The 49,789-nt window shown below is 40.3% G+C and carries 33 protein-coding genes (1 of these 33 only partly in view); 25 read left to right on the forward strand and 8 right to left on the reverse strand.

Translation table 11 applies throughout. The annotated features are described in order from the left end of the window. Together AC6CH7_RS23150 and AC6CH7_RS23155 are read left to right on the forward strand one after the other, a co-directional pair. On the forward strand, positions 1-1,532 hold the 3' portion of the coding sequence (locus tag AC6CH7_RS23150; protein ID WP_498264964.1) for an FdhF/YdeP family oxidoreductase. It extends 808 nt beyond the left edge of the window; only the last 1,532 of its 2,340 coding nucleotides appear in the window; its start codon lies off the left edge, out of view; the stop codon is at positions 1,530-1,532. Positions 1,533-1,550: 18 nt separating this feature from the next. After that, positions 1,551-2,180, forward strand: a complete 630-nt coding sequence (locus AC6CH7_RS23155; RefSeq protein WP_498264965.1) for a hypothetical protein — start codon at positions 1,551-1,553, stop codon at positions 2,178-2,180. Here the strand turns inward: AC6CH7_RS23155 and soxC are convergent. Then, positions 2,167-3,411 (reverse strand): sulfite dehydrogenase, encoded by a 1,245-nt coding sequence (soxC, locus tag AC6CH7_RS23160; RefSeq protein WP_498264966.1) that lies wholly within the window; start codon positions 3,409-3,411, stop codon positions 2,167-2,169. The two genes, AC6CH7_RS23155 and soxC, sit on opposite strands and share 14 nt — an antisense overlap. 6 nt (positions 3,412-3,417) lie before the next feature. Further along, positions 3,418-4,008 (reverse strand): c-type cytochrome, encoded by a 591-nt coding sequence (locus tag AC6CH7_RS23165; RefSeq protein ID WP_498264967.1) that lies wholly within the window; start codon positions 4,006-4,008, stop codon positions 3,418-3,420. Positions 4,009-4,459: 451 nt separating this feature from the next. Between AC6CH7_RS23165 and AC6CH7_RS23170 the strand changes: the two genes are divergently transcribed. From AC6CH7_RS23170 to AC6CH7_RS23205, 8 genes are all read left to right on the forward strand, one after another. After that, positions 4,460-7,447, forward strand: a complete 2,988-nt coding sequence (locus AC6CH7_RS23170) for a SusC/RagA family TonB-linked outer membrane protein (RefSeq protein WP_498264968.1) — start codon at positions 4,460-4,462, stop codon at positions 7,445-7,447. Positions 7,448-7,470: 23 nt separating this feature from the next. Further along, complete coding sequence (locus tag AC6CH7_RS23175) at positions 7,471-8,841, forward strand: RagB/SusD family nutrient uptake outer membrane protein (protein ID WP_498264969.1); 1,371 nt, start codon at positions 7,471-7,473, stop codon at positions 8,839-8,841. A 12-nt stretch (positions 8,842-8,853) separates the two neighbouring features. Continuing rightward, the gene (locus AC6CH7_RS23180; protein WP_498264970.1) at positions 8,854-10,188 is read left to right on the forward strand and encodes a DoxX family protein; all 1,335 of its coding nucleotides are present in this window, start codon (positions 8,854-8,856) and stop codon (positions 10,186-10,188) included. Positions 10,189-10,199: 11 nt separating this feature from the next. Further along, on the forward strand, positions 10,200-11,891 hold the full coding sequence (locus tag AC6CH7_RS23185) for a hypothetical protein (RefSeq protein WP_498264971.1): 1,692 nt from the start codon (positions 10,200-10,202) through the stop codon (positions 11,889-11,891). A gap of 165 nt (positions 11,892-12,056) precedes the next feature. After that, entirely contained in the window at positions 12,057-16,142 is a 4,086-nt protein-coding gene (locus AC6CH7_RS23190; protein WP_498264972.1) for a hybrid sensor histidine kinase/response regulator transcription factor, read from the forward strand. 195 nt (positions 16,143-16,337) lie between these two features. Continuing rightward, positions 16,338-19,523, forward strand: a complete 3,186-nt coding sequence (locus tag AC6CH7_RS23195) for a SusC/RagA family TonB-linked outer membrane protein (protein ID WP_498264973.1) — start codon at positions 16,338-16,340, stop codon at positions 19,521-19,523. A gap of 11 nt (positions 19,524-19,534) precedes the next feature. Beyond that, positions 19,535-21,238: a RagB/SusD family nutrient uptake outer membrane protein gene (locus AC6CH7_RS23200; RefSeq protein ID WP_498264974.1), complete on the forward strand. Its 1,704-nt coding sequence runs from the start codon at positions 19,535-19,537 to the stop codon at positions 21,236-21,238. 74 nt (positions 21,239-21,312) lie between these two features. Continuing rightward, entirely contained in the window at positions 21,313-23,145 is a 1,833-nt protein-coding gene (locus AC6CH7_RS23205; RefSeq protein WP_498264975.1) for a glycoside hydrolase family 35 protein, read from the forward strand. A 285-nt stretch (positions 23,146-23,430) separates the two neighbouring features. On the opposite strand, the gene AC6CH7_RS23210 is transcribed toward AC6CH7_RS23205, so the two are convergent. Continuing rightward, positions 23,431-24,309, reverse strand: a complete 879-nt coding sequence (locus AC6CH7_RS23210) for a hypothetical protein (protein ID WP_498264976.1) — start codon at positions 24,307-24,309, stop codon at positions 23,431-23,433. A 3-nt stretch (positions 24,310-24,312) separates the two neighbouring features. Beyond that, positions 24,313-25,578, reverse strand: coding sequence for a YdcF family protein (locus AC6CH7_RS23215; RefSeq protein WP_498264977.1), 1,266 nt, complete (start codon positions 25,576-25,578; stop codon positions 24,313-24,315). 306 nt (positions 25,579-25,884) lie between these two features. On the opposite strand from AC6CH7_RS23215, the gene AC6CH7_RS23220 reads away from it, so the two are divergent. The 4 genes from AC6CH7_RS23220 to AC6CH7_RS23235 all read left to right on the forward strand — a co-directional run bounded on the left by AC6CH7_RS23220 (position 25,885) and on the right by AC6CH7_RS23235 (position 33,372). After that, positions 25,885-29,157, forward strand: a complete 3,273-nt coding sequence (locus AC6CH7_RS23220) for a SusC/RagA family TonB-linked outer membrane protein (protein WP_498264978.1) — start codon at positions 25,885-25,887, stop codon at positions 29,155-29,157. An 11-nt stretch (positions 29,158-29,168) separates the two neighbouring features. Next, entirely contained in the window at positions 29,169-30,698 is a 1,530-nt protein-coding gene (locus AC6CH7_RS23225; protein WP_498264979.1) for a RagB/SusD family nutrient uptake outer membrane protein, read from the forward strand. Positions 30,699-30,789: 91 nt separating this feature from the next. Continuing rightward, positions 30,790-31,131, forward strand: a complete 342-nt coding sequence (locus tag AC6CH7_RS23230; protein WP_498264980.1) for a hypothetical protein — start codon at positions 30,790-30,792, stop codon at positions 31,129-31,131. A 60-nt stretch (positions 31,132-31,191) separates the two neighbouring features. Next, positions 31,192-33,372 (forward strand): TonB-dependent receptor, encoded by a 2,181-nt coding sequence (locus tag AC6CH7_RS23235; RefSeq protein ID WP_498264981.1) that lies wholly within the window; start codon positions 31,192-31,194, stop codon positions 33,370-33,372. Here AC6CH7_RS23235 and AC6CH7_RS23240 read toward each other — a convergent pair. Then, positions 33,369-34,001: a dioxygenase family protein gene (locus tag AC6CH7_RS23240; RefSeq protein ID WP_498264982.1), complete on the reverse strand. Its 633-nt coding sequence runs from the start codon at positions 33,999-34,001 to the stop codon at positions 33,369-33,371. The two genes, AC6CH7_RS23235 and AC6CH7_RS23240, sit on opposite strands and share 4 nt — an antisense overlap. A gap of 456 nt (positions 34,002-34,457) precedes the next feature. Between AC6CH7_RS23240 and AC6CH7_RS23245 the strand changes: the two genes are divergently transcribed. Beyond that, complete coding sequence (locus AC6CH7_RS23245) at positions 34,458-37,037, forward strand: TonB-dependent receptor (RefSeq protein WP_498264983.1); 2,580 nt, start codon at positions 34,458-34,460, stop codon at positions 37,035-37,037. A gap of 187 nt (positions 37,038-37,224) precedes the next feature. Then, positions 37,225-37,599 (forward strand): hypothetical protein, encoded by a 375-nt coding sequence (locus AC6CH7_RS23250; protein ID WP_498264984.1) that lies wholly within the window; start codon positions 37,225-37,227, stop codon positions 37,597-37,599. Positions 37,600-37,773: 174 nt separating this feature from the next. On the opposite strand, the gene AC6CH7_RS23255 is transcribed toward AC6CH7_RS23250, so the two are convergent. After that, positions 37,774-38,364 carry a DUF4142 domain-containing protein gene (locus tag AC6CH7_RS23255; RefSeq protein ID WP_498264985.1) on the reverse strand — a complete coding sequence of 197 codons (591 nt, stop codon included), beginning with the start codon at positions 38,362-38,364 and terminating at the stop codon, positions 37,774-37,776. Positions 38,365-38,784: 420 nt separating this feature from the next. Here AC6CH7_RS23255 and AC6CH7_RS23260 point away from each other — a divergent pair, with 420 nt between their 5' ends. From AC6CH7_RS23260 to AC6CH7_RS23290, 7 genes are all read left to right on the forward strand, one after another. Next, positions 38,785-38,964 (forward strand): BF3379 family histone-like protein, encoded by a 180-nt coding sequence (locus AC6CH7_RS23260; protein ID WP_068893411.1) that lies wholly within the window; start codon positions 38,785-38,787, stop codon positions 38,962-38,964. Between the two features lie 167 nt (positions 38,965-39,131). Next, on the forward strand, positions 39,132-40,160 hold the full coding sequence (locus AC6CH7_RS23265) for an SDR family NAD(P)-dependent oxidoreductase (RefSeq protein ID WP_498264986.1): 1,029 nt from the start codon (positions 39,132-39,134) through the stop codon (positions 40,158-40,160). A 42-nt stretch (positions 40,161-40,202) separates the two neighbouring features. Continuing rightward, the gene (locus AC6CH7_RS23270; protein WP_498264987.1) at positions 40,203-41,030 is read left to right on the forward strand and encodes a helix-turn-helix domain-containing protein; all 828 of its coding nucleotides are present in this window, start codon (positions 40,203-40,205) and stop codon (positions 41,028-41,030) included. 143 nt (positions 41,031-41,173) lie between these two features. Then, complete coding sequence (locus AC6CH7_RS23275) at positions 41,174-42,028, forward strand: GLPGLI family protein (RefSeq protein WP_498264988.1); 855 nt, start codon at positions 41,174-41,176, stop codon at positions 42,026-42,028. Beyond that, entirely contained in the window at positions 42,025-44,676 is a 2,652-nt protein-coding gene (locus AC6CH7_RS23280; protein ID WP_498264989.1) for a hypothetical protein, read from the forward strand. The genes AC6CH7_RS23275 and AC6CH7_RS23280 overlap by 4 nt, the downstream gene beginning before the upstream one ends. Positions 44,677-44,718: 42 nt before the next feature. Further along, positions 44,719-45,105 carry a BlaI/MecI/CopY family transcriptional regulator gene (locus AC6CH7_RS23285; protein WP_498264990.1) on the forward strand — a complete coding sequence of 129 codons (387 nt, stop codon included), beginning with the start codon at positions 44,719-44,721 and terminating at the stop codon, positions 45,103-45,105. A gap of 6 nt (positions 45,106-45,111) precedes the next feature. Then, positions 45,112-46,395, forward strand: a complete 1,284-nt coding sequence (locus tag AC6CH7_RS23290; RefSeq protein ID WP_498264991.1) for a M56 family metallopeptidase — start codon at positions 45,112-45,114, stop codon at positions 46,393-46,395. Here AC6CH7_RS23290 and AC6CH7_RS23295 read toward each other — a convergent pair. Further along, positions 46,392-47,489, reverse strand: a complete 1,098-nt coding sequence (locus AC6CH7_RS23295; protein WP_498264992.1) for a PAS domain-containing sensor histidine kinase — start codon at positions 47,487-47,489, stop codon at positions 46,392-46,394. The two genes, AC6CH7_RS23290 and AC6CH7_RS23295, sit on opposite strands and share 4 nt — an antisense overlap. A gap of 281 nt (positions 47,490-47,770) precedes the next feature. Here AC6CH7_RS23295 and AC6CH7_RS23300 point away from each other — a divergent pair, with 281 nt between their 5' ends. After that, on the forward strand, positions 47,771-48,382 hold the full coding sequence (locus AC6CH7_RS23300; RefSeq protein ID WP_498264993.1) for a YdeI/OmpD-associated family protein: 612 nt from the start codon (positions 47,771-47,773) through the stop codon (positions 48,380-48,382). A 127-nt stretch (positions 48,383-48,509) separates the two neighbouring features. On the opposite strand, the gene AC6CH7_RS23305 is transcribed toward AC6CH7_RS23300, so the two are convergent. Beyond that, complete coding sequence (locus AC6CH7_RS23305; protein WP_498264994.1) at positions 48,510-48,986, reverse strand: DinB family protein; 477 nt, start codon at positions 48,984-48,986, stop codon at positions 48,510-48,512. A gap of 140 nt (positions 48,987-49,126) precedes the next feature. On the opposite strand from AC6CH7_RS23305, the gene AC6CH7_RS23310 reads away from it, so the two are divergent. After that, positions 49,127-49,537, forward strand: a complete 411-nt coding sequence (locus tag AC6CH7_RS23310) for an ABC transporter transmembrane domain-containing protein (protein WP_498264995.1) — start codon at positions 49,127-49,129, stop codon at positions 49,535-49,537. Positions 49,538-49,789 lie beyond the last annotated feature (252 nt).

Genomic DNA, 49,789 nt, shown 5'->3' on the forward strand with positions numbered 1-49,789 from the left:
TGGGGTTTCATAACCCACAGCAAATAAACGGCATTATTGGAAGTGGCGCTAAGCTTGCAGATCTTTATCTGCCTGTAAAAATAAACGGTGACATGGAGCTTTTAAAAGCTATCGGGCTCCTGCTGATTGATTTTGAAAAAAAATCTCCGGGCGAGGTATTTGATCAAAAATTTATTGCGGATAAAACTATTGGATACGATGCCTTTATCGAACAGTTTGACCATTACAAACTGGAAGACCTTGCAGCTGCCTCTGGGGTATCACAAGCTGCAATTTATGAGGCTGCTCAAATGCTGGCATTCAAAAAGCGAATTATTTTTTGTTGGGGGATGGGGCTTACACAGCAACCTAACGGAGTAGAGATGATTCAGGAGATCGTAAACTTACTGTTGCTTAAAGGAAGCATAGGTAAGCCTGGTGCTGGTGTTTGTCCAGTTCGAGGACACAGCAATGTTCAGGGTAATCGTACCATGATGATTAACGAAAAACCCAGCAACGAACAGCTGGATCGCATTCAAAAAGTTTTTGGCTTTGATCCTCCCCGTGAACATGGATACGATGTGGTTGGGGTAATCAAAGCTATGCACGAAAGCAAAGTGAAAGTATTTTTTAGTATGGGTGGGAATTTTCTATCGGCTACACCCGACACTACTTTTACTGCTAAAGCATTAAGGAAACTTAACTTAAGCGTCTCTGTTTCTACCAAACTTAACCGAAGCCACCTGGTGCATGGGCAGGAAGCATTAATTCTTCCAACCTTTTCACGGAGTGATATCGACATGGTTAATGGTGAACCACAGTTTGTGAGTACGGAAAATTCAATGGGCGTAGTACAATCATCTAAGGGCATGCTAAAGCCAATATCGGATAAGCTCGTTAACGAAACACAGATTGTATGCCGCATGGCGATTGCAACCTTAGGGAGCAGGTCAGTTGTTGACTGGCAACGCTATGCCAATAGCTATGATGCGGTAAGAGAGGATATTGAAAAGTGCATCCCGGGTTTCGAGAATTATAATGTAAGGGTACGGCATAAAGAAGGGTTTTATCTGCCCAATGCCGCCAGGGAGGGAAACTTTATTACCAAGAAATATGGCGATCGGGCCCCATTTACCTTAACTTCCATACCAGAAAATGTACTTGCCCCTGATGAATATATGATGGCGACAACGCGTACGCATGACCAATTTAACACGACAATATATGGACTTGACGACCGGTACCGGGGGATTAAGAATGAGCGTAGGGTAATATTTATGAATCAAAAAGATATTGAGAAAAGGGGATTTGCAGATGGCGAAAAGGTAGATTTGTTTAATTATGAGAATGGCACCGAACGGATCGCTCCATTATTCATTATCGTTTCATACCAGATACCAGAGAGGAACACCATGACTTATTTTCCTGAAACCAACGTGTTGGTTTCCATTAATAATGTTGTTCGGGGAAGTAATATGCCAGCATCAAAATTTGTTAAAATTAAGATCAAAAAGCATAATCCTAACATATACGAATTGATAGACCAATTATGAGTAACTGATGTAGATATCATGGGAACAAATCATAACAATGATCCGGGAGCAAGTCATGTTCCTGAACAGCAGAGCGGAACGGAAATGAATGCCGTAGAAAAGGTCGAACTAGCCTCGATAGCCGAGGCCGTAGATTTTTTTAAGATTGTGAAGGAAAGGTTGCTGGATGTAAACCAATGGACAAAGATCGCAGGTACTGAAATGTCAAATTTTTACCTTACCGATTCCAGTGGTCATCAGGTAAGCAGATTTGCAATAGATGGCGATCATATCAAAATTGATATTCCTGGTCCGGGAACTGTTACAGGCAAAGGCTATGATTGGGTTCGGATTGAACAGATTGTAACCGAGGAATTGGATAATGCTGAAGTATTGAGCATCACGGTACGGCCGTCAGCTAACCCTTTAAACGACAAAGAGGATACAGCGCATTTTCTCACAGAGGAGGCGACCTCTACCTTTCAGGTCAAGCGTATCGGCAGTATTGTTAGTGCAGAGGAACACGGCAGGAATGAGATGCCTAATACCGGTACAGATAATACCCTTGATAACATCCGCAATGTATTTGTCGGCTGGGGTGCTAAAATTGGGTTGTCTTATCCTCAATGGAAAGCCCTTGTAAAAGGGCTGCTAACTATTCGGGCTTAAACAATGTGCTTCCGTCTATTTTGATCTGCCATGATGTAATAGGATTCATGTGGTAACCACCCATAGCGGTGCCACGTGCCTCAGCCAATTGCTGAAGGGTTGGCTGTACATATCCAGTTTCATCAACGGCGCGGCTTAATATTTCCGTTGGATTGCCATCCCATCGCCAGAGGTGCCTGAAATAAGTATGCGCCTTGCTCAGCACCGGATCTTGTAATCTGGCATCCTGCCAGGTTTTCCCCGCATCAGTACTCACTTCAACCTTTTCAATTTTCCCTCTTCCACTCCATGCAATTCCCCTGATCTCGACCCAGCCAGGCATTATCTTTTGAGGATAAGAAGGAAAAGTAATGATCGACCTGGCATCCATTTCAAAGCTGAACATTCGTATACGGTCTTTTACCGGGTAGGTATATTTTGAAGTTTCTTCCCTGGTCATATAGGGCTCATCTGATAATTCTATTCTTCTTAGCCATTTGATGTTCATGTTGCCTTCCCATCCTGGGAGCAGCAGACGTACCGGATATCCTTGTTCTGGTCTGATGGCCTCTCCATTTTGTGCATAAACGATCATCGCATCGTCCCATGCCTTTTTTACCGGAACGCTGCGGGTCATGACAGCCGCATCTGAGCCTTCTGCCAGGAACCATAAAGCCTTTGGATCAGCACCTACTTCATGGAAAAGGGTTGACAACATAACTCCGGTCCATTCGCTCTGACTGGTAAGCCCTAGTATCTCCTGTGGAGTTAATTCTTCCTTTCCTCCGCGAAAATTACCGGCACATTCCAGGAAACAGATTCGGCTCACAGCGGGAAAGCGCTTCAGCTCTGCAAGTGTAAATTTCATTTGACGCTCAACCATTCCATGGATCAGCAACTCATATTTTTGTGGGTCAATGACCGGTACGCCGGCATGGTGTCTTTCGTAATGAAGATCGGAAGGAGTGACGGTGCTGTGAAAATCCTGCAAGGGGCTACGTGAAGAGGTCTCCGAAAACTTGCGTACAGGATGCTCAAAAGTTGAGCGCTTGCCTTGTGCACTTGGGCCGGGGCCTATTGTTTTTGTCGGATCTTCAGGTGGTTCAGGGGCAATATGCGGCCCTGTTTGTACGTGTTTTGCAAATACCGAACTCACTGGTAAAACAGCTGCAGCAACCATACCGCCAAGCAAGGTCCGGCGGCTTATCTTGTTGGATTTTATAACTTGTTTGTCTTTTTTTTGCGCTTTCATTATTCCTTACCTGACTTCAGGCCCTCCTTTACGGTCATCCATAATGAACAGTTTCTTTGCAGGCATAACGATACCCGGTAATGTTTTTGCATTCAACTGCTGACGTTGTTTAATGATTTTATTGGCATAAAGAAGATAGGCAGTAATGCTGTATACCTCATTGTCGGTCAATGATCCGGGTTGGTTATAAGGCATTGTTCTACGGATATAGTCAAACAGGGTAGTAGCATACGGCCAGTAATTTCCGATGGTCTTAGGCCTGCTCTTCGCTAAAGTATCGCTAACCAGAAGGGGCGCAGGGAGTTTGATTTTTGAAAGATCTGTATCGTTATTGCCATGGCAAGCCATGCATTTTGATGTATATATTACTTTACCTTTTAATACATCACCTTGCCCCGCAGGAAGTCCTTTTCCATCTGGACGTACATCTATATCCCATAAGGCAATTTCTGTTGTTGTCGCCAACCTGCCAAAGCCGAATCTTGAAGGATAACTGGTCTCAGTTTTATGCGTTGAAGGGAGGGGCTGCTGGGCAGATACCTGATGAAATAAAATCAGACCTAGAAGGGCCGTTCCAACAACAATTTTTATTTTCATTTCTAATTTACAATTGACCTTATGACGGCCAAATATAATAAAATCTAGTAAATCGATAGGATTAATTTGTTTTTGTGAAAAATGCCGCTACATTTGTGGAAAAAGAATCAATTACTATGATTAAATAGACACATGGAAAAACAACTACTCCACAAAAAAGAAGACACCACATCTATTCGCCTGAAGTTGAAATTCTCAGCTTACTGTTGTTGCTGTTTCGAGCAATAGCGTTTTTGTTACTCCCTTAAAAAAATAAAGACAGGATAAGATCCTGCCTTTACGCTGGCCATCAGTATGCAACGCCAATCACCTACTGAAATGCCACTAGTTTCAACCAACGATTAATTAATTAAAACTTTTTAAAGTTATGCAAAATTTTAAAAGGGAGAGGCCTTTATTTAGCGCTGGCTCCTTTGTTAAAAAGACATTATTGCTATTTAGCAGTCTAGTAATGTTTTTATTTATCCCATTGATCTCCAGATCACAGACCAACACAATCGTCAATTCTACATTAAAAGGGCAGGTCATAGATCAGGTTACCAGAAAGGGAATTGCCGGTGCCAGTGTAAGTATTACCGGTACCACGCATTCAGTGCAGACCGACAAAGATGGCAGATTCAACTTTGTAACTGGTCAAAAGCTACCCTACATCTTGATTATTAGCTTTATCGGGTATGAGAAAAGAGAGATCATCGTTAAAACTGAAACAATAGAAATAGAATTAAAGGAGGTTACCAATCAATTAAATGATGTGGTAGTAGTGGCGTACGGTTCGCAGGAACGCAGAAACGTAATCGGATCTGTTGTAAAAACCAATCTTGATGATGTAAAGAACATTCCCGGTGGTAGCTTTGAATCGCAGCTTCAGGGAAAAGTAGCTGGTGTACAGATCACCAATAATACAGGTGTGCCGGGTGAGACTGTAAACATTCGGCTGCGTGGTGCTAACAGTATTAATGGCAACAACAATCCTTTGTATGTGATCGATGGCGTATTTATAAGTAATAGCAGCTTGCAGACTTATGATACAGGTGGTAAATCCACATCGCCTATTGCCGACATTAACCCGAACGATATTGCGAGTATTTCTGTGTTGAAAGATGCTGAAGCAACTGTGCTTTATGGGGTTAGGGGAGCCAATGGGGTTGTTATCATTACCACCAAGCGTGGTAACTTTAACCAGAAGCCGAAGCTTGATCTGAATGTAAATAATGGTTTTGCAAAAGCCATCAAACTATGGGATCTGGCTACCGGACCGCAACATGCCGAATTGATTAATGAGAATTACATCAATACTGGTGGAACTTTTGCTACCCGTCCGTTCCGCCCTGTTTCCGAAGGTGGCAGAGGCTTACCTGAAGAGCAGCAAACTTACGACCGCTTGGGTCAGGTTTTTCGTACTGGTGCACTGCAGAATTACGACCTTTCTTTGACAGGTGGAAACAATGGAACCAAATATTACATTTCTGCGGGGTACAACAAACAGGAGTCTATCCTGGCGCCTATATCTTTCGATCGTGCCAGCTTCAAGGCAAATTTTGATCAGAAGATCACCAATAAAATAACAGTGGGCATAAGCAATACCCTGGGCAGGACACACCGCAATGAGGGCCGGGCAGGAGATGGGCCAGCTGGTGGTTTACTTCAGGCGGCACTACACACGCCTACATATCTGTCACCTTATAATGCACAGGGAGTTTTGGTAGGTCGAGCTGGCTTTGATAACGTACAGCTTTTGCTTGAAAATTACGACATCAACTCTACCAGTTTACGTTACATTGGTAACCTATATGGCGAGGCAGAAATCTTGCCGGGGCTGAAGTTTCGTTCCAGTTTTGGTTTGGACTATACCAATTATCCTGAATCTGAATATTGGAATACTTTCCTGATCTTGGGAAGTCCGAATGGTTTGGCTACTTCATCTGTCGGTCAGCGCACCTCGCTGCTTAATGAACAAACACTTTCCTATAGTTTTAAGGTTAATGATAAACATACATTCGGCATTTTAGTGGGCAATACACTGCAAAGCGATGTCAGCAGTACCACTTCGGCTACCGGCAGGGGCTTTGCCAACAATTCGTACAAGGTTATTTCCTCGGCTGCGGTAACTACTGGTTCAGAAAGGTGGTCAAGAAGGAATCTGGCTGCCTTCTTTACTAAGCTGGATTATAATTTCGATGGCAAATACCTGCTTGATTTCAGTCTGCGTGCGGATGGATCATCTGCATTCGGAAAGGATAAACAATGGGGATATTTCCCTGGCGTAGGTGCAGCATGGCAGGTTAAAGAAGAAAACTTTTTGAAAAATGTGGACTTCATCACTGATCTGAAAATCAGGACCAGTTATGGTATTACAGGAAGCCAGAATGGTGCCGATGATTTTTCTTCGTTAGGCCTTTGGTCTGGAGGGTCATCATACCTTGGAAACCCAGGTACAGCTCCTCAGCAAATTGCCAACCCTGATCTTGGCTGGGAGCAAACCACCCAGTTCAATACAGGATTTGATCTCTCTTTATTTGAGGGCAGACTGGCATTTTCATTTGATTACTACAGGAAATACACCAGTGATGGCATAATTTCCAGCCCGCTAGCGGCTACAACAGGCTTTAGCAGTTATACTAAAAATCAGATAGAGATCAGTAACAGGGGCTATGAGCTGGGAATTAGCTCTACCAATATTAAAGGAAAGGACTTTAACTGGACCACCAGTTTCAATATATCCGGAAATAAGAATAAAATAGAGAAATTGTCTGCGCCGGTGAAGTTTGGAAGCAGGGACCTGATCTGGAATATAGAAGGAAGTCCTTTGTACTCCTTCTACCTATACAAGGAGCTTTATGTAGACCCACAAACGGGTAACGTGGTATATGATGATTACAATAAGGATGGAAAGATCACTGCTGCAGATCGGCAGATCTATGGCAGCGTATGGCCTAAGTTCTTTGGTGGTATGGGCAATAACTTTGCCTATAAAGGATTAGACCTGGGTGTGTTCTTTTCCTTCTCTTATGGAAACAAGGTGTATAACCACAACCGGTTTTTTGGCGAAGCCGGTGGAGCACGTGATGCGAACCGCATCATTTTTGCCAGTAACGTAGACAGGTGGCAGAAACCTGGTGATGTAACAAACACGCCAAGACCCGACGGAATTAACAACAACAATTATAAAGATGATGGCAGCCGTTGGCTGGAAGATGCCTCTTTCCTGCGCTTGCGCTCTTTGGTACTTGGCTATACACTCCCTAAATCCATTACAGAACGGGTCAAGCTGGATAGGGTAAGATTGTCAGTAACGGCGAATAACCTGTTCCTGATCACCAATTATACAGGCCTTGATCCTGAGTCTTCTGCCAGCAGTTCACAAAATGCGCAGGGGATTGATCTGGGTACACCACCACAGCCACGGAGTTTTCAATTTGGTATAAATGTATCCCTATAATCAGAGATAAGAAATTAGAAATCATGAAAAAAACAATATATATCTTGTCCTTCTTTAGCATCCTGTCCTTCTCCTCTTGCGAGAAATACCTGGATGTAGAACCTCGCGCATCAGTGTCAGACAAACAGACGATCTACGACAATGCATCGTCGCAAACTGCATTAACAGGGGTTTATGCTGCGCTAGCATCCGGATCTTATTATGGTACCACATTTCAGTCAATAGGTTACCTCAATGGGGATAACATACAATGGACAGGTTCACAATCACAGGTTCAGGAATTCGTAAATCATAACGTTAGTGCCGACAATTCTACCATCAGCGGTGCTTGGTCTGCTATTTACCTAACCATAAGCCGGGCCAACCAGGTTATTCAAAAGGTTCCTGGGGTAACAGATCCGCTCCTTAACCAAAGTACAAAAGACCAGATTGTTGGTCAGGCTTATTTCATTCGTGCATTAGCCTATTTTGATCTGGCCCGCACCTGGGGTAGCGTACCGTTGATCACCAAGCCTACTGAAACGGCAACTGATAACAGCGGAATTCCGCGCAGTCCGCAAAATGAAGTATACGCACAAGTGCTGAACGATCTGGATAAGGCAGAACCTTTGTTAACTGAAACTACAGACAGGCATAGGGCTACCCGAAAAACAGTATGGGCACTAAAGTCGCGGTATTATTTGTATAGAGGCGACTGGGCAAATGCCGAATTGTATGCAACAAAGCTGATTGTTGATAACGCGAATTACAAATTACTGAAACCTTTTGGAAGTTTCTTTCAAAACGATGCCAGGGCTACCCAGGAGTCTGTTTTCGAACTCTTTTACAGTGCTGCTGAAACCAATGGGCATCGTGGACAATGGCAGCCTCAGCAAAATGGAGGAACTCGCCAATGGGCACCCAATGATGCATTTGTAGCATTGGTAAATGATCCACTGATTGGAGGTACAAGAAGCGTTCTTGTGGCAAAAGACAACCAGAGCCGTTGGTATGGCAATTTATATTACAGGAGCCCTGCAACAGATCCTTCTTATCTGATTCGCATAGCTGAACTTTATTTGATCCGTGCCGAAGCACGAAGCAACCAGGCTCCTGACGGTGCAACTGTTGCCAATGATAAGTTAGCCGGTGCCGTTGCTGACCTGAATGCCGTGCGAGAGCGTGCTGGACTGGCGGGAACACCTGCAGTTACCAAAGCAAATGTGCTGCTGGCTATTGAAAATGAAAGAAGAGTTGAATTTGCTTTTGAGCCGCACCGCTGGTTTGACCTGGTAAGAACAGCAAGGGCGTCTGCTGTGCTGAACATTACTGACCTCAGGAAATACCTGATGCCTATTCCCAATGATCAGCTGCTGATAGATCCGGCACTAAGGCCAAATAATCCAGGATATTAAAATTTATAGATTATGACATCCATTAAATTAGACCAATCTTCTCCTGAATGGAAAGGTTATGAAAAAACTGCCCTGCGCTTCTTTTTCATTTATTTCATTCTTCAAACCATTCCGCTGGACTGGAAATACTATAAGGGGATCTTTGCCATTAACTGGTTTAACCTTAAGTACGGAGATATTTTTTTCATTACCAGGTATTTTCCCAGCTTTGGTTCAGCTACGGGAAGTTTTATTGACTGGATCATTATTGCCATCATAGCAGCACTGGGAGCTGTAATATGGGCTAAAAAAGAGAAACCAGATACAGATTATAGCATTTTGTATTATTGGTTAAGAACCATATTGAGGTACAGGCTCGCTATAGGGATTATCGGTTACGGGCTTATCAAGTTTTTTCCGTTACAGGCGCCCTTTCCATCCATCAGCAATCTGAATACCAGTTATGGCGATTTTACCGACTGGAAGATATTCTCCCTGAGCCTTGGTGTAGTACCTGGTTACGAGTCTTTTCTTGGTGGAGTGGAACTGCTTGCAGGCATACTCTTGTTCTTCAGAAGAACAGCCTCAATAGGCGCGTTTATTATACTGGTATTTACAGGTAATGTGTTCATTTCAAACCTTGCCTATGAAGGCGGAGAATATGTTTACAGCTTTTACCTGATCTCGCTGGCTATATTTGTATTCGCCTACGATGCAAGACGAATCTATAACCTGATCTCACTTGGTAAACCAACTGTGCCGAATTTATTTAAACCCATATTTACTGGATGGTTAAAAAATGGCAGGATTGTTTTGAAAACTGCAGTGATCTTCTTTTTTGTGTTTGTTTACGGGTTTAAAACCTACAAGGGTTATAAGAACGATCCTTATCAGTTTCCAAAAACAAAAGGATTAAAGGAGGCTAGTGGGATTTATAATGTTAGTGAGTTTAAACTCAATGGCAAGGCATTCCCTTATTCTGCTACAGATTCAATAAGATGGAAGGATGTGGTGTTTGAAAAATGGGCCACAATCAGTATCCGTTCAAACAGACCGGTTATACTTGATTCTACCAACTATGAACAGATTAGCTATAAAGATAAAGACAGAAATTATGAGTTGGCTGGTTCTGGCGGAAGACATTATTATAGCTATAAAGCAGATACCGTAAACCACCTGTTGTTGCTGCAAAACAAAAACAGTAATTACAAGAATGATAAACTGGTATTGAAGTATAGTAGGCCAGATAGCGCAACAATAATCCTTTCGGGCGTTAACAATTCAAAAGATTCCGTTTACGTTTTGCTGAACAAAATCGACAAGAAGTATCCAATCAAACTTGGCCGTCGTAACCGTTTGAAACTTTAATACTCCAGAAAATGAATAATTCAGAAAATACACCAACTCAATGGTCAATAGGTAAGAAAATAGCATTTCGCATTACATTTGTGTTCTTCTTGCTGGTATCCATTCCGCTAAGTAGTGGCTGGTATAAAAATTTAATTGCCATCGACTGGCTAAATCCGCATTATCGCGATATATATGATATTGCACGCTTTGGTACCAATGCGCCCCCTGTGCTATTCGGTAGTTCAGGGCGCCCAAACATTGCTGATGGGGAAGGACAAGATGCCGCCAGTCCTCAAAAACAGCGTCGCAGCGACTCCTTAAAGCGGGTAAAAGGAGCTGAATCATCAAAGGCTGATTCAGATAAAGAGAGAGCACAGCGCAATGAAAGCAATGTTCAGAGAAAAAGGAGCTGGCTTAGCGACTATAGTTCATGGGGAAACGCATTGGCTATAGCAGTAGTAGTAGGCTTGGTCTGGAGTTTGTTCGACCGAAAAAGGCCATCTTACAATGTATTATATTATTGGCTAACTGTAGTTGTACGTTTCAGGGCAGCTATAGGGATTATTGGTTTTGGTTTTACAAAATTGTTCCCAACTCAAATGCCTTTTCCTTCACTGGGCCTCCTTAATACAGACTTTGGCGACTTTACCGCACAAAAAATCTACTGGCTTTCCGTTGGCATAGTACCCTGGTATCAGGTATTTGGTGGTATAGTAGAGCTTGCTGCTGGCGCCTTATTGCTCTTCAGAAAGACAGCTACCTATGGTGCCATATTGCTCATTGGTGCATTAGGCGATATTACTTTTGTGAACTATGCTTATGATGGTGGTGTGCATGTATATGCCTTCTATTTTGTTTTGCTTGGCACCTTAGTCATCGCTGCAGACGTGCCAAGATTATACAACCTGCTGATTCTTGAGCGCTATACCGTACCGCAATTTTACTATCCTGATTACAGTAAGCCGATATACAAATATACCAGAATTGCGTTAAAGGGGATTACCATCCTTATTTTCTTTGTAATTCTGACTTATACCGAAGTGATCAATTTTAAGTATGATCCTTATAAACAGCCATCAACAGCAGGGGTGAAAGCATTAAGGGGCAATTATAATGTTACGGTGTTTAAAATAAATGGACAGGAGATTCCATATTCTCCATTAGATAGTGTACGATGGAAGGAAGCTACCTTTGAAAAATGGACCACGCTGACATTCAGGATTAATAAACCAGTAATAGTAGATCCATCCAATGGTGGTGGCAGTCCGATGCGCGATATACAGCGTACATTCGAAATTGCCGGTACCGCGGGCGGGCAGCGCGCTTTTCATTACTATGCTGACACTGTAGAACATGTACTTTATCTGCAGGATAAAAATGCCCTTGCTTCAAGAGCTGGGCGAGGCAGAGCGGTTGGCTCAGATGAGAAGGAAAGCGGCAAAACGGATAACTGGATCAGTAAAGCTGCATGGGAGAATATAGGTGATGAAAACAGGATGATCGATAAACGTGCCTGGTCTACCAGAAGAGACCGTGAATTTGCTCGTCCTGAGCGGAGTTCAAATCGGGCCAGGTTAATCCTCAAATATCATACTATTGATGGAAACAAAGTTACCCTGGAAGGGATAAATGAAAATAATGATTCTCTTTATGTCGTACTGGATAAAGTTCACAGGAAATATGTTTTGCCTGAAAGTAAGTTGAACGCAGGAAAATACTAAATAAAATTTTTCACTCATATGGGCCTCATATGAGTGAAAAATTCATGATGGTTGTTAAAATTGATGGCTAAATGCTATCTTCGGGGATAATTTCCCTCTCAACTATACCCTACTATCCATAGGTTCATCATGCGTTTATGTTATTTTTTTATTGTTTTAATATGGATGGAAGTTCAGTTTCTGCCTGTTCATGCACAGCTAAGTTCAGGAGGAAACAATGAACGATCTTTGTATGGAAGTTATGCACTTAAGACATACACTATTGCAGACGGGTTGCCCTCTAAAAATACGACAGCTACGCTTAAGGACCGAAGAGGTTTTATTTGGATAGGCACTGAAAATGGCTTGTGTCGTTTTGATGGTTATACATTTAAAGTATTTTATCATGCAGAAGGAGATCACACTTCTATCAGCAATAATTATGTTAACACAATAGTAGAGGATCATCAAGGTCGCTTATGGGTCGGGACAATGGATGGCTTAAATTTACTGGACCCGCTTACTGAAAAGTTTCAGGGTTTTTATCATGATGAAAAGGTGGCTTCATCCATCAGTAATGATAAAATATGGTCGCTACTTTGTGACCGTGAGGGAACCGTATGGATTGGGACAGATGATGGGTTTAATAGATTTCATGAACAAACCAAATCCTTTACCACCTTTCAGCCCAATCCGGGTATAACAGGTGCTATGGTTGGGAAATCGGTTAACGCTATTGTTGAAGACAAACGTGGAAGCTTATGGCTTGGAAACTGGAGTGGTGGCCTGAATAGGTTTGATAAACGTACAAAGCGTTTCACCAACTTTCAGCAGACGCAGTTACCCGGACTCAAGAATCCAAACGACATCTGGTCACTTGCATATGATGAGAACGGAATAATCTGGATTGGTACTTACTGGAATGGTCTGTTTAGTTTTGATCCGGAAAAAAAGGATTTCAGCTCAGTTCAGTTGCCAGACAAGACCAGTACCGGTGTCTACAGTATCTTGGCAGTACAAAAAAATACGCTCATTGTTGGAGGGAATACTGGTTTCTATTGGTTGAATACTCAGAATTATAAATGGGAGCCTATTAAAAATGTGGCAAATTATGCTTTCGGAGATTCCTATATGGATCGCAACGGCATCATTTGGATTAATGGCAGAAATGGTGTTTTGAAGATTGATCGTCAGCAATATAAGTTTGATTTGACAGATCTTAAGCTGGAGAATTGTGAAGTGAATAGCCTGGCAAGCAGGGGTACTACACTCTGGATTGGTACCAGCAAGGGGCTGTTTACGCTAGATTATAAATCTGGAAAGATGTCTGGCTTTAAAAAAAATGTACAAACAAATAGCTTAAAGAGCAACGATATTAGTAAGCTTTATTTTGACAGCAAGGGGGTTTTATGGATTTTGACCGAAAATGGATTTGATAGTTACGATCAGGAACGCAACCTATTTGTTCACCATAATCATCACTCCGCTTTAGGTAGCCTTTTTAACGAAGATGTTTTTCGGGATATACTTGAGGTTGATCCGGGCATCTATTACCTGGCAACCGATGCGGGGCTTAAAGTTTACAATAGCAATAACAATACTTTCAAACATTATTACAACAAAAAGGATGACAAGTATTCCTTAAGCAATAACCACGTTTATTCCTTGTTAAAGGATAACAGAGGTGATATTTGGATTGGGACATATGGGGGCGGACTAAACCGTTTTGACAGAAACTCAGAACGCTTTCAGGTGATCAGGTCTTCAGAACGCTCAGGAACTGGAATCAGCAGTAACATTATCAGAAACCTTTATCAGGATTCAAATGATAACATCTGGATTTCTACACCCGATGGATTGAATAAATATCTAGCTAAAGAGAAACGTTTTTTGACATATTCGAAAAAGGATGGTTTTTCCAATAATGTATTCAAAGGCATTACTGAAGATGCTGAAGGAAACATGTGGGTAACTACCGAAAGTGGAATAGCAACGTTTGATCCTAAGCATATATCGGTTAGGAATTTTGATGAAGCCGATGGGGTTTACGTGAATTCTGTTATGCTCCACGATGGGCAAAATATATATCTTGCCGGAAGTAGGGGGATTATCAAGTTCGATCCCTTAGCAATCCGTTCAAATAAAATCATTCCACCAGTATATTTTACAGATTTTCAATTGTTCAATAAGTCTGTCCTCCCAACTTCCAACGGGCCTTTAAAAGAAAACCTGAATATTGTAAAGGAGCTGACTCTTGACTATGAGCAAAGTGTTTTCTCCTTTGAATTTGTAGGCTTAAATTACAGGTATCCAGAAAAAAATAAATATGCGTATATATTAATAGGCTTTGATAAGAAATGGAATTATGTAGGCGCACAACGTAAGGCAACTTATACAAACTTAAATCCGGGAACGTATAAACTTTGGATAAGGGCGTCTAATAATGATGGGGTATGGAACAATAGGGGGAGAATCCTGGTTATCCACATCAGTCCACCCTGGTACTGGACCTGGTGGGCCTATCTTCTGTATGCCATAGGGGTTTGTTTAGCCATTTACGCATATATCCTGTACAGGAATAAACAGGAAGACCTGAAGTATAAAATAAAGGTAGCTAATATTGAAAGTGAGAAAGAGAAAGAGCTCAACGAGAAAAAACTTTCTTTTTTTACCAATATTTCTCATGAATTCAGAACTCCTCTTACTTTAATCATCAATCCAATTAAGGAATTGCTTTATCATGATGATAAAAATGTAGATACCAGTAACCTTAATATCGTTTATCGGAATGCAAAAAGACTACTCAGCCTAGTTGATCAGTTGCTGCTTTTCAGGAAAGCTGATACACAGGCAGATAAGTTGAAAGCTGCAGATCTGGATATCGTTAATTTGTGTAAAGAAGTATACCTGTGTTTTTTACATCAGGCACGATCAAGAAAGATAAGCTATGAATTTATCTCTTCACAAGATCATATACAGATTTATGCAGACCGTGAAAAATTAGAGATTGCCATATTTAATCTGCTTTCAAATGCAATAAAATTTACGCCAGATGAAGGACGCGTTTCCCTTGAGGTATCTGAAACGTCGGATACCGTAAAGATCCAGGTCAATGATAGTGGATCTGGCATTCCTGAAAATGCGGGACAGAAAATTTACAGCAGGTTTTATCAGGAACCCGACCACAATAATTCTTTAAGAACCGGCTTTGGCATCGGATTATATCTGGTCAAAAATTTCATTGAGAGCCATGGCGGTACGATCAGTTATAAAAGTAGCCAGAATCAGGGGACTACCTTTTTTATCACCTTATTGAAAGGAAGAGAGCACCTTAACATTGATCAGATTCTCCCTGTTTCTGAAACGAGTTCTTTACTGTTAATGGAATTGGCTGAGGATGAGGTAAGTCCACTTAACCAGGAAGAAAGTACTACTGTTGAGCAATATGATGGAGCCTTTGCTTCTGAAAGAAAATCCCTCATTATCATAGATGACAATAAATCGATCCGGGATTATCTGGTTGAGGTTTTCAAAGCCCGGTACAACTTGTATGTTGCTGCAAGTGGAGAGGAGGGGATGAAGATGATCAGGGAATTTCTTCCTGATTTCATCATCAGTGATGTCATGATGCAAGGCATTAGCGGAATAGAGATCTGTAGCCTGGTCAAGGAAGATACCTCTTTATGCCATATTCCAATAGTGTTGCTGACCGCCAGTTCATCGCCTGAAATTAAACTGAAAGGTATTGAGATTGGTGCTGATGATTACATCAGTAAACCTTTTGATAAGGATTTGTTAGTTGCCAGAGTTGCGGGTATTTTGAAAAGCAAGAGCAGCCTTCAGCAATATTTCTATAATGAGGTTACTCTGAACCCAAATAATTTTAGAATCTCGGCAGAGTACAGAGATTTCCTTCAAGACTGCATCAGGATTGTAGAAAAACACATCACTGATCCAAGCTTTAATATTCAGATCCTGGCCGATGAGATTGGCATGTCGCGCTCTAACCTGTTTAACAAAATCAAATCTATTTCCGGACGATCATCTAACAGTTTTATTCGCTTTATACGTTTACGGAAAGCTGCTGAAATATTCATCAATACAGACAACACCATTTCAGAGACCATGTTTATGGTGGGCATGAATGACATTAAATATTTCAGAGAGCAATTTAATAAATTGTTTGAGATGAATCCTTCAGACTACATCAAGAAATACCGCAAGAACTTTTCAAAAAATATTACCCTAAACAAGGACGTGGTAAGAAAATAGCCGTTTTTGTGGCGGAATCTAAATTTTACCCCTCTAATATTGGTTGTTTACCCCCTTTGATTCTCTGTAAATCCATCGAATTTAGCCCTGTCGACTCAATCGAAGATCGGGGATTTATGTTGTGCGCACAACGTAAATCCTCCGCTTGAACGGGAGCAGTTGACAGGATAATTTCAAAACCAAATATAAATCGATATGAGAAAAACTATACGAAACGTATATTCTCCGCTTTGGCCGATGACAAAGAAGGTGTTTGTTGCAACGGTAATAAACGCGGTACTGCTTTCGGCGCAGTCGACACAAGCGTCAGAGCTGATAGTAAAACCCTCAACATTTAATGCTCGGCAAGCTGTGATCACAGGTACAGTGCGCGATGAAGCGGGCAACCCTTTACCAGGAGTAAGCGTAATTGTGAAAGGTACAACGACCGGATCGATCACTGATGCACAAGGTAAATACAGTATAAATGCTCCTGATAATGCCATCCTGGTCTTCACTTATATTGGTTATACCAAAATAGAATTGCCTGTTGGCGGAAAGACTTTGTTAAATATCCAGTTGACTCCCGATCAGACTTCATTAAATGAATTGATTGTTGTTGGATATGGTACCCAAAAGAAAGAAACGGTAACCGGATCTATTTCGCAGGTAAAGGGAACTGAACTTGTTAAAAGTCCACAACCCAACCTATCCAATGCATTGGCAGGAAGATTTTCGGGCGTGGTAATCAACAATAGAGGAGGAGAACCAGGATATGATGGTTCGAGCATCACGATCCGCGGGCAAGCCACAACCGGTAGCAATGCCGTGCTTGTAGTGGTAGATGGTGTACCCGGGCAAATCGGAGGTTTGGAACGCCTAGATCCGAACGACATTGAAAGCGTGTCGGTACTTAAGGATGCTTCGGCAGCGATCTATGGTAATCGCGCGGCCAATGGAGTAATCCTTGTAACCACTAAAAAAGGTAAAACAGGTAAGCCTAACATTAGCTACAGCTTTAATCAGGGTTTTAGCTCACCTACCCGTTTGCCAAAACTTGCAGATGCAGCGACGTATGCACAGATCATGAATGAGATCAACTATTACGCAAGTGAATCAGGAGGTTTGAACCAATCTTATTCTGAAGAACAAATTCAAAAATTCAGGGATGGTTCTGATCCGATCTTGTTCCCCAATACAGACTGGGCTGAGACAGTGCTCAAGAAATCGGCGCTGCAGAATCAGCACAGCTTGTCTGTAAACGGAGGAACTGACGATGTGAAGTATTACATGTCCCTTGGTATGATCGATCAGGACGGAATCTATAAAAATGGGGTTACCAGCTATAAACAATACAATTTCCGTTCAAATATTGATGCAAATGTCAGCAAGCGTCTGAAAGTGGGATTATCACTTGCCGGCCGCGAAGAGAATCGCAAATTTCCAATAACTGGCGCCAATGATCTTTTTAGATCACTTTACCGCTCTAAACCTATTGTAGCTGCATTTTATCCAAATGGATTGCCAACAAGAGGGATAGAAGGCTCAAACCCTGCAGTACTTGTAACAGATTTGGGTGGTACCAGCAATAACCCTACACAGGTGCTTAACGCCATCTTGAGAGGCAGTTATCAGATACCGGGTATTGAAGGGCTGTCGGCAGATGGATTTTTCTCTGTAGACAAGTCCAATGTATTTACCAAAACCTTTAATAAGCCCTATTTATTGTATGAGTATCAAGCGTCAACCGATACGTACACTTCAGGCGTTTATGGAGGTAATAACAATAAAGCCACTCTTAAAGAATCTCAAAGACGAGAATCATTGCTTACTTCAAACATCAAACTGAATTTTGAGCGTAGTTTTGGTCTACATGATATCAACGCCTTTGTGGGGTATGAGCAAAGCAAAAACAACCTTGAGTTCTTTGATGCTGACCGTTTCAACTACCTGTCAAACCAATTGCCTGAGCTTTCTCAGGGTGGAACCGCAGCAACAGATTTTCTTAATTCTGGTTACAGTTCAAACTATACCCGCAAGAGTATAATCAGCAGACTGGCGTATGCTTATGACGATAAATATCTGTTTGAAGGTCAGCTCCGCCGTGATGGTTCATCCATCTTTGCCCCTGGCAAACAATGGGGTACTTTTCCTTCAGTTTCTGCGGGATGGCGCATCAATAAAGAAAAATGGTTCGGTGATAATGTGAAGTTCTTCGACGAACTGAAACTAAGAGCTTCTTATGGTTCATTGGGTAATGACAATGTAAATGCATTTCAGTACTATGATAATTACATTTTGGTAGGTAATGGCTTTGTGGCGCAAGCACCAGGTGGTGCAGCAACCATTCAACCAGGAGTGGGCTTGTCAAAACTTGCTAACCCGAATATTACCTGGGAAGTATCAAAAAAACTGGACATAGGGATTAACGCTACATTCCTGAAAAACTTCACAGTTGAGGCGATCTATTTCAAACAAAAAAGGTCCGATATCCTTGCAACACGTAATGCCTCTCTCCCTGGATCTTCTGGTATTGTGAACCCTTATAATGATGGCAGTTCAAATTACAATCCACTGGTTCCTTCAGAAAATATTGGTAAGGTCAACAGTGAAGGTTTTGAGGGTACACTGGGCTATACGCACCGTGGGAATGAGTTCAACTGGGGCGTGTCTGGTAACATGACTTATGCTAAAAGTGAAGTCATCTTCATCGATGAAGCCTCTGGTACGCTAGACTACCAAAAAAAGACTGGCAGGCCATTGAACAGCTACTTGTTGTACAATGCCATAGGCATCTTCCGTACCCAGGCTGATCTGGATAATAATCCTCATGTTTCAGGAGCAAAAATCGGCGACCTGATCTATGAAGATTATAATCGTGACGGTGTGCTCAATGCAGATGATATGAGCATGGCGAAATATGGTAACATTCCTCAAATTACCTATGGCTTTAACTTCAATGCCTCTTATAAAAACTTCGATCTGTCGGTATTGTTCGCAGGACAAGCAAAGGTAAGTCAATATGTATTGCCAGAATCAGGTAGTATAGGTAATTTTTATAGCAGTTGGGCCGACAACAGGTTCAGCCCTTCTAATCCTAACGGATCTTTTCCAAGAGTAACCGAACGTGCAGGTAACGCCGTTAGTGGAGGTGCTTATAAAAACAATTTCTGGCTGAATAATTCTTCATTCCTGCGTCTTAAGAACGTAGAACTTGCCTACAACCTGAAAGGAGATTTTCTATCAAAGATCAAAGTTTCCGGAGTAAGGATATTTGCAAGTGCTTTTAACTTATTCACGATCACTAAAGTAAAAGATTATGATCCTGAAGGCAGCAGTGAAAGCGGACAGTTTTATCCGCAGCAAAGGATCATCAACTTAGGGGCAAACGTTAAATTTTAAATCTTGTAAAAATGAAGTACAAACATAGCATACCAGTTTTTATTTTATTAAGCGGTGTACTGGCACTGAGTTCATGTAAAAAGGATTTTCTGGATGTTACTGCAACAGACCGGATCCCAACAAATACGTTGGAAACAGATACTGCTGTATTTGAGGCTTTTGTAACCAATAGTTACATTGGATCAAGACTACAGGATAAAGAAGCTGATGGAACCAATCCAGGATTTGGACGTGGTTTCGAATATAGCATGTGGAGTTCACTAACTGATGAATCCATCTATAATAATGATGACAATACCTGGTTGGTTCAAAGAGGGCAACTGGCTCCTGAAAACCTGGGAGCACTTGGGGTATTGTGGAGCAGAAGTTACCGCGGCATTCGTGAGTGTAACTATGCCCTCAAGGTTCTAACTACCATACAAATGAGCGCAGCGCGTAAAACCAGGCTCGAAGGTGAGCTAAAGTTCATCAGGGCATTCCGTTATCAGGATCTGATCCGTAACTACGGAAAGGTAGTGCTTATGGGAGATCAGGTGCTTGGTTTAACAGATAACCTTCAGGACCCAGCGCTATTCAAACGTTCAACTATTAAAGAGGGTATTGATTATGTGGCAGCACAGCTTGATGATGCGGCGGCTAAATTGCCATTGAACAATGACAATACATGGTTATTGGGCAGGGCCACCAAAGGTGCCGCCCTGGCACTAAAATCCAGATTATTACTATATGCTGCCAGTCCTTTATACGAAGCAGCGGGTACCTGGCAAGCTGCCGCAACTGCAGCACAGCAGGTGATCAGCCTGAACAAGTATGGAATCTATCAAGGAGGTTATGGTAATATGTTCCTGATTAACGAAAGTAATGAAGCCATATTTGAACGTGTGTATACCAAGAACGCTAATCACACTCACCTGGAAATTGCAAACGGACCAAATGGCTATGGCGGTTGGGCCGGAAATACGCCTACGCAGAACCTGGTAGATGTTTATGACCTCACCAATGGCCTTCCGGCAAATACCAGTAACCCGCTGTATAATCCGGCTAAACCTTATGAAAATCGTGATCCGCGTTTTAAAGCAACCATTTTGTATAATGGTGCAGCTTATCGCGAACGTAATATAGAGACGTTTATTCCCGGTGGAAAAGATAGCAGAGACGGAAATGACAACTGGAATACCACAAAAACCGGCTATTATCTTAAAAAATTCATGAATGATGCTTATCCTTTGCAAAATCCATGGGGTAATGCCGGCTTCCAGCCCTGGATTTATATTAGGTATGCTGAAGTTTTGCTCAATTTTGCAGAAGCAGCAAATGAAGCCTACGGTCCTGATGCGGTACCTGCTGGATCAAGCTTCTCGGCCCGCCAGGCCATCAATATGATCAGGTCAAGGGCTAGCGTAAACATGCCGGATCTTGCAGCTGGTATGGCACAAACTGATATGCGTACTGCTATCAGACACGAACGCCAGATAGAGCTTGCGTTTGAAGAACATCGTTTCTATGATGTTAGAAGATGGAAAATAGCAGATGTAACAGAAAACCTTCCTTCACGGGGTGTGGTCATCACCAAAAACAACGATGGAACTTTTACTTTTACCTCCAAGATAGCACTTGATGGACGTAAGTTCGAGACCAAACATTATTGGTTACCAATTCCAAGAACCGAAATTCTTGCCTCCGGAAATCAATTACAGCAAAATCCGAACTACTAACAGAATTTACAGAATGCCGGGAAACAAATCGTATTTCCGGCATTCTGTAAATTTTCCAATTTATAAAACACCTAATGAAAATATTCAATTTAATTTGCTTGTCAGCAGTATTGCTACTACTGTGCGGTTGCAGTAAAAATAATGCAACACATACTTTTGAACTTGGAGATAATGACTTTCTGCTCGACGGTAAACCTTTTCAGATTGTATCCGGTGAAATACATTATCCACGTGTACCACGAGAAGCATGGAGAGACCGGATGAAAATGGCAAAGGCCATGGGACTCAATACTATTGGAACTTATGTGTTCTGGAATGCCCATGAACCCGAAAAAGATGTGTTTGATTTTTCTGGTAACAATGATATTGCTGAATTTGTAAAGATAGCACAACAGGAAGGGCTATGGGTAATATTGCGACCTAGTCCTTATGTCTGTGCAGAATGGGAATTTGGAGGTTATCCTTATTGGCTCCAAAATGAACAAGGTTTGAAAGTAAGAAGCCGGGAAAAACAATACCTGGAAGAGTACCGGAAATACATTCACCAGGTGGGTAAACAACTTGCCCCACTACAGGTTAACCATGGAGGTAATGTGCTCATGGTGCAGATTGAAAATGAATATGGTTCTTATGGCTCCGATAAGGAATACTTGCGTATTAACCGCGAGATGTTTATTGATGCGGGGTTCGATGGATTACTATATACATGTGATCCTCAAAAAGATATCAAAAAAGGATTCCTTCCCGGAACACTTCCAGCAATTAATGGGCAAGACAATCCGGAAATCGTAAAAAAGGAAATCCGAGAATTAAATGGTGGTAAAGGCCCTTTTTTTATAGCAGAATGGTATCCCGCGTGGTTTGATTGGTGGGGTACACCACATCATAAAGTTCCGGCTGAACAGTATAGCGGAAAGCTTGATTCTGTACTTTCGGCAGGTATTTCCATCAATATGTATATGTTCCACGGCGGTAGTACCCGCGCTTTTATGAACGGAGCTAATTACCGTGATACCATACCCTACGAACCTCAGATCAGTAGTTATGATTACGACGCTCCCCTTGACGAAGCAGGTAACGCAACCGAAAAGTTTATGAAATTTAGGGCGGTTATCGAAAAGCATTTACCCGCTGGCGCCAAGTTGCCGGCTGTTCCTGCTCCAAAGCCAGCAACAGCTCTTGAGGCTATTCCTTTTTCCTCCGAAGTTAGTATTTACGATTACCTTGGAAAATCAAAGCACAATATTCAGCCACTAACTTTCGAAGAGCTGAATCAGGCTTACGGATATGTACTTTATCGCACAATTATCAATGGGGGAAAGCAGGGTATGCTGAAAATAGATGGATTGAAGGATTTCGGTCTGGTCTATGTTAACGGTAAAAGACAGGGTATTTTGGATAGGAGACTAAATCAGGATAGTCTTATGATAGATTTGCCATCGGGTAAGGTCACCCTTGATATTTTAGTAGAAAATATGGGAAGGATTAATTTCGGACCATTTTTACTTCAAAACAAAAAAGGGATTACTGGCAAGGTTACCTTAGCTGGTGCAGTCTTAGAATCCTGGGATATGTTTTCATTGCCATTTGATAAACAACCACTTAAAAAGGAGGCTAGTAACGCAATTAAGCAGGATGGGCCTATGTTGAAGTATGCAGAATTTGAACTTAAAAACGTACAGGATACTTATCTGGATATGCGAAAATGGGGTAAAGGTGTGATTTGGGTAAATGGTCATAATCTTGGAAAATACTGGAGTATTGGCCCTCAGCAAACAATTTACCTGCCTGCTGAATGGCTGAAAAAAGGTAAAAATCAGGTAGTGGTGCTTGATTTGCTTAAGACTGATCAGCAATTCCTTACCAGTCTTAATAAGCCTATTTTGGATCAGGTTATTACCAAGTAATAGCCATAGATATAAATCAAATTTTAACTAGTATAAACCGGGTCTAAAAATGACCCGGTTTTATTACATATCGTATCTGTTTACGCTTATTACTTAAATACCATTATTTGTTGATATTGGGGTTGTTGTTCAATTCAGTTTTCGGTACAGAGAACAGGTCGTAACTGCTTTGGCCTGTGGATCTACCTGGTAATTGAGTTGGTAGTAAGTAACTGGTTCAAATGGCTGGTTGTCTTTTTGTTTGTTGGTCAGAAAAATGTAAAATCAGACAAGTGAGGGCACTTTTTAGCTTTTGCTCCAGTTAATATCCATTAAGCTTACGTTATTCTTCCTGGAAGAGCTAACTGCAATTCCCTTGTTTTGATCGTCGGTTAATGTGAATCCCTCAAGTTCATCAGTTTTATCTGTATCGATGACTTTAATAACTTCTTCATGGCCGCTGGCGATGGATTTGTTTAAGTCTACAAAAGTTAACCTCCATTTACGACCCTCAATTTGATTTTGAATAAGCACCAGTATGCCTTTATTTTCTATAAAATGAAGATTTTGTACCCATGGAGAACATGTGAATTTCCGATACAATAATCCTTTTTCACTTGTTTTGTCAGCTTTGGAAAGCTTAATGGCATTATAAAGACGTACTTCGTTTGCTTTATTCCCGTAATCAGCTGTTGCCATAAACCATTTTCCTTTATGCGCCACGTATTCTGGTCTGGTCCCTTGTATACAGGCATCATCCTCTATCGTTTTTAATAAATTACCATCTAAGGTTTTGCTTTTTAGAAATCCCGACCAATTGATTGAATATATCATCGCTTTCCATACAGTTCCTTCAGCATTTTGACGTACAGAATTCCCGATAAAAGTTGGCATACCTTTTCTAAAGGCAATACCCGTAGGGTGTTTAATTACATTTTCACCTTTAATCGTAAAATGATACTCGTCAGGCTGGTAAATCAGGGTGTCGTTTTTTAAATGATATTCCCGCATTACCCCAATCTCACGGTCGCCGTATAGAAAATACTTTCCGTTCTGATTGGATATCCCCTGACAGGCTCCTAAGGAATCCAGTGTAAAAGATTTTGTAATGTTGCCTGAAATTGGTTTGTAGCTAAATGCAGAGATAACCAATCCAGTAATCAATGCCGCACTAAAAAGTTTCATGTGCTAAGGGTCTAAAGGTTCGTCAAAATCAATCTGTAAAGACATGCTGTTCGGATAAAATTCGACTTCGGTATCGCTCAGCGTTTGTCCTATTTTATATGGATAATAACCCAATTCTTTTTTACAGCGTTCTGAAAGTATTCCCGAGATGTAAGGGATCGTTGATTTGATTGTGCTAATCAATGCCAATTTTTCCATCGGCATTCCATAACGAAACATCAAACGTACACAATTACGAAGATTGGTTGTGGTATGTCGGGCATGAGGTTCCATAATGATTGAATTTTCAGGAATATGCAAGGCGTTAACCATAAATTTCTTCATCTCATAGGCCTCACTATATTTGGTTTTATAAGGATGAACCCTTCCACCTGATACCACTATAAACGGTGCCAGGCCTTTATGGTATTGAATTGCTGCAATTCTACAGCGTATCATACCCCCAGCACTTAACTCAGTTTCTCTATCTTCTGGTCCGGCTCCGGGAACTAAGATCACACTGTATTTATAATTTTTGAAATTGGTTTTTTTAATTTTTACGATTGCTGACTGGTTCACACCAGTGTTCATCGGCTCATAATCCGCTGCTTCTGAGCGGTTGTTCAATTCAAGTGCACCTAATGCGAAATTCATTGAAGGTTCAAAAAAAAGCTTTTTATCAGACCCTGTATTGAGTGCAACAGTTGAAGAGATGAAAGTTGGAAATTCCTTGTCCTTTGAACTGAAAGCAATGGAATCTATTTTAGGATAATTAGGTTTTTTACCTTCAACATACACCTCAATAGCATAATTAATGGCTTTTGCATCCTGTTCCCATGCTTTCATCAGTAATTGTTGTGGGGGTAAATCCTGAAACAAACCATAGCAGCCTGATGGCAACAGATGGTTTTTAACCACCTCACCAAAAGCATTCTCTTTTTTATACAAGGTTTTAAGTCTTTCATTAACCAATAAAATTTCTGCTTCGCTAAACTTCATTGCATTGGCATAACAGCTAACATTTTGTCCGCAGGTTTTTAATGCGGTGGCTGCATTGTCACTTTTGTCCTTTAGTAATTTTTGAAGTGCCTGATCTTCAGCTATTGCTTTTCTCAAATCAGGAAGCTCCTGCATCAGGGTAAGCAAGTAATAGTTTTTATACTGTATGTAAGGGTTATATGATTGGCTTTTTCCTACCACCGGCTGATAGGATTGATCTGCAGAATTTTGCTGTGCTTTCGTCTGAAATATAAATAACCAAAGCAGCAAAAAGGTAAAGAGTATTCTCATGAAATAAATTTTTGCAAGCTAAATAAATGTCGTTAATATAACATTACGGCTGTATTAATTCTGTTGGGCTGATTTCAGTGTAATCTATTTCTAATGATAATTTTTAAGGTTTTTTTCAAGAAACCTTCTCATAGACTTAATACTGGGGATACATAGTGTTAAAAATACACACATACTTTTGGCCGAATTAAAGCACTCAAATAAGTTTGTTTTTTAACTAAAGTTATTTGCCTATGTGAATCCGATTCTACATGCTCTTTAAACATTTAAACCAGGAATTATTCAACATTATTACTAAAACTAAAGATGACTTCATTTCTTTTCAATGCAGGTATTAAAAACACTTGCAGGAAATTGCTTTTTCCGGTAGGACTACTCGCAATTTTCAATTCGCCAATAATGGCTTCAAGCAGATATAGTATTAATACATCTGTTTTCAAAAATAAAGCAGCTTTCACCATAAGCGGTATGGTAACCGATAATAACCAGCTGCCACTTCCGGGTGTAAGCGTTTATGATAAAAAGACCAAAAAATCTACTTCCACAGATGTTAATGGTAAGTATTCGATTTCGCTTGAGGAAGGATCAACATTAGTTTTTTCATTCATCGGTTACGAATCACAGGAAGTGCCAGTAACTGCGACAAGAACTTTAAATGTTTCATTAAAGGAAAGCACTAACACGCTGGATGAGGTAGTTGCAATTGGTTACCAAAAGATCAGAAAATCTGATGTAACAGGTGCTATTAGTAGTGTTAAGGCAAGCGAGCTTAACTTAACCTCACCAACCATTGGCCAGGCACTGGTAGGTAAGGTTGCCGGGGTACAAGTTTCCCAAACCAGTGGTGCACCTTATTCAGGTACAAAAATAAGAGTAAGAGGTATTGGTTCAATTAATGCCAGTTCAGATCCTTTATATGTAATTGATGGTTACCCATCTGGAAACAACGTATCCATAAACCCGGAGGATATCGAGACCATCGATATTTTAAAAGATGCGGCTTCAGCTGCTATTTATGGGTCAAGAGCATCAGGCGGAGTGGTTTTGATAACTACAAAAAGAGGTAAAGATGGAAAAGGCCGTTTCGAATATGATGTGCAGACTGGTATTTCTCAATTGGCTAAAAAAGTAAAATTATTAGATGCCAATCAGTTTATTCAGTTACTAATTGATGGGCGTAATAATGCATATAAGGACCTGATGGTAAATGCCGGAAAACCATGGACAGATGCTATGTTCTCTGACAATAATGCTGCGCGTATTGCTAATATAGGTAACGGAGGTAGTGTAAGCATCCCTTCAGATATTTACGATTTTAGCACCCAACAAGCTATTCCTGCTGCTCATAATACCGACTGGCAAGATGAGCTGTATAAAAATGCAGCTTTTCAGCGTCATAACTTATCCTTTTCCGGAGGCAATAAAGACATCAAATATTTCCTAAGTGGCGGTTATCAGGACAACGATGGTATTGTCACCAACACCAATCAAAAGGTGATTAACTTCAGGTCAAATATAGACGGAAACGTAAGTGAACGCCTGCATGTGGGTGCTAATGTTGCTTACACGCAAAACAGCAACCGTGAAGTGCAGGAAGGACGTTATAACCTGAGTCCAATGATGTCTGCCTTACTGTATTTACCTTATCTTCCTGCCAGAGATGCAAATGGCACACCTATTCAGTTTGGAATGGCTTCACTGGCCTCGGCATATGGTATCCAAAACCCTGAAAATCCATTGGCTACAGTTCAGCAAATGAAAATAACAAGAAAAGGTGACAAAAGTACCTATAATGCTAATGCTGCCTATAAGATCATCGAGGGACTGGAGTTCAAGGCAAATGTAGGCATGCAAACCTTCAGTGAAAAGTATGATTACTATTTGCCCACCAGCCTCAGCAGTGGCAATAATCCGCCGTATTCTAACGAGGCAATAACTGCAGCAACAGCAATTGCACAAACATTAAAAGAAGTTGACCAGTTGGCAGAGTTTACGCTAAATTACAGCAAAACCTTTGGCAAACATAAGCTGGATGTTTTAGGTGGTTATTCTGCTCAGCAAAGCACTAGTGATCTGATTCGGGTTTCCGCAAAAGGTTTCCAGAATAATAACATTGGAGAAATTACTGATAAAGGAGCCGATGCCGGGTTTTTTACACTTGGCACCGAAACCGGAAAATCAACCACTACTCTTTTATCTTACTTTGGCCGTTTCAGTTATAATTATGCAGGAAAATATTTCCTGACAGGTTCCTTCCGTCGTGATGGTTCCTCAAGATTTGGGCCACTGAATAAATATGGAAACTTCCCTTCAATTGCAGCAGGCTGGAGCATTTCAGAGGAAGATTTCTATCATAACTTCCTTGGTGAACAGTCAACCGTTAAATTAAGAGCAAGTTGGGGTTTAAGTGGAAATAACAACATTCCAAACTATCGTACACAACAAGAAATGAGCTCACCTGGGGGTGTTGTGTTTGGAAACAGTGTGTCAACAGCGATATGGCCGAATGCAATTCAGGATATAGAATTGGGTTGGGAATCTACTTCACAATACAATTTCGGTACAGATATAGGCTTATTTAAAAATCGCCTATCCGTTATTTTTAATTATTATTTGAGTTACTCTTATAATCTGTTGTTCAATCAGCCTATCTCGGCTATATCCGGTACCTCATCTATTTTAACAAACCTTAATGACAGTAAGATCAGAAACAAAGGCTTTGATTTACAACTAGATGGGAGGATCATTCAAAAAGAAAACTTCACTTTTGGTCTGAGCGGAAATATTGCATTAAACCGTAATAAGGTTTTAGATATGGGTGGTGGAAGTACCATTTTAGCTAATGGCGCCGAGCGTTCTTACCTTACACACATTACACAAGAAGGTCAGCCGGTCGGAATGTTCTATGGCTTTAAAGTCCTGGGCAGAGTAACTGCAGAAAATCTTGACAAAGTTGCTCCCTCAGCCGCTGCTACAAATCCACTCAAGGTTGGAGACCTTTATTTCCAGGATACAGACGGCAATGGAATTGTAAACGATGCAGATAAAACTGTAATTGGTACTCCCTATGCTAAATTCACTTATGGCTTTGCATTAAATACTTCCTATAAAACATTAGATCTTAGAGCATCATTCAATGGTTCTCAAGGGAATCAGGTACTGGATGGTCAGGATTATTATCTATTCAATATGGAGGGTTCAGGCAATCAGTATGCAGAAGTAGCAAACCGCTACCGTAATGAGGCCAACCCAGGTTCAGGTATAATCTACAGAGCATCAAGGGCCGGAACTCAAAGCAACAGCACACGCTTGTCTACCTTTTATATTCAGGACGGATCGTATTTCAGATGTACCAACATTACTTTAGGCTACAGCTTACCAAAATCGGTTTCAAATAAACTTAAGGTAAGCAACGTCCGCATTTACGCAAGTGTAGATAATGCTTTTACCATAACTGATTACAAAGGCTATAACCCCGAAGTTGATTATAGTAAAGGTTCTAACCTAACCCCTGGTGTTGATTACGGAAACTATCCACTTGCCAGAGCTTATAACCTTGGTCTTAAACTTACTTTTTAGCATTAAGAAAGATGAAAAAACATATTTTTAAAGTATTGGCCTTAAGCATCGTGGTGTGTTTAAGTGCATGTAAAAAAGATTTCCTGGCACAAACCAACCCTAATGCCATTAAAGTTGACGATTATTTTACGAGCGAAAACGATGTTTTGCTAGCTGTTAATGGTGCCTACCAGTCTCTTAGGAGCAGCAATACAGTTGGCGAGAGCAGTGGTCTTTTTACCGATGAACGCTCTGATGATGCCGGCCGAAATGACAATCAGAGTAATGCCGGAGAACCGTTTCAGTTCAACGATTTCTCTTTGTTGCCAAGTAATTCGTACTTAAAAAGTCATTGGCTAACTTTATATCAATCCATTACCAGATGTAACGTAATTCTGTCCAACATAGACAAGCCAACATTTACCAATCCAGCAAATAAACCCATTTACACTGCAGAGGCAAAATTCATCAGGGCTTTGATGTATTTTGAACTGGTTCGTAAATGGGGCGCTGTACCTTTGGTTACCAAACATCTAACTACTACTGCTGAGGTAACAGAAAATACAGTAAGAGTACCTGAAACAGAGGTGTACAGTCAAATCGTTGCAGATCTAAAAGACGCATTAAATGCTAATCTTCCAAACTTCCAGCCTGTTTCAGGTCTTGGAAGAACATCAAAAGCTGCAATAAACGCTTATCTGGGCAAAGTTTACCTAACTATGGCCGCTACCCTTGAGGCCAACAAGGCAGAAAACTTAGCCAATGCTAAAACGTATCTACTCGCCGCTTACAACATGCGTGCTTTTGGTGCCTTGTCTGAAATCCCCTATACAGAGGTGTTTGATGTCAGCAAAAAGACAACTTGTAAAGAGTTGATTTTTCAGATCGTTTATAAGCAGGGAGATGTTAGCTACAGTTCAAGCATCGCTGCCAACAATCAAGCAAAAGGAGAAACTATCAATTCCTTGAAAAAAGCCACGGGTATCGGCGGAAACGTAAAACTTGATCTGATTAATGACTATGAAGCAAATGACCTGAGAAAAGATTTTTCGGTTAAATATGCAAATGACCCTATCGTTAAGGATTGGTTCGTTACTAAGTTTCGTGACGCAAGTTCAGGAGCAACTGAAAATGGTTATGGAGGCAATGATTGTATATTAATGCGTTATGCAGATGTGATTCTGATGCTGGCAGAGGTTAGTAATCTTCAGGGCAATGAAGGAGAAGCCATTCAATACCTGGATATGGTTAGAACCAGAGCGGGCATGCCAGCTTATGCTGTTGCCAAAACTGATGCTTCGTACGCTTCAAAATACCCAAGCCTGAAACTGGCCATCTTACATGAGCGCAGAGTGGAGCTTGCATTTGAACATCAGAGATGGTTTGATCTTATCAGGACTTTTAATACAACAGAGTTGGTCGCTTACTTTAAAGCGAAACCGCAATCATCATACGGCATTGCTAAACTATCCAACATAACCACAAAAGATCGTTACTATCCGATTCCTTTTGATGAAGTAAAATTAGATCCGGTTAAGATGTATCAAAACCCGGGCTATTAATATTTAGAATCTTTTTATTTCTGTTTTATTATTATGGCGGCTGAATTTCAGTCGCCATTTTTTATAAGCCGGATGATCAATTTTACTTGAAATGTTCTACTTTTATCGCGTGAAGCTTATTGCCTTGTTTTTATCGATCCTCGTGTTAACACTAACTTTAGTGCCATGTTGTGCATTGGAGGAAGATGAGGTACATGCGCATCAGACCGTTCAAAAAGAGGCTGATCATCTATGTGCGAAAAAAGACGATAGTTGTTGCAGGGACTGTTCACCATTCTATGTTTGTGGTACCTGTATCGGGTTTACTTTTACCAGTTTTTCTCCCTTTGCTTTTGTGGTTCCGTTTAAAGCGGTACAGCACAATATGTTTTATCTTCCTGTTGAACTTCCGCTTATATCTACTCCGATCTGGCAGCCGCCTAAATTAAGCTAATTTCTAGTCCGAGGTCTTTGAGGCCAGTATTATTGATTTATCTTATTTACAAATTACATCATGAAAAAAATGATTGTGCTTTTGGCTGTATTGCTGTTTACAGTTTCGGCCAATGCTCAAAATATATATAAAGCTGTTGTTAAAGACGCAAAGACAAATAAAACATTAGCGGGGGTGACTGTCAAATTGCTGGGATCTGCTATCGGTTCAGTATCAGATGCTGATGGGCGGGTGATTTTAAACAATGTTCCCTCAGGTCAGCAAGTCATCCAGTTCAGTTATATTGGTTTTAAAACAAGAACCGACACGCTAACTTTTCCGATTGTTCAGACCGCCAATGCAGTGGTCTTGCTTGAAGCAGAGGAAGAAGAGGAGGAACTGGACGAAGTGGTGGTTTCAGCCACCAGAAGCAGTCGTACAATAGACAATATACCAACGCGGGTAGAGGTAATTGCCGGCGAAGAGCTGGATGAGAAAGGAAATATGAAACCTGGCGATATCCGCATGATGCTCGCTGAAAGTACAGGGATACAAACCCAGCAGACTTCTGCTACAAGTGGTAATTCCAGCATCCGTATACAAGGATTAGATGGAAAATATACCCAGATCATCAGGGATGGCTTTCCCTTATATTCGGGTTTTTCAGGTGGACTGGGTTTGCTGCAAATCGCACCGCTTGATCTACAGCAAGTAGAGGTGATTAAAGGTTCGTCTTCTACGTTATATGGTGGTGGTGCCATCGCAGGGTTGGTAAACCTGGTGTCGAAAAAACCAACCGAAGAGCGCCAGTTGAATTTTCTGTTGAATGGAACATCTGCATTGGGACTAGATGCTAGTGGTTTTTATGCCCAAAAGTTCGAAAAAATCGGTGTTACCGTTTATGCAGCCTATAACAAAGGAACAGCTTATGATCCTTCGGATATTGGTTTAACCGCAATTCCTAAGTTTAACCGCTTTACCTTAAACCCGAAACTGTTCTTTTATTTCACTGAATCAACAACCCTTTCTGCCGGGATTAATGCCACTACTGAAAAACGTATCGGCGGAGACCTGGAATATGTAAAAGGAAATGGGGATGCCACGCATTCTTATTTTGAAGAGAACAAAACCGGACGTTACAGTTCACAGCTGGAACTGGATCATAAGCTGAGTGATCAGGAAAAACTCGTTGTCCGCAATTCAGTGAGCTATTATGACCGTAGCATTGGTCTGCCGAGCTATCTGTTTTCGGGTGCACAGGTCTCAACTTACAGTGAAGCCAATTATAGTCACAGCCGAGAAAAAGCAGACTGGGTAGCGGGTGTGAACTTCCTGACGGATCATTTCAAAGAAGACCGGAATAGCAGTGCTGCGCTAAGAAGTTATAGCTACAATACCATGGGTGCGTTTGTGCAAAATACCTGGAACTTGTCAGAGCGTTTTAACATTGAATCAGGTGTCAGGGGTGATTACCATAACAAATATGGATTTTTCTTTTTACCCAGAATTTCGGGGCTATGGAAAATCAATGAACATTTCTCAACCCGTTTAGGTGGGGGACTAGGTTATAAAGCACCAACAGTGTTTACCGAAGATGCAGAAAGAATCCAGTTCCGTAATGTATTACCAATTGAGGTGACCGCCACCAAGGCAGAGCGTTCTTATGGGGCCAATTATGACATCAATTATAGAACTACATTATTTGAAGATAAAGTTGGCTTCAGTATTAACCAAATGTTCTTTTACACCCGGATCAACAATCCGATTTTGCTGACTGCAGTCACAGGAGGCAACCTGGAATATGTGCAGCCAAAGGGCAATCTGGACACTAAAGGGATGGAGACCAATGCCAAGATCACCTATAGTGATTTCAAATTATTTATTGGCTATACCTATGCCGATGTAAATCAGTATACCGGCGGTACCAGTACAGCTTATCCACTGGTTTCAAAACACAGACTAAACAATGTGCTCATGTATGAGGTGGAAGATGAATGGAAAATTGGTGCCGAGGCTTATTATTTCAGTAAACAAAGATTAAATGACGGTGCCACGGGTAAAAGCTACTGGACGGCCGGATTGATGGCCGAAAAATTATGGGAGCGCTTTTCCATTTTTGTGAATTTTGAGAATTTCACTAATACCCGCCAAACTAAGTTTGATACCATTTATACCGGTACAATTACTGATCCTGTTTTTAGGGATATTTATGCGCCTGTTGACGGTTTTGTAGTTAATGGAGGGATCAAGTTGAGGCTTTAATTAGCTGAGGGGTAGTTAGGGATATTTTTCCCTAAGTAAATGTTCCGTTCGCCTTTGTACATATTGCCTACATCAATAATCTTAACAATACCGCTGCCACCACGGTTGGCCAGCTTTTGTTTCTTTGCTTCAGTAAGCAGAGGGTCGTCTGAAAAAACAAATTCATCAATATAATATTCATTGATACCCGGCTCTTTTACAGTCACATGGATATGAGCCGGATTTGTACCTCCCGGATACGGAGCAGGGCGCAGACAACCAAATTTGTAGCCTCCGTTAGCATCTGTCCTCACCCAGCCACGCAGGTAACCATGTCTTTTTGCCCATCCGGTTTCATCTCCCTTTTTTGGATAATGCCCTTTAGCATCGGTATGATAGAGGTATAGTATTACACCCGGTGCTGGGGTTTTGCCATCGGCTTTATAAACAGTACCATTAATTCCCATAGGTTTTTTACCCTCCCAGCTCACATCAGGCAACTGTACAAAAGATTTTATTTTTTCAAAAGGGATTGGACTTTCATAAATAGCCTCGCAACCTTCACAGGGTCCGCCAACCTTGCTATTTTGAGAGTAGCTGCTTACACCACAAATCATTGCGGTGAATAGAATCAATGCGAAATTTTTCATAGCATCATGGTTTTGTTGAATTCTAACATAAGTTAGTAAAGAATATCTTACGCTTAAAAATTAGTAGACAAACTACATAAATAGTAGATGTCAGCCCCTTATTAAATAATAAACTACTATTTCTATAGATTTTATTGGTGGTTTTGAAAAAAGTATTATATTTGCATAATTAAATAACTGTTTACAAGCTGTAATCAAATGAAAACAGATTTACATTTTATAAAAATGAAAAGAAAAACATCTGAAAAAGGAATGCATTTCCTTTTAGACTGTTGTTGTTGTTGATTCAGCACGCTGTAATCTCGGCGTAAGCTAACACCCACAAATCCCATTAATGTTACTATAAAGGATGTCAAAAAACATCCACAGGGCTTTGCCTTGCAATTTTATCCTGAGCAATACCATTTTAAACAAAACAAAATCAAAGCGTATAACCAAACAATCAATCTTAAAATCATGAAAAAAAGTTTACTTATTCTCTTTTCCCTTATACTTACGGCAAGCGTTACTTTTGCCCAAAGCACAATAACGGGTGTCATAAAGGGGGCTAACGGCGTTCCCGTACCCAATGCAACTGTGCTCATCAGAGGCACGAAAATCACTACATCTGCTAATGATAAAGGAGAATTCAGCATCAGTACAAAGCAGGAGCCTCCATTTTATCTTCAAATTAGTTCAGTTGGCTATAAGGCTCAGGATTTTCAGATCCTGAGATTTCAGGATACTCCTTTGGAGCTAACTCTTGTTGAAAATGCACAGCTAGATGAAATCGTTGTGACCTCCAGAAGACGTTCGGAGGTTTTACAGGATGTGCCTATCGCAATTACTGTTATCGGTGGTCAGGCTGCCGAAAATGCAGGAGCTTTTAACGTTAACCGCTTAAAAGAGCTGGTTCCTTCTGTACAGTTGTACGCTTCAAACGCAAGAAACACTACACTTAACATCAGGGGATTGGGGTCAACATTTGGTTTAACCAACGACGGTATTGATCCTGGAGTAGGTTTTTATGTTGATGGAGTTTATCAGGCTCGTCCGGCCGCTACTTCTACAGATTTCCTTGATATTGAGCAGATAGAAATCCTTCGCGGCCCTCAGGGTACCTTATTTGGTAAAAATACAACCGCAGGTGCCTTCAACATCACCACTACAAAACCAACACTGGTTCCAACTGCTAAAGTTGAATTGAATGTTGGAAATTACAACTTTATACAAGCTAAAACATCAGTTTCCGGAGCAGTAGCAAAAAATCTTGCCGCAAAGTTGGCCATCTCAGGTACTCAAAGAGATGGTACAATTTTTAATACCAGTGAAGAACGCAGGTACAGTGGCCAAAACAACCTTGGTTTTAAAGGTCAGTTATATTATACCCCGTCGGATAAATTGCAAATTTTGTTAAGCAGTGATGTAAGTATTCAGCACCCGGCAGGTTACCCATTGGTAATTGCTGGCGTAACTACTACAGAAAGAAATGCTTACCGTCAGTATGCCAAAATTGTTTCTGATTTAGGATATGAGCAACCTAAAATAGATCCTTTTTCAAGAAAGATCAATACCAATACACCTTGGAAGCAGGATCAATCAATTGGTGGTATATCTTTAAACGTAGATTATAAAATAGGAAATGGAACACTTACATCCACTACTGCCTGGAGATTCTGGAACTGGGATCCTACAAACGACAGAGATTTCTCAGAATTGTCTGCATTGACCAAATCGCAAGGAAACTCTCGCCACGACCAATATTCGCAAGAGGTTAGATATGCTGGTAATATCACAGAGAAAGTAAGTGGGGTTATCGGAGTATTTGCGCTTGCTCAGAATTTGAAAGGTCTGTCACAAACTGAAGAGGTGGGTAAAGATCAATGGAGATTTGTACAAACAGCTGCAACTGGTGCACAGGCAGGATACACAACACCTGGTCTGTTAGATGGCTTCGGTATCAAAACCAATTCAACGATCAAATCTTTAAGTGCTGCTATTTTTGCACAGGCCGACTGGGAATTTGTAGAACACCTGCACGTTTTACCTGGTTTAAGGTTTACTTACGACAAAAAAGATGTTGATTACGACAGAACAACTTATGGAGGTCTTCAAACTACCGACCCTGCTTTGCTAGCTCTTAAAGCTGCAGTTTATGCCAATCAAAAATTCAATATCAACACAGACAACAATAATTTGTCTGGTAACATCACCTTGTCATACCGCCCTACAACTAAGTTGAATGTTTATGGAACTTACTCTACCGCTTATAAACCAGTGGGTGTGAACGTAGGAGGCTTGCCAACTACAGGCACTGGCGAGGCAGATCTATCTCTTGCGGTAGTAAAACCGGAATATGTTCAGCACTATGAATTCGGTTTAAAAACAAAGCCTCTTAAGGGAGCTATTGTAAACGTTACAGCGTTTAATACAGATATTAAAGATTACCAAACCAACGTGCAATCTCCACAACTGGGTGTAAACAGAGGCTATCTTGCAAATGCAGAAAAAGTGAACGTAAAAGGTCTGGAAATTGATGGAAGTTATCAGTTAGAAAGGTTCTTATCTATAAATGCTGCTGTAGCTTACCTTGATGGTAAATACAAGAAATTCACCAATGCACCACTTCCTTTAGAAGAAACCGGACATACAGAGCTTGTTAATGGTACTGCTACTCAAGTCGCGTTTAAAGATGCATCAGGAGGAAGATTGCCAGGTATCTCTAAATGGAATGCTTCCGGTGGTGCTGAATTTAGCGCTCCTGGTAAAGTAGGCACCAGAGATGGTAGGTTCTTTATCGCTGGTGATCTTAGTTACCGTTCAGAATACTCTTCAAACCCAACACCTTCAAAAGTGTTAAATGTTGATGGTTATACGCTAGTGAACGGAAGACTTGGATTCAAATCAGATAAAATCTCCATTTTTGGCTGGGTTAGAAATATTGGAAACACCAATTACTTCGAACAATTGCAGGCTGCAGCGGGTAACTCTGGCCTATATGCAGGTGTACTTGGCGATCCAAGAACTTATGGAGCTACCGTGCGCTATGCATTCTAAGATTGTTAATTAATAACGCAAAAAAAAGGGCTATTCTCATCTGAATAGCCCTTTTTGTTTGCTTAAAGCCATTATTTTTTATTTGAATTTTGGCCATTTTTTGATCGCTCAGCACCCGTTTCTTAGGCTATAATACCACTGTTGGCATGGCCTTTGTAATAGGACTGTTACATCAAAACATCTTATTATGAAAAAGACAATGAGAATTCTCAGTTTACTTTTAATCGCTACGACGGTTATGATCGCCTGTAAGAAAGACACAGATCCAGCAGATAAAGATTTCTTTGTGGGGACCTATAGAGGATCTATTTCTTACCAAAAAGATGACAACACGATAACCAGCTCAGAGGGGAAAGTTACTGTGAGCAAAGTCGGAGAGACTTACAATTTTTTCTTTGGCAATAATATTCCTGATATAAAGGGCGTGAAGTTTGAAAAATCTGGCGACAATAACTACGTCAGTGTTGGAAGTGGAGTAACTGGTATTTCAATCAATGCCAGCACCTTAAAAGTGTTAGTTTCTAATAATGGAGCTACCTGGACAGCTGATTGCACCAGGTAATAAACAGCAATAAATTAAGCTTGTTAGAAGGCTCGCCATCACTGGCGGGCCTTTTTTTATTTTTATGCTGTAGTCACCTCCTTTGGTTAACCAAAGGAGATGACGGTATGTGATATAGCCATGTGTGATATAGCGATCTGTAATATAGCATAATGTCATTCCATTTTTTATAAACTATTTCTTAAGCGGCATTTCTTTAGAAATACTCGCCGCATCATCCAGATGCCTTTTCAAAATAGGTAAGTATTTTAAACAGAATGTTTGTATATCCGGATCCTTATTTTGGCTTCCTTTTGTAAACAAATCGATGGCTTTCTGATGATCTTTGATCATCATTTGCATATAACCCGAATCAAAATTCGCCTCAACTGTATCGGCTAACATAGTTTTATTTTTAGACGTATCTGCTTGTTTTACAGCTGGACTGCTCAGGGCAGTGTCGACCCGGGTTTGCATACTATTAATTGGTATGCCCATCGAATCTGGTAGTTTTATATTTTTTCTTTTTGCCAGAGCCTTTATCTCAGCATTAATAACCATATGGTCGTTCAAAATGATTTGAGCATAATCTTTAATTTTGGAGTCCTGCGCTCTTTTTAATCCCAGATTCCCCATTGAAACTTCATTAATGCCACCGATGGATGCCTGTTGCAAAAATTGATCGGCAGTAATGGAATCGTTTTGCTGTGCTGATGCTGAACTGGGCGCAATAAAAATTGCATAACATATAGCTATTAATATTGCTAGTTTAATCGGATTCTTCATAGCCGTTGGATAAATGTAGATGTATATTTAACAACAACCCATTTTCTGAAAAGTTTAGGAAAGTATCTGTTTGCTAGTTGATTAAAGTAAAGGCTATCTCTCCAGATAGCCTTTAAAAACCAAATATAAATTAAACGAGTATTGTTCGTGCTTCGCAGCATGGAATTTTAAAAAGCAGGTTGCAATGAGTAAACAACCTACTTTTTACCGTACTGAGCATACGGTTCAACCTTAAGTAAAAACATGAATAATCTTAATGATTAATACTGTTGATAAACAAATATAAAAAAAGTATACTAATTTAGTAGTATTTGTTTGTGACTTTATTTTTATTCTTCTATGTTTACATTGTTGGATGGGTAATAGTTGCTATCCGACACCAGAAAACTAATAAATAACAATAATTAATTTAAAAACATTATGAGCAAATTCGCAAAATTAAAAGAGGTAGTGGCCTCAGTAGAAACAGACGTAGAAAAATTTTATAACGCTGGAAACAGTGCTGCCGGCACCAGAGTGCGTAAAGCTTTACAGGAGATTAAAGGACTTGCCCAGGAGATCAGAACAGAGATTACTGAAAAGAAAAATCAAGGGAAATAGATTGTTGCAACCTGCAATTATACAATTTACATCCCAACCCAACTGATCAGGATAGTGTTCTTCGCTATCCAGATCAATTGGTCTTTAAAACAAAAGATTTAAGCCTTTTAAACAAAACGTGCCTGCCCATATCCATCTAATTTTGTTGTTGTCAAATAACAAATAAGATGGAACAAAAAGAAACAAACAAGTACAATGGTACTTTACAACAACCCATTGGCTCAGGGTTTAACGCTACATCAACAAGTAATGATGTAATCAAAGGGATCGACCTCAGTGGAAAGATCGCCATTGTAACAGGTGGCTATGCAGGTATTGGTTTAGAAACAGTTAAATCATTAACTAAGGCTGGTGCCAAAGTAATAGTCCCCGCCCGTGATGTTGCTAAGGCTAAAAAAAACCTTGAAGGAGTAAAAAATACTACTGTTGAACATCTGGATCTGATGAATCCCGAATCCATTGATGCTTTTGCACAGAATTTTCTGGAAACTAATCGCCTGCTGCATCTGTTAATTAACAATGCAGGCATTATGTGGGTACCGCTTCAGCGCGATTTGCGTGGCTATGAGTCGCAGCTGTCTACCAACCATTTAGGACACTTTCAGCTTACCGCTAAACTTTGGCCTGCATTAAAACAAGCAAATGGCGCTAGAGTGATCAATGTGTCTTCCTTCGGACATCAAATGGCACCATTTGATTTTGAAGACCCCAACTTTGAACATCGCCAGTATGAAACGCTGCAAGGCTATGGTCAATCCAAAACGGCCAATAACCTGTTTACTGTAGAACTGGATAATCGAGGCAAACACTTTGGCGTACGTGCCTTCTCATTACATCCTGGTTCGGTAAACGGCACAGACCTGGGAAGGGTGGCCCCAATGGCACTATTTCAGCAGATGGGAACACATGATGAGAATGGCGAGATTTATCCAGAGGTCGCTAAAAAGCTCAAAACAATAGCGCAGGGCGCTGCAACTACATTGTGGTGTGCAACCAGTCAAAAGCTTGAGGGTATAGGCGGTGTGTATTGTGAAAATGGAGACATTGCAGCGCTTGATTATGGAAACATTGATCACCAATACGATGACCCTTCAACGCTTCGCGGGGTGAAACCTTACTCTGTTGACCCAGAAAATGCAAAACGGCTTTGGCAATTAAGTGAAGAAATGACCAAAGTGATATTTACCGCAGATTGAACATTGCTATGCAATTAATTCCCTAATTTTAGAATGTAAACCATGGCACATCAGATAGAATATATACACGATGACATTAAGCGATCGTGCTTTGAAGACCAGTTCTTCAAAGCCGATGTGCTGTTTGAAGACCATTTACTGGTATGGATCATCTCTGGAGAGACCAGGATTGTGCAGGCAGATCAGACCTATGTGTTCAGCGCAGGCGATACCTTGCTGTTTCCCCGCTACTTGCTGGCTACGGTTCTCAATTATCCTAAACATGGTTTGCCCCATAAGTCGGTAGCCATGCACCTTAGGCTTGATCGGCTCAAAGACTATTATCATAAAAATGAATCACTTGCTCAAGCAGGACTGATTTCACACCCAAGCTTTCGCACCTTTGAACAGCATCCCTTATTAAAAAGCTGCCTGTCCTCATTAATCCCATACTTTGAGCTCAAAGGAAAACTGCCTGAATCCATTGCTTCGCTGAAAATAGAAGAGGCCATTCATATTCTGAGGACTATCGAACCCGGTATTGACCACACGCTGGCCAACTTTGCAGAGCCTGGAAAGATTGATATCGCAAATTTCATGGAGAAAAATTATATGTTCAATATGCCCATGGAAAAATTCGGTTACCTGACCGGACGTAGCCTGACCACATTTAAACGCGATTTCAAAAAAGCTTTTCAAACTACACCACAAAGATGGCTTATCCGAAAACGACTGGAACTGGCACATTATCAAATCCGAGAGAAAAACAGAAAACCATCAGAAGTGTACCTGGAAACTGGCTTTGAAAATCTTTCCCATTTTGGCTATGCATTTAAGAAGTTTTTTGGTTACGCACCCACTGAAAAATTTAATCATATGGGAAATGGTTAACCAGACGTAAAACCAAAAACTACATTTTATAGAATTTAAGTGGCTGTTTTACAGTTGTTAATCAGTTTTTGTCTAAAAATATAGACGAATATTTTGTTTGTCTATATTTTTAGACGTAGCTTTCCTCCTAAATAAAGGAAGCTATGAAAAAACTACTATTAATGTTCTGGGTATGCAGTTCGGCCATCCATGTTATGGGGCAGGATATCAACAAAAACCAAGCTATTGACAGCGCCTCGTTAAGGTGCTATTATGTTTTCACTAAAAAGAAGGAAGGGGAAACAAAGCCTTTTCGTTCTGACACAATGCTACTCGAGATAGGAAACACGCGTTCCAAATTTTATGATCCCGCCAGATTAGGAAGAGATTCCTTGTTGCGGGTTAAGATAAATGGTATGAATCCGCAAGACATAAAGAGTGTGAATGTATACAAGGCGGAATCAGCAAAAGACTTATCGGGAATGCCAGGAACCACAACTTCTAGTACCACTGAAGGTGAAAGTTACCAGGTTATCAAGGATAAACAGAGCGGTAAGGTCTCAGTGCTTGACTATGCCACGGCAATAGGCGACAGGTTTAAGTACGAGGATGAGATGGTTGGGCTTAAATGGCAGGTAACTGATGTCACAGATACAGTTGCATCCTACAATTGCCAGAAGGCAACCATTAATTTTAGGGGGCGAGATTACGTAGCATGGTTTACCACCGAGATTCCCCTGAGCGATGGACCCTGGAAGTTTAGTGGTTTACCCGGTCTTATATTAAAAGTAGAAGACACTAAAGGTTTGTTCTCTTTTAACTTGATAGGAATGAAACAGCTTTCACCTCCAACACCAATTCTGGTAGATGAGTCTAAATCTATAAAATGCAGCAGGGCTGATTTCGAAAAATTGAAAAAAAAACAAGGCCCGGGCACCCAGATTAACTTCAATGGAGGGAATGTTATCATTGCAGAGATCCCTAAGGAAATTGAATACATTCCAATGGAGCTTGAATGATTAGGGCATGGATGTTAATTTTCCTGATCGGTACATTTATCTCTGTTAAAGCACAAACCAAAATTAGTGGTTTTGTCTATTATCAGGGACAAGCCATACAAGGGGTTAATGTAACGGTAAAAGCTGGGAGCGCTGCTGCAGTGTTGGCTTATTCATTATCAAATGATAAAGGAGCATACGCCTTAGATTTTAAGAGCATGGCAGATAGTGTAACCATTACAGTATCCGGGTTTAATTTCAAAAAACAATCTTCCGTCTTTTTAAATAGAAGCCAGAACGTAAATTTTAATGTTATCTCGCAGGTAATCAATTTGAAGGAAATTAAAGTAACCCCTCCCAGAATTCATAAACTAAATGACACACTAAACTATCTGGTAGATGGTTTTACGGATAAAAATGACCGTACCATAGGCGATGTGCTAAAGAAAATGCCTGGCATTAAGGTTAATGACGACGGATCCATTACTTACAATAATAAACCCATTAATAAATTCTATATCGAAAACAAAGATCTGCTACAAGGGAGATATGGAATTGCAACAAACAATCTCGAAGCCAAGGATGTGGCTACAGTGCAGGTATTAGAAAACCATCAACCCATAAAAGCACTTAAAGACAGGGAGTTTACAGACCAGGGCGCTATTAATTTAAAGCTAAAGGATTCTGCAAAGGGCATCTTGATTGGAAATGCACAAATAGGGGCCGGGGTGTCGCCTCTGTTGTGGAATAACGAATTATTTTCCTCTTATTTCAATAAGAAAAGGCAAAACATGAATACCTACAAAGGAAATAATTCAGGTGATGATGTTGTCTCCGAACTCAGCTCATTTTATTCGCCAAATATAGACCCGTCGCAAAAGAGCCTGTTGTCGGTGCAGTCACCATCTCCACCATCCATCAGCCAGAAAAGATACCTTTTTAATCGTGCAAATACAGCCACCGTAAATCAGCTCTGGACCTATGGAAAGGATGTTCAGATTACGGCAAATATTAGTTACTTAAACGATAGGCAAAAGAAGAACAGTTACTCCAGAACAGGATATTACCTGGCAAGCGATAGCCTGCTAAGTATCGAAGAAAATTTAGCCGCAACAGAGGACATCAATCTGCTTGATGCCACGATTCAGTTAAATGCAAATAGAGAAAAGTACTATCTGGATAATTCGCTAAAAATAACCGGAAAATGGAATCGGGAAGTTGGTCATGTATACAGTTCTGACAGCGTGATTCAAGATTTGAATAAGCCTTTATTTAAAATTAGCAATACATTTAATCTGGTAAAGAATTATAAAAAAAGCGCAGTTAAAATATACTCCTCTACGGAATACAGCCGTAATCCGCAAACACTTGATGTGCGCCCGCTGCTTTATGCCGATCTGTTTCCGGAGGCTTTAAAATCAGACAGAATGAGGCAGTTCCTGGCCCGGAATGAATTTTTGTCTGTTAACCAATTTTCTTTTGGATTGGGTAGTGGTGCCTTTAAACACAATTATGCTGTAGGGGTAAGTGCCAGACTGCAGGACTTTAAATCACAACTGCAGGCCCTTTCTTTAACCGGACAGGCCAGCCCGGCAGCAGATTCATTAAGTAACGATTTGAACTGGAACAAGTATGAGTTTTATTTTACGCCCGATTATACCTATGTGCATCGCAACTTCAAAGCAACACTAAAGCTCCCGTTTGTGTATAACGTACTGCAAACAAAAAATGATATCAACCCCGTTAATTCCACACTTGAAGACAAAAATACCGAACAACTGTTCTTTAACCCTGCTCTGAATATCACATATGAACTTGGCCCGTTCTGGAACGTGTCTGCCGGGGCAAGCTATATGAATGATCAGGGAAACATAGATAACGGGTTTGAAGGTTACCTAATGCAATCCTATCGAAACCTGATCCGTAATGATGGACAGGTGCCACATCTAAAGAAACAATCCTACAATCTTGATCTGCGCTATCGTCATCCATTATATGCGGTGTTCTTTAATCTGGGAACCCGTTATTTCAGAAACAAAATGAATTTGCTTTATAGTTTTGATTATCAGGGGATACTGAGTTTAAGAAGAACTTATAATATTGTTAATGTAGCAGAGGGCTATAACATTTACACCAATATGAGCAAAGGGATAGACAAGTTAGGAACTACTTTTAGGCTCGAAGCAAATTATACCAGTTCTGCCGCTGTTCAAATCAGCGAAGGAAGGATTGTAAATTTTGTAAATACACATTACAGCTTCAGGCCGGAAATCTCCTCAAAAATTGGGCAATGGGCAAGTTTATCTTATAGCCTGCAGGCCACTAAAAGCAGCAATAAACTATCTAAAGTGATATCCGATTATGTCCCGATACAAACACGAACACAAAGAGGTCAATTAAATTTCTTCCCTGCAAAAAACCTTGCCCTAAATATCGCCTATGAAAATTTCTACAACAATGCAATTGTTTCGGGAAGCAGGACTTCCAACTTTGCCGATGCAGGTGTTAAATTCAAGTTTAAGAAAATGGAGCTTAAGCTCGATTACGTTAATATACTTAATACAAAGCAATATACATCGGCCTTGTATAATGAGATAAATACCTATTACTGGGTTTATAACCTTCGACCCGCACAGCTCTTAATGAAGGTAAGGTTTAAAATAAAGTAAATTTAATTGGTTGTCTATAAAAATAGTCATACATTTATATTAATGGAAAAAATGGTTCAGTTAACAAAAGCAGAAGAGCAGATTATGCAGGTTTTATGGGAGCTAGGAGAGGGTACAGTACAAGATATCCGCGAAAAGCTGGAAGAACCTAAACCTGCAAGAACAACAGTTTCTACAGTATTGACTATACTGGGCAACAAAGGTTTTGTTTCGCACAACAGCCTTGGGCGCACCAATGTTTACATTCCTCTTGTTCTGAAAGAGGAATATTCAAAAACCCAGCTGCTGGGGCTGCTTAAAAACTACTTCAATAATTCCTTTGCATCAATGGCTTCCTTTTTTGCCAAAGAAAACAACTACACCATTGAAGAACTAGACCTTTTAATCAGCAATACCAAGGATGAGTTGAATAAAGAAAAAGAAAAATAGGAATTTATGGAACAGCTGGCTATATATCTGTTGAAATCTTCGGTTTGTACCTCAGTCTTTTTTGGTATCTACTGGTGCTGCTTTAAAAATGAAACTTTTTACCGGTTCAACCGGTATTTTTTAATCACCGGCATACTAGCTTCTTTAATATTGCCTGTGTATACCTATACCTACCAGGTTAGTCTGATGGCCGATAACCAGCTTTTGGTACCGGTAGATACAATCTCACCAACTTCCGAAACCGGGTATGGGTGGATAGAATTCGCTTTAATGGCTTATGGCGCTATTGCTGTTGCTTTACTTCTGCGTCATGTGATAGGATTGCGTAAAATAACGCGGATAATCGGCAAATATGGTTATTCGTTTTTTAACGGTTATAAAGTAGTAAGGACACCAGTCTTTAAATCTTCATTTTCCGTCTTCAATTACATTATCATCGACAATTCTTCAGAAAGTTCAGCCATTGAACAAAAGCTGATACTGGAACATGAACAAGCCCATGTAAGGCAGTATCATTGGATCGATCTGTTGGTAGCCCAGTTATTTTGCGCCATGCAATGGTTTAACCCTTTTGCCTGGTTGTGTTTAAACGCAATCAAACAAAACCATGAGTATCTTGCAGATTGTGCTGTTTTGGAACAAGGAAATTCTGCTGTTATTTATCGCGCTGCATTGATTAACCATAGTTTAGGCACAACTGTATTTACACTGGCCAGCTCTTTCTCTCATTTCGACAAGTTAAAGCGCGTTAACATGATGATGAAGCCGGCTTCCCGGAATGTAAAAAAGTTTGCTGTTCTTACTATAATCCCTGCTCTTGCTGTTTTCTTCTGGGCATTTGCTGAACCTAAACTTATTATTATTCCGCAGCAGGTAGAGCACAAAAGGCAATCAGAAAAGAAGAAGAGTACTAAAGAAACGAAAAATGCCAGCCAACATAAAGCACCAATCAAAAGAAAGACTTCTGTTTCAATTAAAAGCAAAACGGCAAATAAGACAGTGATGCCGAAGGCAAAGGAACCTGAAGTACAGGTTTTAGCATCAGATACGCCACAACTGAGAGTCAAATCGCCTTTGTTACCAGCTAAAGCGTCCGCTGCAAAACCTATTTATTATCTCGACGGTGTTGAGGTAGGTTCTATAGAGGTTATCGACCCGAATGATATTGAGTCGATAAGTGTATTTAAAGGAGAATCTGCCATTAAGAGTTATGGATTAAAAGGCAAAAATGGCGTAATCTTGATCAGCTCCAAAAAAAAACCGGGCTTGTCTGGCTTAATGGATAATTAATCCTTAAACGTTATCACAAACCTTACTCCCTCGTTTACCTTACTTTCAACATCAATATGACCTCCTAAACTATTAATATGGTTGTATACCAAATAAAGGCCAACACCTTTACTGTCTGTATGATTGTGGAATGTTTGGTGTAACCCAAATATCTTACTTTTATATTTTTCCATATCAAAGCCCAATCCTTTATCCGAAAAAATCAATTGTCGGGCACCATTTGTTTTTCTGGTGGCAATATAAATATCAGGGTGTGAATCTGGTTTTGCATACTTAATGGAATTAGTGATTAGGTTAAGAAATATGCTGTCCATATAAACTTTGTTAAAATTGATCGTATCGAATTCAGAAAAATCAATTCTAATAATAGCTCTGGAGCCTAGTATCAATGAATTTATAGAATGAAACACCCCATTCAGAGACTGATGAAGATTCAAATTCTCTGTTGGTACATGAACGCTTTTTTTCTGACTGGCTGCATCCAGATAATAATTTAAGGTAACCTTTAAACCCTCTGTTGTTGATTGTAATATATTGATCAGGTTCTCAGTTTCTTTATCCTGAATTGTAGAGGCATCCAAAAGACTAAATATTGCAAGTAAGTTATTTACAGGTGCCCTCAGATCATGCGAGGCCATATGCGTTAAGTGTTGCAGCTCTTCATTAATCTTAGAAAGGCTGATCAAAAGTTTGTTCCGTTCTTCTTCAAGTTTCTTTTTGTGCGTTACATTTTTGGCCACCGCATAAACCAGTTTAGATTCGGGAACAGGAATTGAAGTCCATGATAACCACACAATTTCACCTTTTTTGGTCAGGTAGCGGTTTTCGAAATTTAAGAGTGGTATATTTTTTCTGAGATTGTTTCTAAGTTCTTCTGTAATATTCTGGTCTTCCTCGCAAACAAAATCATTAATGGGTCTTGAAAACAGCTCTTCATCGGTATATCCTAACAGTTTAGAAACCGCAGGATTGATTCTTTTAAAGTAGCCATCAAATCCGGCTATACACATTAAATCCTGAGAAACTTCAAAAAAGGGCTCGCTGTCAAAACTATCCACAGAAAGTCGGCGCTCGTTATTTGCTTTAGGTATCATATGGCCAAGATTCGCTTTCTGTGAGGTTAATAGCTGTTAGTTATACTAAATCTACTAAAGTTTAGCTATTTGTTCATTTTATTCCGTAACGAAATATTTTTTTATTGCTTCGTATGGAAGGGGCATGCTTGTTCGTTTGGGTTTAAATATCTATGAACGAAGTCACTCCTTGCTTAGTCTGATTGAAACAAGCGTTAGATTATAATTAGAAATATATAAAATTTGACTTTAGTGGTAATTTCATCATCTTTATTAGTAAACTACTATACCTAATTTTAAAAATGTCACAGTTCAATCCAAAATTCGATGAATATAATGCAAAATCAGCAGATTTTGCAAAGCCTATTATGGAATATTTGCGCCAAATAATCCATGAAACATGCCCGGATGTTGAGGAAATAATTAAATGGGGCATTCCACATTTCGATTACCAGGGCGATATGATGTGCATCTTTGCTGCCTACAAAAATCACTGCTCATTCAGCATTTGGAAAGCAGCATTAATGACTAACCCAAAGCTGAAAGAAAATATCAAGCCTGAGCAAACAATGGGAAATATGGATAAAATCAAATCCCTGTCAGATTTGCCGGATAAAGAAACATTGATAGCTTATGTAAAAGAGGCGATGGCTTTAAATGAAAATGGAATAAAAATAGTAAAACCGAAATCTGAGAAGCCCAAGGTAATTCAAGTACCAGATTATTTTAGTGAAATACTTGAGGCATATCCCAAAATAAAGGAGGTTTTTGAAAGCAAATCACCTTCTTTTCGCAAAGACTATTTAGTTTGGATAATCGACGCAAAAACAGAAGCAACCCGCCAAAGCAGAATAGAGCAGGCTTTGGAATGGATTGCTGAAGGCAAAGGCAGGTTTTGGAAATATAATAAATGATCCAACTTCATCTTCAATTATATGAGGTAACAAATCAATTTGAACATGCACTGCTCTCCTTAAAGCTGTTCTAACTGCTGTATTGTCTGGTTCTGGCTTTTTTTATCCTGTTCCTTAGTGTAATAAACTAAAATCTGATAATATCTGCATCTGGAGGGGTATGCCCAAGCAAGCGGCACATAATCATAATTTGACCTTTGTGATGAAACTCATGGGTTAATGCATGGGTGAAGACCTTCAGGGAAGTAGCCTCAATTTTCTTACCTGAAATTGTTCCGCTAATCATCCGGTTTGCGTTATTGCCAAATTTCTCAATATAAGCTGAAATGAGTTGGTCGACTTTTTCAAATAAAGTTCTAAGAACCTGTATTGAAGAAATGGGCTGATCCTGATACGTGTCTACGTTAAGTTTTAATGAGAAATTACCGATCCAGTGATAATATACCTCTGCAATATGTAATAACATTTTGCCAGGAGAGGAATCATTAAATTGCTCCATAGGACGGAACACATCATCTTTTAATTGTGTCTCTAAAAAGTCGAGCACAACAGCTCTGGAACTTTTTACAAGGACATACTGTTGCTCAAATAATTCTTTAGCCATTATTGATGTCATGGTAATAAAATTACGGTTTTTTAGTAATTTAGATACTTTCTGACATTGGTTCTTATTTCTAAAAAGCAATAACCGATATTCGTGCCAGCAGATATTGAGGGTTTAAAGTGGAACATTAATCGATTAATATGAAGATACTTTGGAAATACCTTAAGCCACATCGCACGCTTGTTTTTCTGTCTTTAATACTAGCTGCTGTAGCTCAGCTACTCAGCTTGGTTGATCCTGTGATCTTTGGAAAGATCATTGATGAATATGCTACCAATAAGAACCATTTATCCGAAACTGAACTGATAAATGGTATTTTATACTGGTTACTAATAGCACTTGGCATTGCTGTGGTGGCTAAGCTATGCAAAGCTGCGCAGGACTATATCACCCGCAAAGCTGTAGCGCGTTTTGGCATGAATATATTTAATGATGGACTAAAGCAAACCTTACGTCTGTCAATTCAGGAATTTGAAGAGAGCAGAAGCGGAACAACACTTTCTGTTCTGCAAAAAGTGAAAACTGATGCAGAGCGTTTTATCAATTCATAAAAAAGCTGCGGAAACCCACTCATCGCCTAAGCGTGGGTGGGGGGAAAGCAGCTACCCCCTGATTTTAAAATTAAAATATTACTATTGTTTTTAGTTAAAATAGCTATTATTTTTAGATATTTAATTAAATCTGTACATTAGTATTGTGAAATTGGTATTGAAAATAAAATTGCTTCCAACTGCTGAACAAGCAGCATTGCTTCTGGAAACCTTTCGGAAGGCAAACCTTGCTTGCAATGCGATTTCTGAAAA

Source organism: Pedobacter sp. GQ55, assembly GCF_059758925.1.

Excerpts from the sequence above, each read along its gene's own strand:
- AC6CH7_RS23200 (WP_498264974.1), top strand. The coding sequence starts at position 19,535 with ATGAAGTACAAACATAGCATACCAGTTTTTATTTTATTAAGCGGTGTA.
- AC6CH7_RS23225 (WP_498264979.1), top strand. The coding sequence starts at position 29,169 with ATGAAAAAACATATTTTTAAAGTATTGGCCTTAAGCATCGTGGTGTGT.
- AC6CH7_RS23240 (WP_498264982.1), bottom strand. The coding sequence starts at position 34,001 with ATGAAAAATTTCGCATTGATTCTATTCACCGCAATGATTTGTGGTGTA.
- AC6CH7_RS23175 (WP_498264969.1), top strand. The coding sequence starts at position 7,471 with ATGAAAAAAACAATATATATCTTGTCCTTCTTTAGCATCCTGTCCTTC.
- AC6CH7_RS23185 (WP_498264971.1), top strand. The coding sequence starts at position 10,200 with ATGAATAATTCAGAAAATACACCAACTCAATGGTCAATAGGTAAGAAA.
- AC6CH7_RS23165 (WP_498264967.1), bottom strand. The coding sequence starts at position 4,008 with ATGAAAATAAAAATTGTTGTTGGAACGGCCCTTCTAGGTCTGATTTTA.
- AC6CH7_RS23280 (WP_498264989.1), top strand. The coding sequence starts at position 42,025 with ATGATTAGGGCATGGATGTTAATTTTCCTGATCGGTACATTTATCTCT.
- AC6CH7_RS23215 (WP_498264977.1), bottom strand. The coding sequence starts at position 25,578 with ATGAGAATACTCTTTACCTTTTTGCTGCTTTGGTTATTTATATTTCAG.
- AC6CH7_RS23300 (WP_498264993.1), top strand. The coding sequence starts at position 47,771 with ATGTCACAGTTCAATCCAAAATTCGATGAATATAATGCAAAATCAGCA.
- AC6CH7_RS23245 (WP_498264983.1), top strand. The coding sequence starts at position 34,458 with ATGAAAAAAAGTTTACTTATTCTCTTTTCCCTTATACTTACGGCAAGC.
- AC6CH7_RS23310 (WP_498264995.1), top strand. The coding sequence starts at position 49,127 with ATGAAGATACTTTGGAAATACCTTAAGCCACATCGCACGCTTGTTTTT.
- AC6CH7_RS23220 (WP_498264978.1), top strand. The coding sequence starts at position 25,885 with ATGACTTCATTTCTTTTCAATGCAGGTATTAAAAACACTTGCAGGAAA.
- AC6CH7_RS23305 (WP_498264994.1), bottom strand. The coding sequence starts at position 48,986 with ATGGCTAAAGAATTATTTGAGCAACAGTATGTCCTTGTAAAAAGTTCC.
- AC6CH7_RS23195 (WP_498264973.1), top strand. The coding sequence starts at position 16,338 with ATGAGAAAAACTATACGAAACGTATATTCTCCGCTTTGGCCGATGACA.
- AC6CH7_RS23180 (WP_498264970.1), top strand. The coding sequence starts at position 8,854 with ATGACATCCATTAAATTAGACCAATCTTCTCCTGAATGGAAAGGTTAT.
- AC6CH7_RS23230 (WP_498264980.1), top strand. The coding sequence starts at position 30,790 with ATGTTCTACTTTTATCGCGTGAAGCTTATTGCCTTGTTTTTATCGATC.
- AC6CH7_RS23155 (WP_498264965.1), top strand. The coding sequence starts at position 1,551 with ATGGGAACAAATCATAACAATGATCCGGGAGCAAGTCATGTTCCTGAA.
- AC6CH7_RS23250 (WP_498264984.1), top strand. The coding sequence starts at position 37,225 with ATGAAAAAGACAATGAGAATTCTCAGTTTACTTTTAATCGCTACGACG.
- soxC (WP_498264966.1), bottom strand. The coding sequence starts at position 3,411 with ATGAAAGCGCAAAAAAAAGACAAACAAGTTATAAAATCCAACAAGATA.
- AC6CH7_RS23285 (WP_498264990.1), top strand. The coding sequence starts at position 44,719 with ATGGAAAAAATGGTTCAGTTAACAAAAGCAGAAGAGCAGATTATGCAG.
- AC6CH7_RS23255 (WP_498264985.1), bottom strand. The coding sequence starts at position 38,364 with ATGAAGAATCCGATTAAACTAGCAATATTAATAGCTATATGTTATGCA.
- AC6CH7_RS23205 (WP_498264975.1), top strand. The coding sequence starts at position 21,313 with ATGAAAATATTCAATTTAATTTGCTTGTCAGCAGTATTGCTACTACTG.
- AC6CH7_RS23190 (WP_498264972.1), top strand. The coding sequence starts at position 12,057 with ATGGAAGTTCAGTTTCTGCCTGTTCATGCACAGCTAAGTTCAGGAGGA.
- AC6CH7_RS23275 (WP_498264988.1), top strand. The coding sequence starts at position 41,174 with ATGAAAAAACTACTATTAATGTTCTGGGTATGCAGTTCGGCCATCCAT.
- AC6CH7_RS23290 (WP_498264991.1), top strand. The coding sequence starts at position 45,112 with ATGGAACAGCTGGCTATATATCTGTTGAAATCTTCGGTTTGTACCTCA.
- AC6CH7_RS23295 (WP_498264992.1), bottom strand. The coding sequence starts at position 47,489 with ATGATACCTAAAGCAAATAACGAGCGCCGACTTTCTGTGGATAGTTTT.
- AC6CH7_RS23270 (WP_498264987.1), top strand. The coding sequence starts at position 40,203 with ATGGCACATCAGATAGAATATATACACGATGACATTAAGCGATCGTGC.
- AC6CH7_RS23235 (WP_498264981.1), top strand. The coding sequence starts at position 31,192 with ATGAAAAAAATGATTGTGCTTTTGGCTGTATTGCTGTTTACAGTTTCG.
- AC6CH7_RS23170 (WP_498264968.1), top strand. The coding sequence starts at position 4,460 with ATGTTTTTATTTATCCCATTGATCTCCAGATCACAGACCAACACAATC.
- AC6CH7_RS23265 (WP_498264986.1), top strand. The coding sequence starts at position 39,132 with ATGGAACAAAAAGAAACAAACAAGTACAATGGTACTTTACAACAACCC.
- AC6CH7_RS23260 (WP_068893411.1), top strand. The coding sequence starts at position 38,785 with ATGAGCAAATTCGCAAAATTAAAAGAGGTAGTGGCCTCAGTAGAAACA.
- AC6CH7_RS23210 (WP_498264976.1), bottom strand. The coding sequence starts at position 24,309 with ATGAAACTTTTTAGTGCGGCATTGATTACTGGATTGGTTATCTCTGCA.